Source organism: Kribbella sp. NPDC056951 (genome assembly GCF_042674205.1).
GTDB lineage: Bacteria > Actinomycetota > Actinomycetes > Propionibacteriales > Kribbellaceae > Kribbella > Kribbella yunnanensis.
The window spans coordinates 457266-514155 of the sequence record NZ_JBHUQZ010000004.1; the positions used below are offsets into that span (position 1 = coordinate 457266).

General features: G+C 66.7%; 53 protein-coding genes (2 of these 53 only partly in view). 25 read left to right on the forward strand and 28 right to left on the reverse strand.

All coding sequences use genetic code 11. The features are described 5' to 3' along the window. The 3 genes from ACFTSF_RS20215 to ACFTSF_RS20225 all read left to right on the forward strand — a co-directional run. Positions 1-567: the 3' portion of an NADP-dependent oxidoreductase gene (locus tag ACFTSF_RS20215; RefSeq protein ID WP_380155178.1), read on the forward strand. 351 nt of this gene lie to the left of the window's left edge; only the last 567 of its 918 coding nucleotides appear in the window; its start codon lies beyond the left edge, outside the window; the stop codon is at positions 565-567. Between the two features lie 277 nt (positions 568-844). Next, the gene (locus ACFTSF_RS20220; protein ID WP_380155179.1) at positions 845-1393 is read left to right on the forward strand and encodes a hypothetical protein; all 549 of its coding nucleotides are present in this window, start codon (positions 845-847) and stop codon (positions 1391-1393) included. 207 nt (positions 1394-1600) lie between these two features. Beyond that, positions 1601-3808 (forward strand): M4 family metallopeptidase, encoded by a 2208-nt coding sequence (locus ACFTSF_RS20225; RefSeq protein WP_380155180.1) that lies wholly within the window; start codon positions 1601-1603, stop codon positions 3806-3808. Between the two features lie 49 nt (positions 3809-3857). Here the strand turns inward: ACFTSF_RS20225 and ACFTSF_RS20230 are convergent, their stop codons facing one another. The 3 genes from ACFTSF_RS20230 to ACFTSF_RS20240 form a co-directional block, all read right to left on the reverse strand. Beyond that, entirely contained in the window at positions 3858-4778 is a 921-nt protein-coding gene (locus tag ACFTSF_RS20230; protein ID WP_380155181.1) for a LuxR C-terminal-related transcriptional regulator, read from the reverse strand. A gap of 185 nt (positions 4779-4963) precedes the next feature. Then, on the reverse strand, positions 4964-5695 hold the full coding sequence (locus ACFTSF_RS20235) for an SRPBCC family protein (protein ID WP_380155182.1): 732 nt from the start codon (positions 5693-5695) through the stop codon (positions 4964-4966). 2 nt (positions 5696-5697) lie between these two features. Beyond that, a complete protein-coding gene (locus tag ACFTSF_RS20240) occupies positions 5698-6009 on the reverse strand; it encodes a metalloregulator ArsR/SmtB family transcription factor (protein WP_344157864.1) in 312 nt (103 codons plus the stop codon). A gap of 128 nt (positions 6010-6137) precedes the next feature. Between ACFTSF_RS20240 and ACFTSF_RS20245 the strand changes: the two genes are divergently transcribed. Further along, complete coding sequence (locus ACFTSF_RS20245; protein ID WP_380155183.1) at positions 6138-6365, forward strand: hypothetical protein; 228 nt, start codon at positions 6138-6140, stop codon at positions 6363-6365. A gap of 21 nt (positions 6366-6386) precedes the next feature. On the opposite strand, the gene ACFTSF_RS20250 is transcribed toward ACFTSF_RS20245, so the two are convergent. From ACFTSF_RS20250 to ACFTSF_RS20260, 3 genes are read right to left on the reverse strand one after another with little or no spacing between them, the layout of a single operon-like run. Beyond that, positions 6387-7247, reverse strand: a complete 861-nt coding sequence (locus ACFTSF_RS20250; protein ID WP_380155184.1) for an alpha/beta fold hydrolase — start codon at positions 7245-7247, stop codon at positions 6387-6389. A 10-nt stretch (positions 7248-7257) separates the two neighbouring features. Next, entirely contained in the window at positions 7258-8028 is a 771-nt protein-coding gene (locus ACFTSF_RS20255; protein ID WP_380155185.1) for an endonuclease/exonuclease/phosphatase family protein, read from the reverse strand. 20 nt (positions 8029-8048) lie between these two features. After that, complete coding sequence (locus tag ACFTSF_RS20260; protein WP_380155186.1) at positions 8049-8864, reverse strand: SigB/SigF/SigG family RNA polymerase sigma factor; 816 nt, start codon at positions 8862-8864, stop codon at positions 8049-8051. Positions 8865-9033: 169 nt separating this feature from the next. On the opposite strand from ACFTSF_RS20260, the gene ACFTSF_RS20265 reads away from it, so the two are divergent. Further along, a complete protein-coding gene (locus ACFTSF_RS20265; protein ID WP_380155187.1) occupies positions 9034-9591 on the forward strand; it encodes a hemerythrin domain-containing protein in 558 nt (185 codons plus the stop codon). A gap of 61 nt (positions 9592-9652) precedes the next feature. On the opposite strand, the gene ACFTSF_RS20270 is transcribed toward ACFTSF_RS20265, so the two are convergent. Beyond that, positions 9653-10105, reverse strand: a complete 453-nt coding sequence (locus ACFTSF_RS20270) for an SRPBCC family protein (protein ID WP_380155188.1) — start codon at positions 10103-10105, stop codon at positions 9653-9655. Positions 10106-10196: 91 nt separating this feature from the next. Between ACFTSF_RS20270 and ACFTSF_RS20275 the strand changes: the two genes are divergently transcribed. From ACFTSF_RS20275 to ACFTSF_RS20285, 3 genes are all read left to right on the forward strand, one after another. After that, positions 10197-11678 (forward strand): FAD-dependent oxidoreductase, encoded by a 1482-nt coding sequence (locus tag ACFTSF_RS20275; protein ID WP_380155189.1) that lies wholly within the window; start codon positions 10197-10199, stop codon positions 11676-11678. Then, entirely contained in the window at positions 11675-13228 is a 1554-nt protein-coding gene (locus tag ACFTSF_RS20280; protein ID WP_380155190.1) for a phytoene desaturase family protein, read from the forward strand. The genes ACFTSF_RS20275 and ACFTSF_RS20280 overlap by 4 nt, the downstream gene beginning before the upstream one ends. Positions 13229-13306: 78 nt before the next feature. Further along, positions 13307-14002, forward strand: coding sequence for an ANTAR domain-containing protein (locus tag ACFTSF_RS20285; RefSeq protein WP_380155191.1), 696 nt, complete (start codon positions 13307-13309; stop codon positions 14000-14002). Positions 14003-14180: 178 nt separating this feature from the next. Here ACFTSF_RS20285 and ACFTSF_RS20290 read toward each other — a convergent pair whose 3' ends face one another. From ACFTSF_RS20290 to ACFTSF_RS20320, 7 genes are all read right to left on the reverse strand, one after another. After that, complete coding sequence (locus ACFTSF_RS20290; RefSeq protein WP_380155192.1) at positions 14181-14354, reverse strand: hypothetical protein; 174 nt, start codon at positions 14352-14354, stop codon at positions 14181-14183. Next, the gene (locus ACFTSF_RS20295) at positions 14354-15526 is read right to left on the reverse strand and encodes a zinc-dependent alcohol dehydrogenase (RefSeq protein ID WP_380155193.1); all 1173 of its coding nucleotides are present in this window, start codon (positions 15524-15526) and stop codon (positions 14354-14356) included. Before ACFTSF_RS20295 ends, ACFTSF_RS20290 begins: the two co-directional genes overlap by 1 nt. Then, a complete protein-coding gene (locus tag ACFTSF_RS20300) occupies positions 15523-16365 on the reverse strand; it encodes an endonuclease/exonuclease/phosphatase family protein (protein ID WP_380155194.1) in 843 nt (280 codons plus the stop codon). Before ACFTSF_RS20300 ends, ACFTSF_RS20295 begins: the two co-directional genes overlap by 4 nt. Positions 16366-16482: 117 nt before the next feature. Further along, a complete protein-coding gene (locus ACFTSF_RS20305; protein WP_380155195.1) occupies positions 16483-17196 on the reverse strand; it encodes a VOC family protein in 714 nt (237 codons plus the stop codon). 58 nt (positions 17197-17254) lie between these two features. Then, positions 17255-17737: a hypothetical protein gene (locus ACFTSF_RS20310; RefSeq protein WP_380155196.1), complete on the reverse strand. Its 483-nt coding sequence runs from the start codon at positions 17735-17737 to the stop codon at positions 17255-17257. Between the two features lie 95 nt (positions 17738-17832). Beyond that, positions 17833-18348 (reverse strand): RNA polymerase sigma factor, encoded by a 516-nt coding sequence (locus ACFTSF_RS20315; RefSeq protein ID WP_380155197.1) that lies wholly within the window; start codon positions 18346-18348, stop codon positions 17833-17835. A gap of 155 nt (positions 18349-18503) precedes the next feature. Beyond that, positions 18504-18998 (reverse strand): MarR family winged helix-turn-helix transcriptional regulator, encoded by a 495-nt coding sequence (locus ACFTSF_RS20320; RefSeq protein ID WP_380155198.1) that lies wholly within the window; start codon positions 18996-18998, stop codon positions 18504-18506. Positions 18999-19068: 70 nt separating this feature from the next. Here ACFTSF_RS20320 and ACFTSF_RS20325 point away from each other — a divergent pair, with 70 nt between their 5' ends. Then, positions 19069-19374: a DUF6506 family protein gene (locus tag ACFTSF_RS20325; RefSeq protein WP_380155199.1), complete on the forward strand. Its 306-nt coding sequence runs from the start codon at positions 19069-19071 to the stop codon at positions 19372-19374. 4 nt (positions 19375-19378) lie between these two features. On the opposite strand, the gene ACFTSF_RS20330 is transcribed toward ACFTSF_RS20325, so the two are convergent. After that, on the reverse strand, positions 19379-19696 hold the full coding sequence (locus tag ACFTSF_RS20330; protein ID WP_380155200.1) for a hypothetical protein: 318 nt from the start codon (positions 19694-19696) through the stop codon (positions 19379-19381). 137 nt (positions 19697-19833) lie between these two features. On the opposite strand from ACFTSF_RS20330, the gene ACFTSF_RS20335 reads away from it, so the two are divergent. The 3 genes from ACFTSF_RS20335 to ACFTSF_RS20345 are packed head-to-tail and all read left to right on the forward strand — an operon-like array spanning position 19834 to position 23693. After that, positions 19834-21714, forward strand: a complete 1881-nt coding sequence (locus ACFTSF_RS20335; protein ID WP_380155201.1) for a histidine kinase — start codon at positions 19834-19836, stop codon at positions 21712-21714. After that, positions 21702-22340 carry a response regulator transcription factor gene (locus ACFTSF_RS20340; RefSeq protein ID WP_380155202.1) on the forward strand — a complete coding sequence of 213 codons (639 nt, stop codon included), beginning with the start codon at positions 21702-21704 and terminating at the stop codon, positions 22338-22340. The genes ACFTSF_RS20335 and ACFTSF_RS20340 overlap by 13 nt, the downstream gene beginning before the upstream one ends. A 30-nt stretch (positions 22341-22370) precedes the next feature. Continuing rightward, positions 22371-23693 carry a PQQ-binding-like beta-propeller repeat protein gene (locus ACFTSF_RS20345; RefSeq protein ID WP_380155203.1) on the forward strand — a complete coding sequence of 441 codons (1323 nt, stop codon included), beginning with the start codon at positions 22371-22373 and terminating at the stop codon, positions 23691-23693. A 1-nt stretch (position 23694) separates the two neighbouring features. Here ACFTSF_RS20345 and ACFTSF_RS20350 read toward each other — a convergent pair whose 3' ends face one another. Further along, the gene (locus tag ACFTSF_RS20350) at positions 23695-26172 is read right to left on the reverse strand and encodes a X2-like carbohydrate binding domain-containing protein (RefSeq protein ID WP_380155204.1); all 2478 of its coding nucleotides are present in this window, start codon (positions 26170-26172) and stop codon (positions 23695-23697) included. A 104-nt stretch (positions 26173-26276) separates the two neighbouring features. Beyond that, entirely contained in the window at positions 26277-26873 is a 597-nt protein-coding gene (locus tag ACFTSF_RS20355) for a DJ-1/PfpI family protein (protein ID WP_380155205.1), read from the reverse strand. Positions 26874-26935: 62 nt separating this feature from the next. On the opposite strand from ACFTSF_RS20355, the gene ACFTSF_RS20360 reads away from it, so the two are divergent. From ACFTSF_RS20360 to ACFTSF_RS20375, 4 genes are all read left to right on the forward strand, one after another. Beyond that, on the forward strand, positions 26936-28270 hold the full coding sequence (locus ACFTSF_RS20360) for a PLP-dependent aminotransferase family protein (RefSeq protein ID WP_380155206.1): 1335 nt from the start codon (positions 26936-26938) through the stop codon (positions 28268-28270). An 80-nt stretch (positions 28271-28350) separates the two neighbouring features. After that, positions 28351-29013, forward strand: a complete 663-nt coding sequence (locus ACFTSF_RS20365; RefSeq protein WP_344157789.1) for a fasciclin domain-containing protein — start codon at positions 28351-28353, stop codon at positions 29011-29013. A 36-nt stretch (positions 29014-29049) separates the two neighbouring features. Further along, positions 29050-29655: a sigma-70 family RNA polymerase sigma factor gene (locus tag ACFTSF_RS20370; protein ID WP_380155207.1), complete on the forward strand. Its 606-nt coding sequence runs from the start codon at positions 29050-29052 to the stop codon at positions 29653-29655. Next, on the forward strand, positions 29652-30371 hold the full coding sequence (locus tag ACFTSF_RS20375) for an anti-sigma factor domain-containing protein (protein ID WP_380155208.1): 720 nt from the start codon (positions 29652-29654) through the stop codon (positions 30369-30371). Before ACFTSF_RS20370 ends, ACFTSF_RS20375 begins: the two co-directional genes overlap by 4 nt. A gap of 28 nt (positions 30372-30399) precedes the next feature. On the opposite strand, the gene ACFTSF_RS20380 is transcribed toward ACFTSF_RS20375, so the two are convergent. The 6 genes from ACFTSF_RS20380 to ACFTSF_RS20405 all read right to left on the reverse strand — a co-directional run bounded on the left by ACFTSF_RS20380 (position 30400) and on the right by ACFTSF_RS20405 (position 35780). Continuing rightward, entirely contained in the window at positions 30400-31692 is a 1293-nt protein-coding gene (locus ACFTSF_RS20380) for a sensor histidine kinase (protein ID WP_380155209.1), read from the reverse strand. Continuing rightward, positions 31692-32375 carry a response regulator transcription factor gene (locus ACFTSF_RS20385; RefSeq protein WP_380155210.1) on the reverse strand — a complete coding sequence of 228 codons (684 nt, stop codon included), beginning with the start codon at positions 32373-32375 and terminating at the stop codon, positions 31692-31694. Before ACFTSF_RS20385 ends, ACFTSF_RS20380 begins: the two co-directional genes overlap by 1 nt. Positions 32376-32995: 620 nt before the next feature. Next, on the reverse strand, positions 32996-33604 hold the full coding sequence (locus ACFTSF_RS20390) for a hypothetical protein (protein WP_380155211.1): 609 nt from the start codon (positions 33602-33604) through the stop codon (positions 32996-32998). Between the two features lie 15 nt (positions 33605-33619). After that, positions 33620-34453, reverse strand: a complete 834-nt coding sequence (locus ACFTSF_RS20395; protein ID WP_380155212.1) for a hypothetical protein — start codon at positions 34451-34453, stop codon at positions 33620-33622. 100 nt (positions 34454-34553) lie between these two features. Continuing rightward, the gene (locus ACFTSF_RS20400) at positions 34554-34820 is read right to left on the reverse strand and encodes a hypothetical protein (RefSeq protein ID WP_380155213.1); all 267 of its coding nucleotides are present in this window, start codon (positions 34818-34820) and stop codon (positions 34554-34556) included. A 141-nt stretch (positions 34821-34961) separates the two neighbouring features. Continuing rightward, complete coding sequence (locus ACFTSF_RS20405; protein WP_344157770.1) at positions 34962-35780, reverse strand: tryptophan 2,3-dioxygenase family protein; 819 nt, start codon at positions 35778-35780, stop codon at positions 34962-34964. An 82-nt stretch (positions 35781-35862) separates the two neighbouring features. On the opposite strand from ACFTSF_RS20405, the gene ACFTSF_RS20410 reads away from it, so the two are divergent. The 7 genes from ACFTSF_RS20410 (at position 35863) to ACFTSF_RS20440 (ending at position 43862) form a co-directional block, all read left to right on the forward strand. Next, positions 35863-36327, forward strand: a complete 465-nt coding sequence (locus tag ACFTSF_RS20410; RefSeq protein WP_380155214.1) for a hypothetical protein — start codon at positions 35863-35865, stop codon at positions 36325-36327. 65 nt (positions 36328-36392) lie between these two features. Beyond that, positions 36393-37850 (forward strand): glycoside hydrolase family 76 protein, encoded by a 1458-nt coding sequence (locus ACFTSF_RS20415; protein WP_380155215.1) that lies wholly within the window; start codon positions 36393-36395, stop codon positions 37848-37850. A gap of 13 nt (positions 37851-37863) precedes the next feature. Further along, positions 37864-38277, forward strand: a complete 414-nt coding sequence (locus tag ACFTSF_RS20420; RefSeq protein ID WP_380155216.1) for a hypothetical protein — start codon at positions 37864-37866, stop codon at positions 38275-38277. Positions 38278-38308: 31 nt separating this feature from the next. Further along, a complete protein-coding gene (locus ACFTSF_RS20425) occupies positions 38309-39469 on the forward strand; it encodes an ROK family protein (RefSeq protein ID WP_380155217.1) in 1161 nt (386 codons plus the stop codon). A gap of 71 nt (positions 39470-39540) precedes the next feature. Next, positions 39541-43059 (forward strand): glycoside hydrolase domain-containing protein, encoded by a 3519-nt coding sequence (locus ACFTSF_RS20430; RefSeq protein WP_380155218.1) that lies wholly within the window; start codon positions 39541-39543, stop codon positions 43057-43059. Positions 43060-43107: 48 nt separating this feature from the next. Further along, complete coding sequence (locus tag ACFTSF_RS20435) at positions 43108-43596, forward strand: DUF2505 domain-containing protein (protein ID WP_344157751.1); 489 nt, start codon at positions 43108-43110, stop codon at positions 43594-43596. Positions 43597-43676: 80 nt separating this feature from the next. Beyond that, complete coding sequence (locus ACFTSF_RS20440) at positions 43677-43862, forward strand: hypothetical protein (protein WP_380155219.1); 186 nt, start codon at positions 43677-43679, stop codon at positions 43860-43862. A gap of 3 nt (positions 43863-43865) precedes the next feature. Here the strand turns inward: ACFTSF_RS20440 and ACFTSF_RS20445 are convergent, their stop codons facing one another. After that, the gene (locus ACFTSF_RS20445; protein WP_380155220.1) at positions 43866-44708 is read right to left on the reverse strand and encodes an esterase/lipase family protein; all 843 of its coding nucleotides are present in this window, start codon (positions 44706-44708) and stop codon (positions 43866-43868) included. A gap of 139 nt (positions 44709-44847) precedes the next feature. Between ACFTSF_RS20445 and ACFTSF_RS20450 the strand changes: the two genes are divergently transcribed. After that, positions 44848-45480 carry a TetR/AcrR family transcriptional regulator gene (locus ACFTSF_RS20450; RefSeq protein ID WP_344157742.1) on the forward strand — a complete coding sequence of 211 codons (633 nt, stop codon included), beginning with the start codon at positions 44848-44850 and terminating at the stop codon, positions 45478-45480. Here the strand turns inward: ACFTSF_RS20450 and ACFTSF_RS20455 are convergent, their stop codons facing one another. Together ACFTSF_RS20455 and pruA are read right to left on the reverse strand one after the other, a co-directional pair. Further along, positions 45481-46539: a hypothetical protein gene (locus ACFTSF_RS20455; protein ID WP_380155221.1), complete on the reverse strand. Its 1059-nt coding sequence runs from the start codon at positions 46537-46539 to the stop codon at positions 45481-45483. Between the two features lie 93 nt (positions 46540-46632). Further along, the gene (gene pruA, locus ACFTSF_RS20460) at positions 46633-48261 is read right to left on the reverse strand and encodes an L-glutamate gamma-semialdehyde dehydrogenase (protein ID WP_380155222.1); all 1629 of its coding nucleotides are present in this window, start codon (positions 48259-48261) and stop codon (positions 46633-46635) included. A 102-nt stretch (positions 48262-48363) separates the two neighbouring features. On the opposite strand from pruA, the gene ACFTSF_RS20465 reads away from it, so the two are divergent. Further along, a complete protein-coding gene (locus ACFTSF_RS20465) occupies positions 48364-49233 on the forward strand; it encodes an alpha/beta fold hydrolase (RefSeq protein ID WP_380155223.1) in 870 nt (289 codons plus the stop codon). Positions 49234-49330: 97 nt separating this feature from the next. On the opposite strand, the gene ACFTSF_RS20470 is transcribed toward ACFTSF_RS20465, so the two are convergent. Continuing rightward, positions 49331-49720 (reverse strand): hypothetical protein, encoded by a 390-nt coding sequence (locus ACFTSF_RS20470; protein WP_380155224.1) that lies wholly within the window; start codon positions 49718-49720, stop codon positions 49331-49333. A gap of 11 nt (positions 49721-49731) precedes the next feature. Then, positions 49732-56890, reverse strand: the 3' portion of a protein-coding gene (locus ACFTSF_RS20475; protein WP_380155225.1) for a LamG-like jellyroll fold domain-containing protein. It continues 2069 nt past the right edge of the window; the window shows 7159 of its 9228 coding nt (coding positions 2070-9228); its start codon lies off the right edge, out of view; its stop codon occupies positions 49732-49734.

Sequence of the window (56890 nt, forward strand, 5' to 3'; positions counted from 1 at the left end):
ATCGACTTCACGGTGGGTGCGAGTCTGCCGATCTCGGGATTGACCGCGTGGCAGGGCTTGTTCGTGCACGGTCGCCTTCAGGTGGGGCAGAGCGTGCTCGTGCACGGTGCCGCGGGCGGCGTGGGCTCGATGGTGACACAACTGGCCCGCGAAGTTGGTGCGTATGTGATCGGCACGGGGCGGGCCGGTGATCGGCAAACCGCGCTGGACCTCGGCGCCCACGAGTTCGTCGATCCCGAGCAGGACTCGCTGGCGGACGTCGGCGGAGTCGACCTGGTGTTCGACATCTTCGGTGGCGAGATCCTGAAGCAGTCCGCAGGCCTCGTCCGCGCGGGCGGAACATTGATCACCATCGCAGGTCCGCCGGAGGCGCGGCCGGCTGATGGTCTGGCGATCGATTTCGTCGTCGAGGCCGATCGCGCCCAACTCGGTGAGCTCGCCCAGCGAGTGCGCGAAGGACGACTGCGCACCGTCATCGGCAACATCGCCTCCCTCGACGACGCCGTCGCCGCCTTCAACCCCACCGAACGAGTCAAAGGCAAGACCATCATCAGCGTCCAGGGATAACCATTCCCCTGTCCGATGTGTGGGTGAGCAGGTGTACTGCGGTCACCTGGCGGGGAGTTCGGACATCTGGTCAGGTGTCCGAGCTCCCCACTAGGTGTCGCCGCCGGTCCGGTTGTGGCGCCCGGATCCGACCGGCGATCTGAGCCCACCTGCCCGCCGGCAACAGGAACCATTCCTCTGGCCGCACGGCCCGATGCCCTAAGGGGAGGACAATGCTGACCGTGGATCGAGTCGATCGCCTCTGACCGTGCAATGAGGATGCGGCGAACATCGCGCTATGCCAAGATTCGTGCGCGGAGCGCTCAGCTTCCTTGTCCTTCTCGCCACCACGCTGGTCGCCGTCCCGCAGGCCTCCGGTTATCCGGGGGAATACTGGGGCCACATGCGATTTCGGAACGCCGTGACGCAGACCTGTCTCACTCTCGGGTCCGACGAACAAGCGCTCTACCTCAAGCCATGTCAGAGCATCCACCCCCAAGAGTGGTGGTTGACGAACCAGTCCAGTGGCGCGGACGCTTACTACGAAGTGTTTCTGCCGTACTCCAGTCCCTACAAATGCCTCGATGCCATCTGGGGCCACTCGACCAACGCGGTCAACGCCCGTCCTTGTGACAGCAGCCATCACCACCCGGACCAGGAGTGGTTGATCCGGGTGATCGGGGGCGCCACCCTGATCCAATCCCGCAGTACCGGTAAGTACCTGGGCGTCGATGCAGAGGGGTGGCCGCGGCAGTTCGTGAGTCCGGCGGACGCCAGGCAAGGGTGGCCTGGAGCCACCTGGTGCGTCCGGCACACCACCGATCAGACGCTCTGCTCGCCCCAGTGATGTCGCTGCGCGTCGGGGCCTTTGGCAACGATGTCCGGAGCCCGAGGTGATGTCGTAAATCGGCGGTGCCGATCTCCGACAACGTGACGTCTTCCACTGCTCAGGCGGGGTGCCCAAACTCGGAGCACCCCAAGCGCCTGCCGTTGCCCCTACGCGGCCGGCGCGTGTCAGGCCGACCGATCGTCGGCCTCCGCCTAAGGAGCAGTTGTGAATCGAACCAAGACCAGGGTGGCCGCTGTCAGCGGCCTCCTCGCTGCTGGGCTGGTGATGGTGCCGGTGTTCTCGGCCAACGCCGACCAGACTCCCCCTGGCGCTGTCGCCCAGGAGCCGAAGTCCCTGACTGCCGACGAGCAGGCGCGTGCTTCGGCGAGTGCGTCCGCCCTGGGCTTGGCGTCAGGTGAGAAGCTGACCGTCAAGGCTGTCCTCGAGGATGCCGACGGCGGCAAGCATGTGCGGTACGAGCGCACCCTCGATGGGCTCCGTGTCATCGGTGGTGACCTGGTCGCCCACAAGGACGCGAAGGGCTCGGTCGAACAGGTCACGTACAACCTCGGCCGCAAGAGCATCGCGCCCGCGTCGCGGACCCCGAAGGTCTCCAAGAAGACGGCACAGGCGAAGGGTCTTGCCGCCTCGCAGGCCACCAAGGACGAGAAGGCCGCCGCGAACGAGCTGGTCGTCCTGGTGACCGACCAGGGCCCGAAGCTGGCGTACGACGTACTGACGACCGGTATTCGCGCCAACCAGGTTCCGACCCGGCTGCACACGTACGTGGACGCCAACAGCGGCGCCGTGCTGTTGAGCGACGACGAGATCAAGACCGGTACCGGCAACGGCATCTTCGTCGGCAACGTCACCATCAACACCACCGCCAAGTCCGGCGGCGGCTTCGAGATGCGCGACTCGTTGGGCAACACCGCCACCGACGTACACAACCAGGGCGACCCGAACACGGGTGAGGGCCCGGACGGTGACCTCTTCACCGACGCCGACGACAAGTGGGGCACGGGTGCGCAGTCCGACCGTGCGTCAGCTGCCGTCGACGCGCTCTACGGCGCGCAGAAGACCTTTGAGTACTACAAGACACAGCTCGGCCGGAACGGCATCTGGAACGACGGCCGCGGCGCCCGCTCGCGCGTTCACTTCGCCAACGCGATGGTCAACGCGTTCTGGGACGGCACGCAGATGTCGTACGGCGACGGTGCGGGTAACGCCGCCCCGCTCACCGAGCTGGATGTCGCGGCGCACGAGATGAGCCACGGTGTCACCGAGAACACCGCCGGACTCGTGTACAGCGGTGAGGCCGGGGGCCTGAACGAGGCGAACTCCGACATCTTCGGTACCGCGGTCGAGTTCTACGTGAACAACCCCAACGACGTACCGGACTACTTCATCGGCGAAGAGATCGACATCAACGGCAACGGCACGCCGCTGCGCTACATGGACAAGCCCAGCAAGGACGGCCGGTCGAAGGACTGCTGGTCGTCGACGCTCGGCAGCCTCGACCCGCACTTCTCCTCGGGCCCGCTCAACCACTGGTACTACATGCTGTCCGAGGGCTCGGGCGCCAAGACGATCAACGGGAAGAACTACGACTCCCCCACCTGCTCCGGCGCCGCGGCCGTGACCGGCATCGGTCACGCGAAGGCCGAGAAGATCTGGTACCGCACGCTGGCGACGTACCTGACGTCGTCGAGCAAGTACTCCGACGCCCGCACCGGCTCGATCAAGTCCGCCAAGGACCTGTACGGCCAGGGTTCGGCCGAGTGCCTGGCGGTCGAGAAGGCGTACACGGCCATCGCCGTCGCGGCGACGACCGAGACCTGTGGCACCGGCAACCCCGAGCCCGGCGCTCCTGCGGTCACCAACCCCGGCTCGCAGACCAGCACGGTCGGGACCGCTGACACGCTGCAGCTCGCCGCGACCGGCGGTACGACGCCGTACTCGTGGTCGGCGACGGGTCTCCCGGCCGGCCTCACGGTCAACGCGTCGACCGGCCTCATCTCCGGTACGCCGACCACCGCGGCCACCTCGTCGGTGACGGCGAAGGTCACGGACGCCGCCGGCAAGACGGCCAGCGTGTCGTTCTCCTGGGTCGTCTCCACCAGCGGCGGTGGCGGGACGTGCACCGGCCAGCTCAAGTACACCGGCACCCTCGCCTCGGGCGGCAGCAAGACGTTCCCCGCCTTCACCGACAGTGACGCGGGTCAGCTCAAGGTCTGCCTCGACGGGCCGACCGGCGCCGACTTCGACGTCTACCTGCAGAAGCAGCGCTTCGGCTCCTGGACGACAGTTGCCCAGGGCATCACCCCGAACCCGGACGAGTCGTTCACCTACAACAACACGGCGGGTACCTACCGCATCGTGGTGAAGGCCGACTCCGGATCCGGCGCGTTCACCGCAACCGTGTCGGAGTAACCCTTGAACGGACGGCTCCGGCGTAGGTGCGCCGGAGCCGTTCCGTAGGTCAGATCCAATCCCGGCGACTCGCCTGGACGGCCAACTGGAATCGGCTGTGGGCGCCGAGCACCTCTTCAAGCCGAGCGATCCGCCGGCCGACCGTTCGAGCGCTCACCCCGAGGTCGCGGGCGATCGCCTCGTCGGTGAGCCCCGCAGCGAGATAGGACAGCAGCTGCTGTTCTTCCGGACCGGGACCACCCAGCGCGTCGACCACCTGAGACTCTGCCGACAGCGGCACGCCCATCTGCCAGAAGATGTCGAAGAGGCCGACCAAGCAGTCGAGCAGGCCGGACTCGTGGACGACGATGGCCGAACGCCGTGCGCCTTCCTGGCCGGGCACCGTGATCAACGCACGCTTGTCGTCGAACACCATCAGGTTGAGTGGCACCTGCGCGAAGACGCGCGCCTGTTCGCCGGCCGCGATGCACTGGTGGACGGCGGCAAGTCCCTCGAAGTCCTCGAGAACCGACACGCCATAGAGGCCGCGCCCCCGGACGCCGCGCGCCAAGGCGTCGAGAAACCCGACCGCCACCTCGGGCCGCGGGATCTTCATCCCGGGCTGCACTTTCCGCGGTGACACGGGGCCGATGCACAAACCGTCGACGGTAGCGGCCGTGTCATCCATCAGCTTCGCTTCAACCGCGTTGATCCGGGTCTCGTCGGCGATGACCTCCACGAAGTTCGGCCGACCGCCGGCTTCGCTCCAGATGTCCGCGAAGACCGAGGCCAGCCGCCGAGCAGCGTCAGCCGCCTTCGCATGCTCGACCGCAACCTGCTCCAGCGGCATCCGCGGAGCAATCGCCTCGATCACCCCGTCACCAACCTCAAGCAGACCGATGGCAGCCAACACCTGCACCTCGTGCTCAGCGGCGGCACGGTCGACACCGGCGCGCTCGGCCAGGTCCTCCAAACACGTCCTCCCGCTCACGACGGCAGCACGGTAGAGCGGCTCCGCGGAGGCCGAGAGGAATGGTGCTGATGACAACTGCATGCGGCCGTCCTACCACCTTCTCCGGCCGCTGCGCGAGGGCCGGAGCGGCAAGAACTTAAACGATAAGCTCCCGCGTCACCAAGACCGCCTGGACCGTCACTGTCTGTCGCGTCGTCGATTCCCTACTCGGCCGGCGGGGTCTTCAGTAGGTCGGTGGCGAGGTTGTCCAGGCGTTCGCGCCAGGTGGCCAGGGCTTTGTCTGGGGTGGGTAGGCCGGTCTGGGTGAGGATCAGGCGGGCGCCGTGGCCGGTGCCCTGGGTGAGTTCGTAGTGGACGTTGGGATCCTGGTACGACGCCAGCAGGGGTCGGACTGTGTCGGCGGGGCGGGTGAGTTGGCGTTCGAAGCGGATGGTCCAGCCGTCTGGGGTTTGTTCGGCCGTGCCTTGGTTGAGGTTGAGCAGTTCCAGGAAGCGGTCGTGGAGTTCGCCGGTGTCTGGGGCGATGTCGGTTGATTTGCCGAGGAGGCGTTGGTCCAGGGCATCCAGGCAGAGGGTCCAGCCGGAGGCGAAGCTTGCAGCGCCGAAGTGGTCGTCGAAGGTGTGGGTGAGGACCAGCAGGCAGCCGTCGTCGGTGGGTAGCAACTCCCAGCGGAGAACCTCGCCGCTCCAGGTGATGGCGAACACTCGGGGCGGATCGAACTCGAGCACTTGCCCGTCGCCGCCCGACTCGCCGTCCATCTGGTACTCGACGCGGCTACCGATCCGCGGCTCGAGCTGCACAGACGCGGGGAACCAGTGGATCAGCTCAGCCGGATCGGTCAGTGCGCGCCAGACCTTCTCGGGTCGATGCCGCAGTTGCCGCTCCATGCGCAGTACCGAGCGGCCCTCGATCTTCCGCAGGTTTTCGTTCGCCATCGTCATCCTTCCGGCATGGTGTCGAGGTGCTCTTCGAGGTCGTCCAGAGCGCGGTTCCACAGCACCCGGTAGGGATGCAGCCAGGTGTCCAGTTCGCGCAGCGGCTCCAGCCGCAGTTCGTACCACCGGCGCTGCGCGTCGTGCCGCACACCAACCAGCCCTGCCTCACGCAGGACACGCAGGTGTTTGGAGACACCGGGCTGGCTGAGACCGAGCTCGTCGGTCAGCTCACCGACCAGGCGCGGCCGCTGCCGCAGCAACTCGAGGATCTGCTGCCGTCTCGGCTCGGCCAGGACCGCGAAGGGAACGCTCACGCACACCAACATACCCAGCTAGCTATATAACCACAAGAGCATGTACCAGTTCAGCCGCATGCTTCGCGGCTATCACCGTGGGTACCGGTTGAGATACAAGGCGTGACCAACGGCTGGAGGGCGGAGTGATGAGTACGGGTAGACGGATGATCGCGGTGGCGACGATGGTTGTGGCGGTGGCTTGCGGTGGGGCCACCGGGGCGCAGGCGGGAGTGCAGGCCGAGGGCGAGGTTTCCTGCGGCTACGACTATGACGCGTGCTGGGCGCAGTGGTACGACTACGGGTTCGTGAAGAACTACATCGTCGGCGAGATCTACTACAAGGGCGGCGGCTATCACTTCTACTGGTGGAACTGATCCGCACGGGCGCCCGTCGGGCTAGGTTTGCAAGAAGGTTTGCAGGCTGCGAACCAGTTCGGCGGGCGCGTTCTCCGCGACGTGGTGGGTCGAGTCGATGCCGTGACCAACGATCTGTGGACACCAGGAACGCCATACCTGCAAGGGATCTCCGTAGATGTCTTCGATGTCGTCCCGCGTCGACCACAACATCATGGTGGGACAGGTGAGCTGGCGGCCGGCTGCGCGATCGTCTTCGTCGGCTTGGCGGTCGACGCCCAGGCCGGCGCGGTAGTCCTCGAGCATCGCGTGCACGGTGGCCGGGTTGCGGATCGCCGCGAGGAAGTCGGCGTGGTTCTCCGGTCCCAGTTGGTCGGGGCCGTTCGAGGTCCAGGCGTTGTACCAGGTTTCGGGATCGGCGCAGATCACCCGTTCGGCCGGCTTCGCTAGTTGACCGAAGAACCACCAGTGCCACCAGTCCGCGGCGAACTTGGCGTCACACCGTTCCAACGCCTCGACCACCGGCACCCCGTCGATGACCACGAGCTTGGTGATCCGTTCCGGCCAATCCAGTGCGGTCCGATAGGCGACGTACGAGCCTCGGTCATGGCCGACGATGGCAAAGCGTTCATGACCGAGTTCAGACATCAGCGACGTGATGTCGCGAGCCATCGATCGCTTCGAGTACGGCGTGTGGGTCGCATCCGAAAGCGGTTTGTGCGACTCGCCGTACCCGCGGAGATCCGGGCAGACCACGGTGAACTCCCGAGCGAGTTCGGGCGCGACCTGCCACCACGTCGTGTGTGTCCTGGGATGTCCGTGCAGCAGCACCACGGGCGGCCCGGAACCGCCGTGCCGCACTCGCAGTCCGCCGATCCGATCCAGCTGAAAGCCCTCGAACACGAGCCGTCTCCTATCGATCGCGCCAGCGGAAGTCGCAGATGACCGGCCGGTGATCGGACGGATAGACACCGTCGTACGCATCTCCGCAGATCGTCGCCGACTCGACGTTGACCAGCTGATCCTCGTGGCCTGGTCGGTAGAAGATGTGATCGATGCGCTGATCAACCAGTTCTGGCCCAGCTTCGAGCGGAGCCGACGGATGGCTGGACGGCAGGGTGACCGCATCCGAATCCCCCGTCCAGGCATCAATCAGTACGTCGCGCATCGGCCGCAGTACGGCGCTGTCGGGCGCGGCGTTGAGGTCGCCGATCGCCAGCGACGGGCACGGTCCGTCGGTCGACGGGTCGGTCGCAAGATCGGCCAGCAGCGCGGCTTGAGCCAAGCGATCGTCGCTGTAGGTGGTCGCGTGCTCCAGACAGGCCACCAGAATCGGCAACGGCCCGGCTGGATGCTCCACTACAGCCTTCAGTACGACGGGATCCCACGCCCGATGACGAGACGGCATCACGACCCCGTCGTACTGAGTGATCGGCCAGCGACTGAGCAGCGCGACTCCCAGTTCGACCTCGGAGTCGTCCGGCGGCGCGGGATACGAGGGCGCGGCGAATGCGGCATACATGCCCAAGGCATCGGCCAGCTCATCAGCCTGCGTTCCAGCCTCCGAACCCCACACCTCCTGCAGCCCGACGATGTCGGGTGTGAAGCGGCGAATCGTCGCGAGAATGCCTGGTTGGCGCTCCTGCCAGCGAGGACCGAAGCGCCACCAGATATTCCACGTCATCACCCGGACTTGATTCACAGTCAAGCCGCTGCCTGCAAGGGAGTCAGGCGTTCGCGCAAGGTGGTGAGGGTTCGGCGCAGCAGGCGGGATACCTGCATCTGGCTGACGCCGATCTCGGCGCCGATGTCGGACTGGGTCCAGCCTTCGATGAACCGCAGTTCGAGGATTCGGCGTTCCCGCGGACCGAGGTCCTCCAGGATCGGCTGCAGCATGTCCACTGCCTCCAACTGGCTGACCGCGGTGTCCTCCTGATCCGGGACCAGGTCGGCCAGACTCAACCCGTTGTCCTCGGCCGGCCGATCCAGCGACAGCGTGTTGAAACAGCCCTTGGCTGCCAGCGCCTGCTCGATCTCGTCGACGTCGACCTCGAGATACGCGGCCAGTTCCTCGGTTGTCGGCTCGCGGCCCAGCTCCTGCTCCAGGTCGGGCAGTTTCGCCGACACCAGCCCTTGCAACTCCTGCAACCGCCGCGGGATCCGGACGGTCCACGCCGAGTCGCGGAAGTACCGCCGTACCTCGCCTCTGATCGTCGGTACGGCGTATCCGATGAACGGCGTGTCGGCGTCCAGCCGGTAGTTCGTCGCCGCCTTCATCAGCCCGACGAAGGCCACCTGCTCGAGATCCTCCTGCTCGACACCGCGCCCCCGGAACCGCTGCGCGATCCCCCGGGCGATCTCCAGATTCAGCTCCACGATCCGCTCGAGCAACAGCTGCTGCTCGCCTGGATCCGTCGTCCGGCCCCGCTGCTCGAACAACTCGACCGTCGCCGCCTCCCGGGCGGCCCGATCCGCTGCCGACGAACACTCCATCGGCGCCAATTGCTGAGAACTACTCACAGAAACAGTCATTTTGACCTCGCGACACTCACGTCACGGCGCGGCACGCATCTGGACCGCGGTCAAAGAATGGCTCTCAATTACCCACCTGCTCCGATCTCATGCGCGAACCGGCTGGTTTCGGCTGGGTACCGGGGCGCCGTCATCTCATCGAGCGAAGGAGGCAACGATGTCCGCTGACGTCGTGGACCTGATCCTGCAGGACCACCGTGAGGTCGAGCGGCTGTTCGAAGAACTCAAGAACAGCCCGGAGAAGCGCCCGAACCTACTGCCGGTATTGACGACGTTGCTCACCGCACACAGCCGCGCCGAGGAGGCCGAGGTCTACCCGGTGGCCGCCGCGGAGGCCGGCGAGAAGGAAGAGGTGTCGCACAGCCAGCAGGAGCACATCGAGGCCGACCAACTGCTGGCCAAGCTCGCCGCGACCGACCCGGCATCGGCCGACTTCGACACCGTCCTGCAGAACCTGGTCGACGCGGTCACCCACCACGTCGAAGAGGAAGAGACCAAGGTTCTGCCCGGAATGCGGTCGAACCTGTCCGATCAGCGCCGGGCCGAACTCGGTGACGCGTTCGCCGCCAGCCGCAAGGAACACCTCGGCGAGCAACCGGGCGACATGACGCGCGACCAGCTGGCCCAGCAGGCCGCCAACGCCGACATCTCCGGCACCTCGGGTCTGTCCAAGGACGAGCTGAAGAAGAAGGTCGAGAGCGCAGGCGAAAGCTGAGCCACCCCGCAACCAACGGATCCCCCACCTCAGCAGGTGGGGGATCCGTTGATTGGAGCAACTATCGCGGTACGTCGCCGCGCCAGCCACCGGTCTCGCCGCCGCGCTCCTCGATGAATTCCTTGAACCGCTGGAGATCGCCCTTCACGCGCCCCTCGACCACACCGAGCTTGTCGCCCACCTTCTCCAGGAAGCCCTCCGGGTCGATATCCATCTGCGCGGTCACCCGGCTGGTGGTGTCGGAGAGCTTGTGGAAGGTGACGACCCCGGCGTGCTGCGGACCCGAGTCCGACCTCCACGCCACCCGCTCATCGGCATGCTGCTCGGTCACGGTCGCGTCGAACTCGCGCGTCGCCCCACCGACCTTCACCACCCAGTGGTTGTGCGTCGCATCCAGCTGACGGATCTCCTCCACGCCTTCCATGAACTGCGGGAACGACTCGAACTGCGTCCATTGGTTGTACGCCGTCGTCACCGGCACCTCGACATCGATGGACTGCGTGATCGTGCTCATCGCCATTCCTCCAAGCTGTGATGGACTCTGTGATCGCCGACCCCGGTGCCCGTCATCAGCTGGTTGATTCCCGCATGGGTACCGAACGGGTATGACGACCTCCGCATCCGTTTGGCTCGCCACTGCGAACATGTCCCGGTACGACGGGATCGGCGCCGACCGCCGTACCGACGTACTCGTGGTGGGTGGTGGCGTGGTCGGCCTGACCACGGCGTTGGAACTCCAACTGGAGGGCGCCGACGTCGTGCTTGTCGAAGCCGACCGGATCGGCGCGCGGACCAGCGGGAACACGACCGGGAAGGTCACCTCGCAGCACGGCGCGATCTACGCCCAGCTGGTTGACCGGCACGGTGTCGAGGTGGCTCGGCAGTATGCGATGGCGAATCAGGCTGGAGTGGAACGGGTCGCGGCGTTGGTCGACAGGTTTGGTATCGACTGCGAGTTCATCCGCACTCCTGCCTTCGTCTACGCCACGGAGGACCTGGATCTCCGGCGAGAGGCGGAGGTTGCAGCCGAGCTCGGGTTGCCGGCGAGCTTCGCAGCCGGCCTGGACCTACCGGTGAAGGCGACCGGGGTCGTCCGCTTCGACAACCAGGTGCAGCTCCATCCCGCGCGGTATCTCGCTGGACTGGCGGAAGCGTTCATCGCGGCCGGCGGGCGGATCTTCGAACACACCCGGGTGACGGAACTCGATGATGGGATCGAGGCCAAGACCGAGCCCGGCGCGGTCATCCGCGCGGACCACGCGATCGTGGCGACGCTGCTCCCGTTCGGCACTCTCGGCGGCTACTTCGCCCGGACTCGCCCGCAGCAGTCCCACGGCATCGCCGTCCGGCTTCCGGTTCCGGCACCGACCGGGATGGCGATCTCGGCCGACGGGCCAACCCGATCGACCAGACCTTGGCCGAGCGGTGGTCCGAACGGGCTGATCGTCGTCGGCAGCGGTCACGAGGTCGGCGACCAGTCCGACACCGACGCCGCCTACCGCAGCCTCGCCGACTGGGCCGGCTCACTGTGGAATACGCGACTCGAACCGGAGTACCGATGGTCGGCCCACGACTACAGCACGCCGGACCACCTTCCGTACGTCGGCAAGGCACCCGGCTCGCCAGTCCTCGTTGCCACCGGCATGCACAAATGGGGACTGAGCAACGGAACCATTGCTGCAGGCATCCTTCGGGACCTGATCCTCAAGCGAGACAACGAATTCGGTGCCCTGTACGACGCAGGCCGGATCGGCGACGCCCACTCCGTTGCCACGCTGGTGAAGGACAACCTCAAGGTCGGCAAGGAGCTCGTCGCCGGTCACGTACGCCGGCTGGTCGGCGGCGGCCTGGACCACGTTGAGGTTGGCGAGGGCGGCCTGTACGACCTCGACGGGAAGACCGTCGGAGCCTACTGCGACCACGACGGCCGGCTGCACACCGTCGTACCGGTCTGCACGCACCTCGGGTGCCCACTGCGCTGGAACCAAGGCGACACCACCTGGGACTGCAACTGCCACGGCTCCCGCTTCACCCCCGACGGCAAGGTCCTCGACGGCCCCGCCACCAACCCCCTGGCCACACCATGAGTGATGCTGTTGTCGTCGGGGCTGGGCCGAATGGGCTGGTGGCGGCGAACTTGCTGGTCGATGCTGGGTGGGACGTCGTACTGCTGGAGGCGAATGACGCGGTCGGTGGCGCGGTGCGGAGTTCGCGGGATGTTGATCCGGCCTTCGTACATGACACGTTCAGCTCGTTCTATCCCTTGGCTGCGGTGTCGCCGACGATCAGAGGTCTGAAGCTCGATGAGTACGGACTGGAGTGGTCGAACGCTCCGTCTCCGGTCGGCAACCCGTTGTCGACCGGCGGTTGGGCTCTCGTGCACCCCGAGCCGGCTGATACGGCGGCGGCGCTCGATGCGTTGCACCCCGGTGACGGTCAGGCGTGGCTCGATCTGTACGGCGACTGGGAGCGCGTCGGCCCCGCGGTGATCGACGCGCTGCTGAGCCCGTTTCCGCCGGTGCGCGCAGGACTCGGCGTACTGCGGGAACTCTTAGGGGCAAGGGGATTCAAGCGCCTGCAGGTGCTGCTTGGGCCGGTCCAATGGGTCGGCAACCGGCGGTTCGCGGGTGAGGCCGCAAAGATGCTGATGGCAACGAACTCGCAGCATGCGGACATCGCGCCGACCGCGCCGGGGTCGGGGCTGATGGGGTGGTTGCTGGTGATGATCGCGCAGCAGCACGGTTATCCCGTACCGCGTGGTGGTGCTGGCGAGTTGTCGCGCGCGTTGGCCGATCGGTTCGCGGCTCGTGGCGGCAAGACCGTCTGCCAGGCACGGGTCGACCGGATCATCATCCGCGGGGGCCGCGCGGTCGCCGTACGGACTGATGACGGGACCCAGTACGGCGCGCGCCGGGCCATCCTCGCGGATGTCTCGGCACCGGCGTTGTACCGGGAGCTCATCGCCGAGGAGGACCTGCCGCGGCATGTGCATCAGCGACTCAAGGCGTTCCGCTGGGATCCGGGCACGATCAAGGTCGACTGGGCACTGAACGCACCGATCCCGTGGCGCGACAGGCCCGAGTTGACGCCCGGGACGGCCCATCTCGCGGACTCGGTACCGGATCTGCGGAGGTGGTCCAAGCAGTTGGCGGACGGGTGGATCCCGGATCGGCCGTTCCTGCTGATGGGACAGATGACGGCCGCCGATCCCTCGCGGTCCCCCGCCGGTACGGAGTCCGCGTGGGCCTACACCCACGTCCCGCAGCAGGTGCGCGGCGACGCCGGCGGAGACCTGACCGGGCGCTGGGACGACGCCGAAGCGGAGGCAATGGCCGATCGAATCGAGGCCCGGGTCGAGCAGTTCGCCCCTGGGTTCGCCGAGCACATCACCGCGCGCCGCATCCTCAGCCCGGTCGAGCTCCAGCGCCGCGACGCCAACCTCGTCGGCGGCGCCGTCAACGGCGGTACGTCGGGCCTGCGCCAGGAACTGTTCCTTCGCCCGATGCCGGGCCTCGGCCGCGCCGAGACCGCCATCAAGTGCCTCTACCTGGCCTCCGCCTCGGCCCACCCCGGCGGCGGAGTCCACGGCGCCTGCGGCTCCAACGCCGCCCGAGCCGCCCTCTTCCACGCCGGCTGATCAGCTTCGCCGGACTCGCCAGGTCGCCTACCTGCCGGTACCCGATTACATTCCTCGCGGTGAGGGAGGATTGGGGACATGGATCAAGACTTCGACCTCGCCGACAACGCGGCTGAGCGGTTCGCCCAGCTCGCGCTCGAGCTCCACGCCAGTGCAGACGTCGAGGAGACCGTCCAGGCGGTCGTCGAGTTCGCGCTGCAGGCGCTGGACTGTTCACACGCGGGAGTCGCGCTGTCACTGGCTGGGGGCAGGCTGGAGATCCCCGCCGTCACCGACCCGGTCGTCGCCGAGATCTACCAACTGCAGATGGACGGTGGCAAGGGCCCGCTGGCGGAGTCGATGCGGGACCACTCGACCGTTCTCGTCGTGGATACCGCGACCGACGACCGCTGGCCGGAGTGGGCGGGCAAAGTCCTCGAACTGGGCGTGCGCAGCGTCCTCGACGTACCGCTGACCACCGCGTCCGGCACGCTCGGAGTGCTCGGCCTGTACAGCACGCACGCGGACGCCTTCGGCCAGGACGACCTCGCGGTAGCGCACATCCTGGCCCGCCACGCGTCGGTCGCGGTCGCCACCACTCGGCACGAGCAGCAACTGGCCCACGCGGTCGACGCCCGCAAGTTGGTCGGTCAGGCGATGGGCATCCTGATGGAGCGCTACGACCTCGACGCCGACCGCGCCTTCGAGGTACTGCGACGCTATTCCCAGGACACCAACCGCAAACTCCGCGACGTCGCCCAAGAACTCATCAACACCCGCAACCTCCCCCACTAACTCAGCGGTTCGCCAACCGATCCTGTTCGAGATCGCCCCACACCTGCACGATCCGGCCGCCGCTCAGCCGGTACAACGCAAACTCCTGCAGTACGGCGGCCCTACCGTCCACCGTGGTGAACGTGTCGAACAAGTGGGCACTGAGCCAATCGCCGTCGACCAGCAATCGGTGCAGTTCCTAACGGAAGTTCGGATAGCTGTCCACGACCGAACGCAGCCCATCGCCGTACGGCGTGATGCCGGACGGCAGGCCGTTGACCTCGACGTCCTCGGCGACGAATTCGCCGAGCTCGTCGAAGCGGTATTCGTTGCAGCGCTGGAGATAGCCCCGGTAGAAGGCTTGGTTGTCCATCACGGCGTGAGCAGGATCTTGACGGCGCCGTCGCGCTTCTGCTGGAACATCTCGTAGGCGTCGGGGCCGTCGGAGAGCGGGAGCCGGTGCGTGGCGAAGGTGTCGACGCGCAGCGGATCGTCGTCGCCGAGCAGGGGCAGGATGTCGTCGCTCCAGCGCCGGACGTTGGCCTGACCCATCCGAAGCTGGATCTGCTTGTCGAACATCGTCAGCATCGGCAGCGGATCGGCCATCCCGCCGTACACGCCGATCAACGAGATGATCCCGCCTCGCCGGACGACCTCGACCGCGAGCAGCAACGCCGCGAGACGATCCACGCCGGCCTTCTGCATGAGCGGTCCCTGGATCGCATCGGGCAGCAACCCGGCCGCCTGCTGTGCGAACTTGGCTCCCGGCGAACCATGCGCTTCCATGCCGACGGCATCGATCACCGAATCCGGTCCACGGCCATCGGTCAGGTCCAGGATCGCGTCCGCGACATCGTCGCCGTACTCGAGGATCTCGACGCCGTATCGCCGCGCCCGCTCCAACCGCTCGGCGACCAAATCGACCCCGATCACGCGATACCCGTGGTGCAATGCGACCCGGCAGGACATGTCACCGATCGGACCAAGGCCCAGTACGACGACCGTGCCGCCGTCCGGGATTCCGGCGTACTGGACCGCCTGCCAGGCCGTCGGCAGCACGTCGGACAGGTAGACGAAACGGTCATCCGGCGGACCGTGCGGCACCTTGATCGGCCCGTACTGCGCCTGGGGAACGCGAAGGTACTCAGCCTGGCCGCCGGGGATCTGCCCATACAGCTTGGTGTAGCCGAACAGCGCCGCACCCATCCCCTGCTCGCGAACCTGCGTGGTCTCGCACTGGGTCTGCAGATTCCGGTTGCACATGAAGCACGACCCGCACGCGATCTGGAACGGTACGACGACGCGATCGCCGACGCTGAGGTTGGTGACCGCGGTACCGACCTCCTCGACGATCCCGATCGACTCGTGACCGAGGACATCACCGGCATCCAGGAACGGGCTCATCACCTCGTACAGATGGAGATCCGATCCGCAGATCCCGGTCGACGTCACCTTGATCACCGCATCGGTCGGATCCTCGATCCGCGGATCCGGCACCTCGCCGTACTCGATCTTCCGTTTGCCTTGCCAGGTCAGTGCCTTCATGCGTCTACTCCTTTGCTCCGCGCGGGGATTGCCAGGACAGCTCCGACCCCGAAGTGGTCACTCGGCCAAACGCCTTCCGTGGGGTGGTCGAACAGTCGCCGGCATTCGGTGATGTGGAGAGACGGCCCGTGGCCGGTCGATCGGACGAGGATGTAGTCGATCCGCCGACCGAGCTCGGTGGCCCACTCGCCGTACTCGGCGGTTGTGGTGAGCGTGTTCTCCGGGGTGAACGTGTGGCCGGGATCGCTGCCGTGGACCGCTGCCCAGGCGTCGCGATAGCAGACACTCACGTTGTCCAGCGACTGCTTCCCGGTCCAGAACCGAACGCTGGCGGCATCGGGAGCCGCATTGAAATCGCCGGCCACGATCACGTGTCGGCGGGCTGTGCCCACCAGATCCTCGATGAACTTGGCGACCGCAACGGCCTGGCGTTCGCGTTCCGCCTCATGGGTGAGCTGCCAGTCCGGCATGTGATTGACGAACAACATCCGCCCGATCGGACCAGGCGCGTCGATCTCAGCCACCATCGCAGAACACGCAAACCCAGCCGCACGAGGCCCTAGATGCAGGTCAACTTCATGAACAGCCGTGATCGGCCAACGCGACGCGAGCGAGATCCCCTCCCCGTTACTCTCCCGCTCGCTGTGGTGCGCGAACTCGTACCCATCGCCGAGCACCTGCCGAGCCTGATCGTTCGCAACCACCTCCTGCAGCGCCACCAGATCCGGCCTGAACCGCGCAAACCCCGCACTCATCAACGCACGGCGCCCAGGCCAGTTCGCCCGCAGCCCAAAGACATTCAAAGTGGCGACCCGCACGCTCCGCCCGGTACCCGCCACAAAACAGGTCGCACGGATGCCCCCGGGTACCGGAGGCAGTCAGCCGTGGCGCCGCCACCATCGTCAAGTCAACCGGCGAATCCAGCACCGGCCCGCAGACCCCGACAAGAACTGAGATCAACCAGCTTGGAGCTCATTCAGGCCGGACAGGACTTCCGCGAGGGCGGTGCGTTGCTCGTCTGTCAACGGGATGTCGTGGATCTGCGCGACGTAGTCCCGGGCCGCCGCTGTGTCGTCGACTCGGATTGCCAGTTCGGCTCGGTAGGCGAGGACGTTGATCAGGTCCTCGACTGTTGCTGTGGCTCGGTAGCGCTTGAGGGCTGAGTCGAGGATGCGGATCGCCTGCTCTTCGACGCCCTTGGAATCGCCCATCACCACCGCGCTCTTCAGGGAAGCGCCCAGTCTGCTCAGCGCCGCATCGTCCGGTTCGTCGGCCGCCGGCTTGGTCGCGAAGAACCTGATCCAGTTCCCGCCGGGATCGATGACCGAGAAGCCTGAGATGTTGTCGACGTTCTTGCGTTTGCGCGGTCGGGTCATCCGCGGGATGCCGGCGACCAGGATCTTCCCGTACGCCGCCCGCATCCCCTCCGCGAATGCCCGGAAGATCTCCCCGGTGTCCGGCACCATCACGACGCACGTCCCGTACGAGTTCGCAGGATCGAAGCCCGGCATCCCGAAGAAGTCCAGCCGCAGGTCCTCACGCTGCACGATGACGTACGGATTCGGCCGCAGCTGCTGGTAGGTCCGCCGGAATCCCAGCACCTCGTAGAACGCCACCACCTCGTCGATCGACGCACACGGCAACAACGGCACCGCCACCTCACCAGCCATCCCAACGCCTCCTTCACCCATGAACCGTCCACTGTACCGTACAGTGTACGACAGCGGGTCAGCCGGCGTAGGCCTGTTCGTAGAGTTGGCGGAGTTCGGGGGTGCTGAGACCGCTGGCGCCGCAGATGCTGACTTGGCCGTTCGCGGCGGAGACCAGGTAACTTTCGCCGACCTTGAAGTCGACCCCCAACAGGGTGAGAACGTCTTCCGGCATCGCTTGGACCTCGACGTTGTCGCCGGGGCCGCCGCGGTACCAGTGCGCGACCTTGAGGGAGATCAGGTCGCCGGTGACGGCAGTGACTTTGCCTTCGAAGGCGACCGGCAGTCGCTGGAGATCGGCCACCTCGAGTGCGCGGCACTTGCCGGCGGCCTCGCTGCCGACGGTCAGTTTGACGGTCGGGACCGGCGGAGTGGCGATGGGTGGCTCGTCGTTGCCGGCGGTGACGCCCCAGATGAGCCCACCGGCGGCGATCAGGAGGCCGGCGGCTACGGCGGGAATCAGGCGGCGATGGGCAGGGCGGGTCTGAGTGTCTGTGCTCATAGGGATCTCCAGGAGGCGGTCTAGGTCCGGTTGGGGAGCGCCCCGTCGTGACGCCGGGTCGGCGGCCTTCAACTGGGCCAGCAGTTCGTCGTCGTTCACAGTTCACTCCCTCTCATGACCCGTTCCTGTCCGGCCGTCGCGCCGTTCTTTCTCTCCAGCTGTACGGCGAGCTTTTTCTTTGCCCTGTGCAACCGAATACTCACCGCGTTCGGCGTCAGCCCGGTGGCCTCCGCGATCGCCTGGGGCGCAAGGCCCTCCCACGCCCAGAGCATGACCACCTCGCGATCGAGCTCCCCGAGCGTCCGCAACGCGTCGTACAACTCGACGTGCTCTGCAGGCTCCGACACCGCAGGCGTCCGCGCCAACCGATCGACCAGCCGCAGCCTGCGTCGTTCGGCACGACGAGCGTTGGCGAGACACCCCCGAGCTACGCCGTAGCACCACGGCAGCACGTCATCCAGGTGCGGTACGTCGTCGATCCGCCGCCAGAGCACGAGCATCGTCTCGGCCAGTACGTCGTCGACCGCGGCCGGGTCGGTTCGGCGTACCAGGTAGCGATGCAGCGGCTCGCCAACCGCCCGCACCAGGGCCTCGAAGCGTTGCTCACGCATGGAAGTCACACTCCCACCTGTCCGGCACGACCCCGATCCTTTCAGGAGCGGACCGCCCCCACTCACCAACCTCTGCAGCACGCAGGAGCCCACGCTCAGCCGCCGTCCGAAACCCGCCGTCGAGGGCACTTAGTGAGTGGCACAGGTCCGCCCGGCTAACCAGCCTCGACCGATAGCAGGAGCTGACGGAGGGTTCCTGCGACTTCGCCACGCTGAGGGGAGGTGAGCGGGGCGAGGAAGGTTTCGTCGGCGGCGAGGACCTTGGTGAGGGCTCGTTTGGCGAGGGCGCGGCCTCGGGGAGTCAGGTTGACGCGGACCGCGCGGCCGTCGGCGGGGTCGGGGACGCGACGGATGAGACCGGCCTGCTCGAGACGGTGGAGGCGCGAGGTCATGGCGCCAGTGGTGATCAGCGCCGACTCGGCGAGATCCGTCGGATTGGTTCCGGTGGGGTCGGCGCGGCGGCGGAGCGTGTTCAGGACGTCGAAGTCGGGGAAGGTCAGGCCGAGTGGCTGGAGTGCCTCGGTCAGGGCCTGCTGGAGGTGGTGGGCACACAGCAGGAGGCGGCCGGCCACCTCGAGTGGGCTGACATCGAGGTCGGGTTGCGTGCCGGCCCACGCGTCGATCATCCGGTCCACGGAATCTTTCTGCACCCTGCGCAGTTTAGCTTGGCATCAAGTCAACTAGCTTGGCATCAAGCTACCTACCCCGAGGAGAGTTCACATGGCGTTCAGCAGCTGGGCCTTCATCTACCTGGGTCTCGGCACGGAGGACCCGATCCGCGACCGCGCGGTGATCAGCGTCGGCGGCCTAACCACCACGATCGTGCCGGTCCCGGACCGGGCCTTGGCCGCCGAAGTCGCCAAGCAATTGGTCGCCGACGGCGCTCAGCTCATCGAGGTCTGCGGCGGCCTCGGCCCGGCCGTGGTGACCGAGGTTCTCGCCGCGACCGAGGGCAAGGTTCCGGTCGGCGGGACCAACTACGGCGTCGAGTCGATCCACGGCCTCGCCGCCCTCTTCCCGCAGTGACAGCTCAGCCGAGGGCCACTTCGTGGTTCTTGGCGGTCCGGCGGCGGCTGCGGAGCCAGTGGCCGAGGGTGATCAGGCCGAAGCCGACGGCGTAGATCGCGCTGGTGAACTCGAGGTACCCGAGGGTGCCGCCGAGGAGTTCGGTCTTGCCGTCGCGCGGGAAGGCCTCGGTGGACCCGTTGACCCACTCCATCACGAGGTTGATCGACTGGAAGGTGTAGATCTGCGCGAACGCGATGGCGAAGATCAGGTACGCCGCGAGGCGGTTGCGGACCAGCAGCCCGAGTGGCAGCGCGACGAGGATGGTGAGGATCGCAATCATGGTGACCTCCGTGGAGTAGTGGTGATGACATCGACGATCCCGGCCGAAGCCGGCCGGGCGCATCGAGGTCACCGCTGGACTCCGAGCCAGTGCTGTCACTGATCCCACCGAGCGGTCCGGGGCTGCACAATGACGGCATGAGCCGAGCACGGTGGTCTGCAACCGCGGCCACCTGCGTCTGCCTGGCCGCGGTGGCGGCGCTGGCTCTGGGCCGCAGCGCCGAACTCACGCCGGTATTCGTGCTGGACGCCGTACCGCTCGGGCTCGGCTGGTTGCTGGTCGTCCGTGCCCCCGGCTACGTGGTCGGACCGGTGCTGACGTGGCTGGCCGCGTCGCTCGCTGTGGTCCCGGCGGTCGAGGCGTGGAGCGGGCCAGGGGTTTGGCCGTGGCAACTCGTCGGGTTCCTGGCGCTGCTGCTGGTGTTCCCCGACGGGTTGTTACCCGGCCGGCGCTGGCGGGCGGTGGCGTTCGCCGTACCGGGGGCTGCGTTGCTCGTGAACGTGGCCTTCGTGCTGACGATGAACTACCACGACGACCCGCCGATGCACTCGCCCATCTCGGTACCGCGGGCGATCTGGTACCCGATGATGTTCGGTGCGCTGTTCGTGCTGCTCGTCGTCTCCGTACTGTGCGTGGCAGCCGTTGTCGTTCGCTACCGAACCGGTGACGATCGGGTCCGCGAGCAGCTGAAGTGGCTCATCCTCGCGGCTGTCCTGGTACTGACGCTGATGGTCGCCAGTTGGGTGGTCGCGGCCTTCGGTTGGCTCGGGCCCGAGGTGTACGGCGGTTTCCTGCTCGGCATCGTCATCCTGGTCCCGGCCGCGGTGACGATCGCCGTACTGCGGTATGACCTGTTCGAGATCGGCCGGCTGCTCAGCGATTCACTCGCCTGGGTGCTGACGACCGCGGTCGCGGCGGTCGCATTGGCCGGGATCGCCGGCAGCCTCGACTACCTGATCGACGACGACCGCGTCGGCCTGACCGGGTCGGTGTTCCTGGTGGCGCTCGGCGTACTGCCGTTGCACGGAGTCATCCACCGGGCCGTGGCGCGCGTGATCGATCGTGATCGAGCGGTCGTCCTCGATCGGATCCAACGCTTCGTCGAGCAGGTCCGAGACGGTTCGGCCGAGCCCGAGAACGTCCAGGACGTGCTGCGAACGGCCGTCGGCGATCCACAGTTGGTGCTGCTGCTGACCGATCTCGACGGCAGCGGGTACGTCGATCTCACCGGCGCCCCCGCCGAGCCGCCGACAGGCGAGCTGGTGACGTTGCGCAGCAGCGACACGGATCTCGGCGTACTCGTGTTGACTCCCGGATCCGCCCGCCGCGTCCGGCAAGGCAAGCTGGCCGCCTCGGCCGCCCGGCTGCCGATCGAAGTGAGCCGGTTACGGCTCGGGTTGCGCCGGGCGGTGCACGAGATCGACGAGAGTCGGCTCCGGCTGGTCACCGCGGCCGCTCAGGAACGTCGCCGACTCGAGCGTGACCTGCACGACGGCGCGCAGCAGCAACTGGTTGCCCTCGGCATGCAACTCCGGCTGGCCCAACGCCGGTTGCCGGACGGACATCCGGTCGGCGCCGAACTGGATCAGGCGGTCGAGCGCATCGAGAACACGGTCGCCGAACTGCGCCGGCTCGCCCACGGCGTCCGCCCCGCGAGCCTCCACGACGGACTGGGCGCTGCCCTGACCAGACTCGGCGCCGACGCGCCGCTCCCGGTCCGGTTCGAGATCGCGCTGGACGGCGACGACCCAGACGAGCTGGTCGCCAGTACGGCGTACTTCGTCGTCGCCGAGGCGATGGCCAATGTCCTGAAGCACGCGGATGCCACCGCGATCGAGGTCTCCGCACGTCAGGCCGAGGGCAAGCTGGAGATCCGGGTCAGCGACGACGGCCGCGGCGGTGCTTCCGGGCTCACCACCTTGCGCGACCGGGTCGGATCCATCGGAGGTCAGTTCACCGTGACGAGCGAACGCGGGACCGGTACGACGATCGTGGCGGTGCTGCCGTGCGGATCCTGATCGCCGAGGACTCGGTCCTGTTCCGGGAAGGCCTGATCCGGTTGCTCACCGAATCAGGCCACGAAGTGGTGGCGAGTATCGGGGACGCGGTCGCGCTTCCGGCGGCGATCGACGAACACACGCCTGACCTGGCGATCATCGACGTCCGGATGCCGCCGACGATGACCGATGACGGCGCCCGCGCGGCCCAGGAGATCCGCGGCCGACGGCCGCGGCAGCCGATCCTCGTCCTGTCCCAGCACATCGAGACCACGCATTCGGTCAAGCTCGTCTCGACCGGCGCCTTCGGTTATCTGCTGAAGGACCGGGTCCTGCGCGTCGACGACTTCCTCGACGCTCTCGACCGGGTCGCCGCCGGCGGATCAGCCCTCGACCCCGAGATCGTCGCCGCCCTGCTCACCACCCGTCGCCCGCTGCTCGCCGACCTGTCCGCGCGCGAGCAGGAAGTCCTCGCGTTGGTTGCCGAGGGCCACTCCAACAAATCCATCGCGGCCAAGCTCGTGGTCACCGACCGCACAGTCGAAACCCACATGCGATCGATCTTCCAGCGGCTTCAGCTGGCCGACACCGCCGACGCTCACCGCCGGGTCCTGGCTGTCCTCGCCTATCTGCGGGCCCAGGTCTGACGACCCTCATTCCGGTCTAGCATCCTCCGGGTGAACAGGCTGACAGCGACGTTCGGATGTCTGGTGACGGCGCTGGCTTTGGCCGGATGCGCGGCTGAGAAGCCCGTCGCCACTCCACCGACCCCAACTCCGTCGACGCCCTCGCCAACGCCGAGTGTGCCGACTACGCCGTCCGAGCCGCAGCGGCCGGCCGCGTGGACCGCGGCGCTTCCCGGGGCCGGTGAGTTCGAGAATGCGACCGTCCTCGGCGAGACAGTGGTCGTCCACGGCAGAAAGCTGGTTGCGGGGCTGAACCGCGCCGATGGGAAGGTGCTGTGGAAGGTCCCGGTGAGCGGTGAGGTCCGGGTCTCGGTGACCAAAGCGGTCGTGCTGATCGAGCAGGTCAGTCTGTTCCAGGGTGTCGATATCCGGTCCGGCAAAGTCAAGTACCGCAAGAAGCACGCCGCCGGCCGCCAGAACGCCGGGATCACTGCGGACTGGGTCGTCGTACCGGATTGTGCGGGCAGGACCTGCCGGGTGCGGGGTCTGCAGTTGCCGAGTTTCAAGGAGCGCTGGCACGCCGACTTCCCGATCGGAACCACGCCGAACGTCGATGCCCCGGGCTCGGACGTCACCGCCCACTACTACAGCCTTGGCGAGCCGAACCTCGTCCGGCCCGCACCGTACGTCGTCTTCGGCCGGGACACGGGGAAAGAACGACTGATGACTGCACTGGCCACTGCCACCGGCAGGCCGGGTAAGACCTTCGAGGCCTGGGACCAGTACCTGACGCTCACCACCGGACGGCTCGGGCTGATGTGGGACGAGCGGTTCTCGGGCGGCGCGATCCGAATCAGCGGGCATGACGTGCTGACCGGCCGCTACCTCTGGCAACAGCGCGGCTGGCGCTGGGACAACGGTGGGCAGGCAGGCTATCCGGCGTTGACGAGCCGACTGCTCGCCGTACCGACCAAGGAGAAGACAGTGGCGCTGATCGACCTGACGACCGGCAAGGTCCGCTGGACGAGCAGGGTGAAAGGCATCCCCGTCGGACTGACTGACCGGACGCTCCTGATCCAGGTCGGCGAGTTCTCGAACGAGATCGACTTGGTCGGGCTGGACACGGCGAACGGCAACCAGCGCTGGCAAATCGAGCTCCCACGGACCATGCTGGCCGGCCGGGATCAGGCAGTCGCGGTGGTCGGCGATCGGGTCGCCCACGAGATCGCCGGGCCGGCCGTCCGGGTGAACGACGTACGCACCGGAAATGCCCTGTGGTCGGCCGAAGGATCGGCCGACCTGCTGGGCCTCGGCCCCGACTGGCTGATTACTCAGTCCGCCGGGGCCGACGACCGCATTCAGTTCTTCAAGTGAGTCACTTGATCGTGTAGCCGAAGGTGTCGTGGCGGAGGGCGTCGCCGGAGACCTTCACGATCTTCAGGGTGTGCTGGGTGTTTCGCAGGCCGGTGGCGGTGAAGACCTGGCGAGCCGTGACGCGGGCGTCGCCGTGCAGGTTCACCCGGCGAACGACCTTGCCGTCGAGGTAGACGTCGGCCTCACCTTGGTCAGGCGCCAATGCGGTTGACCACTCGACCGAAGAACCAGTGAAGGTGAAGGAGGCCGAGGCGCCGTTCGCCGTGGTGGCGTGGACGTCGTCGCGGTAGTCGCCGCGGAAGCGGAAGTCGAGGGCTACGGTTCCGACCGGCTGCTTGGCGAGGTACTCCTTCTTGATGGTGACTGTGCGGCCGGTGACGGTGTAGTCGGTGCCCTTGACCAGACCGGCGATGGCGGCGAGCTCGCCCGGGTCACGGCTGATCTCGATGCTGACGTCGGCCGGCTGCGCCTTGTTGAACGTCGCCTTGTCCGGGTTGAGCAGGCTCTCCTGGCGAACGTTCAGCTTGTCGACCAGCATGAACTGGCCGCTCTTCTTCACCCCGCGGATCGTGTGGGCGCCGTTCGGCAGGTCGGAGATGCTGTAGACGACCTGCTGAGCACCACGGCCGTCGGCCTGGTAGGTGTTGACGGTCTGCTTGAGCTGGCCGTCGATGTAGATGTCCACCTCGCCCTGGGAGTTGTGCGTCTCGGTGACGTAGTCGACGCCGTTCCCGACGAAGCTGTACGAGAACGAGTCGCCGTTCTGCTCGGAATACTGGACGTCGTCCTGGTAGTCACCGAGACCACGGCCGGTACTGCGGCTCCACGAACCGGTGTAGACGATCTGCGAGTTGTCGTTGTTGATCTCGAGAGTCCGGGTACCGGCGTTGGCCGCGCCCGGGGCGCTCGCGCCGGCCGAGTCGGAGATCGTGACGTTCAGCGGCTCGGAGGTCGCCGGGACCTCGTAATTGCCGTTCCGCTTCCAGTCACCGTCGTACGAGACCCGCAGGTCGTCGTCGTTGACCTTGATCGTGGAGTTCGACTGCGGCGTCACCTTGAACAGCCGAGCACCATGAATCGGTACGTCGTTCGCCGTGAAACTGCCGTTGAACGTGCCAAGGTCCTTCTTGGCCCACAGGTCCCGAACCTTCGCGGAACCGGTCAGTCCGAGGTCGGCGAAGGTCGCGGTCATGTTCGCGTCGGTCTGGCCGAGGTTGAACAGGGCAACGGTGTAGCTGCTGTCGGCGTTGAGCGAGTACCAGACCTGGCGGTTCGACGTGGTGGACACCGGGTGCGCGGGCCGGCCGGCCTGGTTGACCGCGATGACCTCGCGGTTCGTCAGCAGGTCGAGACCGTACTGGTCGAGCCGCGTCATGTCGTTACCCGTGTACATCGGGGCGGCCGACACGGCCCACAACGTTGCCGCCGTACGGCGCTCGTCCTTGGTCATGCCGTCCATCTGGCCGTTGCCGACGTTCAGCGAATCGAGGTCGTTCCAGCCGCCGGGGCCGGCGTGCCGCCACCAGTCGGCGAGCTTCGGGAAGAGCCGGCTGATGTTTGGCCAGGCGGTCAACGCGACACCCTCGCAGTAGCACTCGACGTCCCAGTCGATCCGCCAGCCGTTGGCGTACTGCTTCCAGTAGTCGGCGTAGTTGATGTCGAGCGCCCACGACAGCTCGAGCCAGATCTTGTGCTTGGCCAGCGCGGTCGACCAGGCCTTCACGTCGTCGCGCGCGTCGAGCGTGAGGTTGCTGACGCCCGAACCCGGCGTGACGCTGTCGAACTTGACCAGGTCGATCCCCCAGGAGGCGAACAGATCCGCGATCGAGTCGATGTACTTCTGCCCACAGGGCTTGGAGAAGTCGATCTTGTAGCCGATGCCCCAGTAGTCGGCCTTCACCAGCGGCCGCACCGGCAGATCACCGGTCTTGCACTCCGGAGCGCCGTACACGGGCAGGTCCGCGTCGATCACCTGCTGGCCGATACCCGGGATCGCGTAGATCCCGATCTTCTGGCCGTTGCCGTGGATGTGGTCGATCAGCGCCTGGAAGCCGCTGGGGTAGTTCTTCGCGCTCGGGGTCGGCCGACCGTAGCCGTCGATCCCGTCGTTCCACGCTGCGTCGATGTTGATCCGATTGTACCCGTACGGCTGCAGCTTGGCGTGCATCGCGTCGGACTGCGCCGTGATCTGCTTCTCGTTGATCCAGGTACCGCCGTTCCCGGCGTACACCTGCATGCTGTAGCTGCTCCAGCCCATGTACGGCTTGTCCGCCTGCGCACCCGCCGGTCCACCAGGAGCCACGGAGACGTTGGACGGGAGGGGAGCCTGCGGTACGGCGCCCTGTTGCGAAGCGGCCTCGGGAACGGCGCCGGGGCCCGGGCGCGGCGCCGCGGACGACACCGCCGCCGAGCCGACGGGAAGGAGTGCGGCGATCACGAGCGTCGCGAGGACGCCTCGGAGTGCCTTGGATCTGGTCATCAGCGGCGACCTTCTGCCTGGCGGATCGGATAGGATATGGGAATCTTGATCGGGTTAAGTAAGTCCGTCAAGATCCGATAGGAAATCCGATGGCCTGACTTTCCTCAGGTCAGGTACGGCGTGACGTTCCGCAGTGCTCTGGTCACGTACTCGTCCTTCTCGCCGACCGGGGCGACGTAATGCATCGCAGCCTCGGCACCCTCGAGACTGTGCAGTCGCGCGATCGTCCACGTGGCGAGGTAGGTGGAGGCCAGGCAACCGCCGGCCGTGGCCAGGTTGCCGCGAGCAAAGAACGGCTGGTTGAGGACCTCGACACCGGCGGCGATCACCCAGGGCTTGGAGGTCAGGTCGGTGCAAGCGGGAACGTCTTCGAGCAGGCCGAGCTTGGCCAGCACGAGAGCACCGGAGCACTGCGCAGCCAGGAGATGGCGTTCGGGATCGAGTCCCTTGAGGACGGCCATGATCTCCGGGTTCTCGACCACCTCGCGCGTCTTGCTGCCACTGCCGACGATGACGGCATCCGCCGTACAGGCTTCTTCGAGGTCGATTGCGGCGTCGATGGTGACGCCGTTCATCGAGGTCACCCGGGGAGTCGGACTGGCGATCGATACGCGCGCTCCGGGGACGCGATTCAGGATGCCGAGGGCGATCAGGGAGTCGAGTTCGTTGTAGCCGTCGAAGGTCAGGATCGCGGTGTGCATGCTCGGACGGTACGCCGACTGATCCATGACGATCCAAGAATTGTCATGCATACAATGCGGTGATGCGGACACCGAAGTACAAGGGAGTCGTCGACGTACTGGCGGACGAGATCCGCACCGGGCGCCGACCCGCGGGGATGCGGCTGCCCACGCATCGGGAGCTGGCTGCGGCCGAGGGGATCGCGCTGGTGACCGCGTCGCGCGTGTACGCCGAACTCGGTGCGATGGGGTTGGTGAGCAGCGAGCAGGGGCGCGGCACGTTCGTCCGCGATCTCGCGATGGATATCGATCACTTCGACCAGCGAACCGTGGCTGTCGATGCGATCGATCTGAGCTTCAACTCGCCGTCCGTGCCGGGGCAGGCCGACCTGCTGCGGCAGGCGTTGCGGGACCTGGCCGCGGCCGGAGATCTCGAGTCCCTGCTGCGCTATCAGCCGCATCGAGGTCGACCGCAGGACCGGGAGGCGGTGGCGCGATACCTGCGGCAGCGCGGGCTGCAGGTCGGCCGGGAGCGGGTGCTGATGGTGAACGGCGCTCAGCACGGGCTGGCCGTTGCGGCGATGGCGATGTTCCAGCCGGGCGACGTGATCGCGGTCGATGCGATCACCTATCCGGGGTTCATCGTGCTGGCCCGCACGCTCGGTCTGGAGCTGGCTCCGCTCCCGGCTAGCGCTGATGGTGTCGATCTCGATGCGCTTGAGCAGTTGTGTCGGCGTCGACGCGTGCGGGGTCTCTATGCGATACCCACGGTGCACAATCCGCTCGGCTGGGTGATCGATCGATCAGCGCGCGATCGGTTGATCGCGATCGCCCAGCGGTACGAATTGGCGGTCGTGGAGGACGCGTCGTACGCGTATCTGGCCGAGGATGCGCCACCGCCGCTGGCGATGCTCGCGCCCGAACTGACGGTCTATGTGTCGGGGTTGTCGAAGAGCGTCGCGACCGGTCTGCGGATCGGGTACGTCGTCGCCCCCGAGGCGCTGGTCCCGGCGATCGAGCGCGTCATCATGGCCACGACCTGGCAGACGCCGGGCGTGACGGCGGCCATCGCCTGCCGCTGGCTCGAGGACGGGACGGTCGATCGGCTCGAGGTGCAGAAGCGTGCGGATGCGCGCGAACGGCAGGACATCACGCTGGCCGCGTTGGGCGAACTGCGGTCGATCGGGCACCCCTCGTCGTACGTGCGCTGGTTGCCGTTGCCGCCGGATACGCGGCCGGATCGCATCGTGGCTGCGCTGGCCGCGCGCCGGGTTGCGGTTTCCACGGCGGCTCCGTTTGCCACGACTGCCGCCGTACCGCACGCACTGCGGTTGGCGATCGGTTCGGTATCGCTCGCGGAGCTGAAGCACGCCGTACAGGCTGTTCGGGAGGAGGTCGAGCAAGACGGTCTGAGATGACCACCCATCCGAGTTCGGGGTGGCGCCGAAGTGCTGGGTGTGAGCGAGACCGTTCACACCCCTCACCTCAGGAGATCGTCATGTCTCGTACGACCGTTCGCGCCGGCCTCGCCGCGACTGCTCTGGCCCTTGTCCTGGCGACCGCCGCGTGTGGCAGTGACGACAAGAAGGCGGACGCTCCGGCCGCCTCCCAGCCGACCTCGGCGCCGACCAGCGCGCCCTCCAGCGAGCCGTCGATGGACAACGCGGCTGGCCTCGTCGGCCCGGGCTGCGCGGCCTACGCCAAGGCGAACCCGACCGGCGCCGGTTCGGTCGACGGGATGGCCGCCGTACCGGTCGCCACCGCAGCCTCCGGCAACCCGCTGCTGACCACCCTCGTGGCCGCCGTCTCCGGCAAGCTGAACCCGAAGGTCAACCTGGTCTCGACGCTCAACGGCGGCGAGTTCACCGTGTTCGCCCCGGTCGACGACGCGTTCAAGAAGATCGACGCGAAGACCATCAACACCCTCAAGGCCGACGCGCCGCTGCTCACCAAGATCCTGACCTATCACGTGGTGGCTGGTCAGCTCGACCCGACGGCGGTCGTCGGCAAGCACGCGACGGCGGAGAAGCAGGAGGTCACCGTCACCGGTTCGGGGCAGAACCTGAAGGTCAACAACGCCAACGTCATCTGCGGCGGCGTGAAGACGGCGAACGCGACCGTCTACCTGATCGACACCGTCCTGATGCCGCCGGCCGCCTGAGTACGCCACTATGAGGGTTGAGCAGAGGAACCACGCGTGACCGAATCGACCGCACTCCCCTGGCCGGGCAACGGACCCCGGCCGGGGGTCACCGATGCCGACTTGCTGGCGCGGACCGCCGGTGGCGACACCGCGGCGTTCAGCACGCTCTACGACCGGATCAGCCCTTGGGTTTACGGCCTTGTACGGCGGGTTCTGCGCAACCCGGCGCAGTCGGAGGAGGTGACCCAGGAGGTGATGATCGACATCTGGCGAACCGCCAGCCGCTTCGACGCCGACCGCGGCTCGGCGCACTCGTGGATCCTCACCATCGCCCATCGGCGGGCGGTCGACCGGGTTCGCTCCGAACAGGCGGCGAGCGATCGGACCGAGATGGTCGGTGCCCGGAACGCCGAGGTCGACTTCGACCAGGTCTCCGACACTGTGACCACCAGGCTCGAGGCTGAGCAGGTACGGCGCTGCCTCGGCACGCTGACCGAGCTGCAGCGAGAATCGATCACACTGGCCTATTACAACGGCTACACGTACCTGGAAGTGGCCCACCAACTCGACGCCAAACTGCCTACTGTGAAAGCACGGATGCGCGACGGCCTGATCAGGCTCCGCGACTGCCTCGGAACCAGCAAAGGGGGTACGCCATGACCGAACCAGACGATCACACGCTCACCGGGCCTTATGTCCTGGACGCGCTGCCTGCCGACGAGCGCACCCGCTTCGAGGCTCATCTGGCCGAGTGTCAGTTCTGCACCGCGGAAGTGGCCGAGCTCCGCGAGGCCGCGATCAAACTCGCCACCCAGGTGGAGGCGACACCGCCCTTGCACCTGAAGACGAATGTGCTGAGGGCGATCGAGAACGTCCGCCAATTGCCGCCGGTCGTTGCCGGTACGCCGGATGCCGTGGCAGCGCGTCGTTTCAGCCGCCGGTCGGTGTTCGCCTTGGCGGCGGCCGCCCTTGTGATCGCCGGGGTCGGTGGGGTTGCCGTGGATCAGTATCGCGACAAGAGGGCGGCGGTTGAGGCCAATGAGCAGATGGCGGCGGTTCTTGCGCAGCCGGATGCGAAGACCTCGCACGGCGCGATCATCGGCGGCGGGCAGGCGACGGTGGTGATGTCCGCGCGGGCCGATGCGGTGGTCGTCGTACTGCATGATCTGCGGAAGCCGCCCAGTGGCAAGGTCTGGCAACTGTGGCTGATGGACGCGTCCCAGAAGGCTCGTTCGATCGGTCTCACCTCGGGTGACCTGGCGACCGTTGTCCAAGGCAACGTCGTCGGCCAGACGACGTTCGGTCTAACCGAGGAGCCAACCGGCGGCTCCCCTGAGCCCACAACGACCCCGGTCGCCGCCGTCGAGATGACCTAGGCGCCTCGAGGTGCCAGGTTGAGATGACCTAGGGCGTTGCGAGGGTGAGGATTACCTCGTTGCGGCGGATGGTGAGGTGGCCGCCGGTGGTTTCGGCGTAGCGGCGGGCTATGTCTAGGCCCAGGCCGGAGGAACCGCGGTCGCTGCGGCCGCGCTCCCCCGCGCCCAGGGGGATGCCGGGTCCCTCGTCTGCGATGGTGATTTGTACGGCGTTGGTTGTCCGCAGCAACGTGATTCGGGCGGGCGTGCCGTCGGGGGTGTGGGCGACGACGTTCTCGACAAGGGCGTCCAGGGCGGCGGCCAGGTCTTCGGCGGCGGAGCGAACCATCGCGGGCGGGTCGGGCAGGTCGAGGGTGAGCTCACGACCTTGGTCCTCGAAGAGCGGTTCCCAGAAGGCTGCTCGGTCGCGCGTCACCTGGACGGCGTCGCAGTGCGGGACCCGACCCTCGCGTTGCGGTCGGCGAGCCGCGCTGATGATTGCGGTTAGGGTGCGTTCCAGGCTGGTGACCTGGGTGTTGAGCTCCTCAGCACGCTCGCGATCCGGGAGCGCCTCGACCTGGAGCCGTAGCGCGGTCAACGGCGTGCGCAGCCGATGGGACAGGTCGGCCACCGACTCGCGTTCGACCGCGATGACCTCGTCGATGCGGTCGGCAAGGCGGTTCAGGGCCGCACCGACCTTCGCCACCTCGACCGGTCCGGTGACCGGGGCGCGGGCTTCGAGATCGCCGCCGGCCAGGCGCTCCGCCGTACCGGCTGTCTCTTCCAGCGGGCGGGCCAGGCGGCGGGAGACGAGCTCGGCGCCGGCGATGCTGAGGAGCAGGACGAGTAGGCCGGCTCCGGCCACGACGAGGATGCGGGGCGTCAGGCCGTCGTACAGCTCGTCGCCGGTGAGGTACAGGCAAACCGAGGCTGGGCCCTGAGGTGTGCCGACGTCGATCTCGACGGCGAGGCCGCCGTTCACATCGCGGTAGTCGGGGTCGCCGATCTCCGGCGGGCCTTTGTGGTCGTCGTTGTAGTCGGTCGGCGTGGGTTTCGGCGCGGAGACACCGCCGGGCGGGGCCTGGCCGAGCGTCGTACCGTCGGCGAGGCGCACCGAGAGCGTGCCGGGCCCGTCCTTCATGCCTTGGAGGTACGCCGCTATGTCGTCCTTGGTGTGGTCTTTGTCGCCGACGTAGTACGCCACCGACTCGGCGCGGTACCGGGCATTCTCCTTGGACTCGTCGGCCGTCGCGCTGCGAAGGAGAATGATCAGCGGTACGGCGAACCCGATCACGACCAGCATCGTCAGGCCGACCGAGAGCAGGAGGATCCGGCGCCTCATCAGCTCTCCAGAACCGCGAGCTTGATGCCAACCCCACGGACGCTGTGCAGCAGACGCGGCGCGGCGGCTGTCTCACCCAGCTTGCGCCTGAGCCACGACAGGTGCACGTCGACCGTCCGGTCGCCGCCACCCCACGGCAAACCCCAGACCTCCGCGAGCAACTCCCGCTTGCTGACCACGGCTCCCGGCCTGCGGGACAGGGCGAGCAGGAGGTCGAACTCCTTGCGGGTCAGGTCGACCGGATTGCCGTCGAGCGTCACCTCGCGACTCCGCGGATCGATCTTCAGCGGCCCGACATCCACCGTCACGTCCTGCTGGTCGGTGCCGAGACGACGCAGTACGGCGCGAATCCGGGCATCGATCTGAGCGGAGCTGTACGGCTTGATCACATAGTCGTCAGCCCCGGCGTCCAGCAGCTTCACCACACTCGCGTCATCATCCCGCGCAGTCGCCACAATCACCGGCACATCACTCACCGCACGAACCATCGCCAGCACGTCCCGCCCATCCAGATCCGGCAACCCCAGATCCAGCAGAACCACCTCCGGCCGATCCCGCGCCACCCCCGCAATCCCCTCCGCGCCCCCACCAACAGCCGTCACCACATGCCCAACCGCCGTCAGAGCCTTCGAGAGCGACGTACGAATCGCGTCGTCATCCTCTACCAACAACACCCGAGCCATACCGCTGAGCGTATCCACCCCACCCCCGCCGATCCCGCCACCGCCCCCACCCCACGACATTTGAACGGATATCCGCCGAACTAGCCCCTTCTCCCCTCAAGTTTTGAGGGGAGAACCGTCAAGTCGAACGGACATCCCCTCAAATGCCCACCAGCCCGAGAGCGCAGAAGCGGACCGCCAGAGCCGGGGCGGCGCCGGACGCGGAACGACGGGGCGGAACGTCGGTGGCGGGGGCGGAACGTCGGTGGCGGGGCGGGCGCTGACGCGGAACGGCGAGGGCGGGGCAGGCGGGCGTGAGCGTCGGTGGTAGTCGCGAGCACGACAGCGGCGGTGGGCGCGAGACCGTACGGCATGGGTACGGCGGGAGTCGGACCCGCACGCCTTGCATCGGGTTGGAGCGGACCTGTGCCACTCACTAACCCCGTTCGCGGGGTCGGCTCAGGCGTGGCGAGCGCCACTGAGGGCAGTTGGTGAGTGCCGGCGGTCCGCCCCACCACCTCACCCCGATCCACCACCCCCACCCCAATCTCGATGGGCAACCCCCCAGATGGAGGGATGACCGCTCGGATCGGGGGTTGCCCGCTGAGGTGGGGGACGAGAGGGATGGGGTGGGGTGGGGGTTAGGCGGGTGGGGGTTTTAGGCCGGTGGTGCGGAGTTCGAGGGTGGCTAGTTGGCGGATGACTGTGGTGTCGCCTTCTCGCCAGGCGGCTACGGGGTCCGCGGAGATGCGGGCGAGTTTGTGCATGGGCTGGTTGGCCATGGCGCGGAGGGCGAAGAGGTCCAGGTCGGCGGCGTTGTCGATGAAGCGTTGGGCGGCGGTGGCGCGGCGGATGAAGCGGAGGCGGCGTGGGAGCCAGATGAGGACGGCGAAGAGGATAGGGAGGGTGATGGTGACGGCGGCCAGGACGTAGGCGAGTTGTTCGACCGCATGCGCCTGGTCGCGGCCGGCTTGGGCGAGGCGGGCGGCGGCTGCGGCGGCGCCGTCGATGGGTGAGCGGAGTTCGTCGCCGACGGCGGGGACCTTGCCGATGGGTTCGGACAGGCGGCGGAGGTCGCCGGCCAGGCCGTCGCCGGCTTCGGCGGTTTTGCGGCCTGGGGCGCCGAGGGCGTTGGTGATGCGGAAGACCAGCAGGCCGACCTTCACGCACACGTAGATCCATCCGACCAGCAGCAGGTCGCCGAAGAGCTGCCAGAACCGCTGCCGACCGACCTGCGAGTAGAGCTTCACTGCATCCTCCTACCGCTAGTTGGTGGGGCGCGCAAATGTCGTTGGCGGCCTCTTCGGATCCCATCGACCGCTTGCCCATGCCGACAGGAACGGTTCGGCGAAGGAACGGATATCAGTCCAATACCCGTCTGATCGAGTCAGCATCGGCCGCTCCTCGATGTCCAGTCGGTCCAGGAGGTCATCGAGCAGTCGATACGTACGATGCGCCTCGACCGCCAGCACGCGCTGCGAGGCGGTCTCGGCCTTCGTCTCCAGCTGAACCAAGAGCGAGGTGACCTCGAGTAAGGCTGCCCAAGAAGGTCGGACCGCGGCAATCTCGCCCACGAACTCCGCGAGCGCATCCGGCCGCATCAGCGAGTAGAAGTACCGGTTTCCGATCCGCCCCCTCCGCAACACGCCGGCCTTCTCGAGCGACTCACACTCCGCCACCACGTTGCTCTTCGCATAGCCCAGCTCAGCGGTGATGAGCGCCGTACTCGCTCGCGACGATCCAGAGAGAAAGAAGCGCAAGACCTCCGTCCTGGCACCGACGCCGAACGTGGCGCGCAGCCGAAGCCATGCGCGAGACGGCTGCTTCATCGAGGCAAGCGTTGACCGGCCGGTGATCTGGTAGGCGAAAGGCTGACTTGAACCTGGCCAGTGAGCGCCGGAATGCTCGTTGACAGTGGCCGCGAATCGGCCCCAAGCGACGAGCGATCGATCGCTACGCTCCTTCAGCAGATTCTTCAGTCTGACCTTGGACACATACCGCCAGAAGTGAATGCACCAATCCAGTGCCTCGTCGCGCAGTCGTGGTTCGGCATCACCCAGCTCTGCAGTACGCAGGATCAAGGGCTCCGGATCGACCACCCAGTCCCGGTGTGTCTTGTCCCAACCCGAGACCCCCAGCTCGACCCACGCTCCCCACAGGAGGGCGATCTCGAGCTCTTCGAACGTGCTGTGCCGTTTCCTAGAGGTCGGCATCGTCGACGGTCACCCCCAACATCTCGAGGATCTTCGCCAACTCACCCCGGAAACCGTCGGAGCCATCCTGGGTTCGAGTCCAACGCGCCGCCCCGAGCAACTCTTCCGCGCTCGGCGTCAGCGCCTGCAGGTCGTCAAGATGCTTGCTGTTCCGATAGCCCGAGTGATCGACGGCGGCATACAACTTGAAGCAGATCATGTCGAAACGACCCGCTACGTGGACCTCCAAAGCGCCGTACCGTAGCACCTGCACACGAGCACCAAGCCAAGTGTTTCGAGAGCTTCTTCCAAGCCTTGCCGAGCGAACATCATCCGATGTTATCTGCTCGTATTGACCAAGTAAACTGGTCGATACGAGCAGATAAGTCGATTCACACAGCTTGTCCGGGTCGATCTAGAGGCTGGAGCGTAGATCCCACAGCAACGGGTAGTAGCGAAGGTCGAGCCGGCTGCGCAGGTAGTTGGCACCGGACGACCCGCCGGTACCTGGCTTGGTACCGATCATGCGCTCGACCATGACGACGTGGCGGGCGCGCCAGGCGGCGGCGAGCTCGTCGTGCTGGAGGAGTGCCTCGGCGAGCTCCCAGACAGCGCCGTAGTGGGCGCGGTCGCCGGCGACCTTGCGGAGCGCGTCGCTGATCGAATCGTCGGAGTCGGTCTCGAAACCAGCCTTCCCCAGTACGGCGAGGAAGGCGTTCCACAGGCTCGGTTCTTCGAGCCGGCGCTCGAGGCGGGCGGTTTCGGCCTCGGTCAGCCCGCGGAACCGCCGTACGAAGGAGGGGTCCTTCGCGGCGGACAGGAACTCGATCTCGCGGAACTGCACCGACTGGAACCCGCTGGCCGGTGACAACCGGTGCCGGAACTCGCCGAAGTCCTGCGGGGTCATCGTCTCGAGGATGTCGACCTGCTGGGTGAGGGTGCGCTCGATGGTGTGCACGCGGCGCAGCAGGTGCTGGGCCAGCCACAGCTCGTCGTTCAGCATCGCGTCCCGGGAGGCGGTCAGCTCGTGCAGCACCTGCTTGAACCACAGTTCGTAGACCTGGTGGATCGTGATGAACAGCAACTCGTCGTGCGCGGGCGGATTCGACTCCAGCCGCTGCTGGTCGAGCAGTTGCGGTAACCGCAGGTAGCTGCCGTACGTCAGCCGGCCACCTTCTTCACCGAAGTTGACCTCGACCCCGCCCCAACGCCCCGTAACCACCTCTTCTGCCATGTGGCTGAGGCTATCTCAGGCGGTTCGTGACCGGTCAGGCATTGGCTCGTTGGACCTGAGGTACGCCGAAACAAGGAGTTGCATGTCAGCCACGGTCAGAACCCCGCTGGTCCCAGGTCCGGTTCAGGGACCGACGCGGGAAGAGCCGTTGGTCGAGGCGTTGCTGCTGGACGACTACCGGTCGCTGGCCCGCCTGGCCTACCTGATCCTGCCGCCGTCGATCAGCCGCTCCCGGCGGATCGCGACCGCGCACCGGGTCGTCCAGTACGCCGTACCTCCGGGGCTGCCGGTGCCGGACCGGGAGCCCCGTGAGTTCCTGCGCCGCCGGGTCGTCCAGGAGGCGACCCGGCAGGCGGCTCGGCGGCCGGTGCTCGAGCGGCTGGGCAGTGTCTTCGCCCCTGCGGACCCGGCGAACTTCGACCCGTGCGCGATCGACCTCGACCGGACCGCGATCGTACGGCGGTGCCGGCGCGGCCGCCGGGTCGCGCTGGCCGGCACCGGGGTGCTCACCGCCTGCGTGCTGGCCGCGTTGCTGCTGATGTCTTGACGTCGCGTTAGCTGCCACCTACTTTCGGTTCACCGCCTCCCCCTACCGCCCCAGGGAGTTTCGTGATGTTCGGTGGAATCGTTTCCAGTCTCAGCTTGCTCATCACTCCACTCGGTGCCCCAGCGCCCGCGCCCGCGACCCCGGAGGTCCCCTTGGCGCCGCAAGCCACGATCTGCAACAAGTACTGCGACGCCCGCGACCCTGCGCTGTCCCCCGGCGACCGCTCGCCGGTTTCGACGACGCTGTTCGGCCGGACCTTCCGGTTGCACTTCGACGACACCGACGCGATGGGTTGGGGGACGATCGAAGGCGGCAGCCCCGGTGACGAGGTCTGGCTGGACCGCTCGATGGACGGCGGCCGCAGCTGGAGCGACGGCAGCAAGCTCGGCGCGACGGCGATCCCCAGCGGCCAGACCGGCTGGCGGACGCTGATGTACAACGTCGACGACTGGGCCAACCAGGGCGTCGGCGCACTGCGCGTCTGCGGCAAGGCCGGCGACCGCCCCGACATCACCTGCTCCCCCTGGGCTCGTACGACGTGGAACGCCTGGGACCGCCGTACGGCGGCTGCGACTGCGCTGATGCAGGACTACAACCGGTCGACCGGACTGTGGCGGACCACCGGCTGGTGGAACTCGGCCAACGCACTGAACGCGGTCATCGACAACATTCGCGTGAGTGGCATGAACAGCTACAAGTACGCGATCGGCCGCACCTACGACCTCAACCTGAACGCCGCGCAAGGGCAGTTCCGCAACGACTACATCGACGACACCGGCTGGTGGGGTCTGACCTGGATCGCGGCGTACGACCTGACGGGGGAAGCCCGCTATCTGCAGACGGCTCGGGCCGACGCCGACCACATGGCGGCGTACTGGGACAACGTCTGTGGTGGCGGGGTCTGGTGGAGTCAGGCGAAGACCTACAAGAACGCGATCACCAACGCGCTCTACATCCAGCTCAGCGCGGCTTTACACAACCGGATCGCCGGGGACACGACGTATCTGCAGCGGGCGCAGAGTGGATGGACGTGGTTCCAGCAGACCGGGATGATCAACAGTTCGAACCTGGTCAACGATGGAATCAACCTGTCTACATGCAAGAACAACGGGGACACCACCTGGACCTACAACCAGGGGGTTCCGATCGCGGCACTGGTCGAGTTGTCGAAGGCAACTAACAACTCTTCATACTTGACGACTGCGCGTCAGCTTGCCAATGCGTCGACGACCGCTTCCGGGTTGCACACGTCCGACGGCATTCTGCGGGAGCCGTGTGAGGGTGGCGATTGCGGTGGGGACGGGCCGTCGTTCAAGGGGATCTATGCGCGGTCTTTGACTATTTTGAATACCGCGTTGTCCGATCACCCCTACTCGACGTACTTGCGTCGGCAGGCGGATCGCGCGTTCGCCGCGGATCGGACACCGATGGATCAGTACGGACTGCGCTGGTACGGGCCGGTCGACAAGGTGGATGGGGCTCGGCAGCAGTCGGCGGTCGACCTGCTCAATGCGCCCGTCTGACAACATTCGCCCGGTGGAGATCGAAGAGTACGGCTCGCAGTGGCGCGCGACGCTGCTGCGAGTCCACCGGGAGTCCGACTGCATCTTCCGGCTGACCCTGCTGGTCGACCCGAGTCGCGGTGCTGAGGGGATCGTGTTCACCGAGTTCTACGACTATGGGCCGCTTGGTAGCGACCCTGGGCGGGAGTACGGCTACAGCGTGCAGGCGCCGTACGCCGTACTCGACGTACTGGCCGATGCGTACTCGCCAGGGATCGCGGGGCCGGCGCGGGAGCGGCTGGCCGGCGGGTTGGCCTCGTTGGTCGCTGAGGGCGTGTTGGGTGACGGGCTGGCCTTGAAGGACAACCAGGCCAAGGTGCTCGCCGGGTTCCAGGCGGCTGGGGTGCCAGCGAAGCTGAGTACGTGGTTCTGGATGAATTCGGATTGATTTGAGCTGGTCTCCGGCATAATTCGGCGGCATGAGTGGTGGGACGGATCTGGGTGGGCTGCGGCGGATCAACGAACTGGCGATCCTGACCGCGGTTCGCGCGGGTGCCGACACGCTGACCGAGGTGGTGCGCGAGACCGGTCTGGCGCGGGCGTCGGTCGGTGAGGTCACGCGCGACCTCGTCGCCAGCGGCTGGCTGAGCGAGGCTGCGCCTGTTGTGCGCGGTCGCGGGCGGCCGGCGGTTCGATACGAGTACCGGGCCGCGGCGGGTGTGCTCATCGGCGCGGACATCGGTGCCTTCAACCTCCGAGTCGCGATCTCCGACCTGACCGGTCGTCCACTAGCCCACTCCCGCCGCTTCACCATCCCCGAGGTGCCAGCGCGACAACGCCTCAAGCTCCTGGACGCAGCAATCAACGACTGCCTCCGCGACACCAACCGCACCCGCGACGATATCTGGGGCGTAGTAGCCGGCAGCACCGGCCGAGTAGGCAACGGACGAGTGCTGTTGTCGGCCGCAATCCCAGACTGGACAGGCGTAGACCTAGCCGCCCACCTCCGCCAATCCCTCCCGAACGCCCTGGTCGCCGTAGACAACGACAGCCGCCTAGCCGCCCTAGCCGAACAAAAGCTTGGCGCGGGGCGGCCGGAGAGTTTGGTGTTGTTGCAGGCGGGGCGGCGGACTGGGCTTGGGTTGGTGGTGAATGGGCGTCCGCACGCTGGGTTTGGTGGGGTTGCGGGTGATCTCAGTCGGTTTCCTGCGCTGAAGTGGGAAGGCGCGATGGAGTACCTCCAGCTGAGCGGGGTGGCACCTGCTTCGGGCGCGACGTCGGATCCGGTGGCCGACACGTTGAATGCCGCGATCGAGGGGTCCCCCGCGGCACTGGCCGCGGTCCGGCGGTATATCCGGATGCTCGCGAACACCGCGGGTGCGGTGGTGTCGATCCTCGATCCTGAGGTGCTCGTCCTCGGCGGCTCACTTGCGGCGTACGGCGATCTGCTGCTCCCCCTGCTCGCTTCGGAGCTCGAACTGCTTTGCCTGCGGATGCCGCGGCTCGAAGCCTCCACCCTCGGCGCCGACTGCGCCGTGCTCGGCGCTCTCTGCGCGGCGGCTGAGCTTGTCGATGACGCACTCGTCGGCTCAGGACCGGGCCCGCTCCCGGCACACACTCGACCGAGGGTTTCGACCTGAGTCGAAGGCTGGTTGCCAGGAGGGCGGACTGGCCTTATATCTAAGGAGTCCGTCATAAATAAGGAGCTCCGATGTCCGACACCGCCCCGCGTCGCTCCCCTGCTACCAACCAACTGGTTGGTCGGCGGCAATTGCTCGGCTGGATGGGAGCAGGCGCAGTCGTCGCCAGCCTCCCCCTCTCGCAGACCGCATCCGCGGCCGGCCTGGGCACCACCGCGGCACCACTCACGATCTGGCTGCCCTCCCCCGCCGACAAGATCAAGCGCGACCGACCCTTCGGACCATCGACAGACACCATCCGGCTTCAAGCTGCCCGGAACGAGTACGAATCGGGCCAGGTGATCATCCGGACCACCAGTGGCACCACCAACGTCAGCGTCAGCGCGAGCGAGCTCACCGGACCGGGCGGCGCAAAGCTGACCGGGATCGAGGTCTTCGAGCAGCGCTACATCACCGTCGACCGACTCACACCAGGCGCGGGCGGATGGGGCCCCGGCACCTACCCCGACGCGCTCGTCCCGCTACCGCGCACCCGCCTCATCACGGCGAGCACCAACGCCAACCTGGGCATCTGGTTCACGGTGAACATCCCGAAGGGCGCACCCGCCGGCCACTACACCGGCGAACTCACCATCACCGGCGGGACCGCACCCGTCGTCGTACCGATCGATCTCGAGGTCTGGAACTTCGAACTCCCCGAGAAGTGGAGCACGGCGACCGCAGTGTCGATCTGGTACCAGCAGGTCGCCCGCGCGCACGACGTCCCGTACGGCGACGCCCGGCACGAGCCGTTGATGCGCAAGTACTACGAGTTCCAACTGAAGAACCGGCTGCTGTCCAGCGACATCCCGCTGCCGATGAAGCCCAAGGTCGGGGGCCGACCTGACCTGCTGACGCCCGGCCCGGGGCAGGACCCGGAGCCCGCCGAGTTCCTGGCCGGCGCCGATAAGTACCTGAACGACCCGCGCGTCGTCCGGTACCGCATCCCGCTCTACACGACCGGCGACAACGACAACGGCTTCCACACCGACGCGGACAAACTCCGGCAGGTGGTCGACGGCCTGCGCGCCAAGGGCATCCTCGACCGTGCCTACGGCTACTACGCCGACGAGCCGCTGAACGAGACGGCGTACACGAATGTGCGCAAGCTGTTCGACACGGTCCGCGCGATCGCCCCCGACCTGACGCACATCCTCACGCTGGAACACCTGCCCGAGCAGAAGCTGCTCGACTTCGTCCGCGCCTGGTGTTTCGTGATCACCGTCCCCAAGCCGGAGCTGCCCGGAATCGTTGCCCAGCTCAAGGAACGCGGCGATCTGGTCTGGTGGTACAACGCGGTCGGTCACCACTACCCACTGCCGGGCACCTTCATCGCCGACAGCGGAGTCGGGCACCGGGTGCTGCCATGGATCCAGCACGATCTGGGCGTTGAGGGCTACCTGCACTGGTCGAGCACGGTGTTCGGCCACTGGATCCACCCCCTGGGTTACGAGCCCGCCGATCGCTGGACCAACGCGTACGGGTTGGAGACCGCCCCCGGCGACGGCTTCCTGATGTACCCGGGCAACGCGGTCGGCATCGACGGTCCGGTCGGGACCGTCCGGCTGGAGTGGCTGCGCGAGGGCTTCGAGGACCTCGAGTACCTCGCCCTGTACGACCGGAAGGCCGATGCGCTCGCGGCGAGCTGGGGTGTGCCGAAACCTCAGCGTGGACTGGGTTCCTACCACGACATCCTGCACGGCGGCCAGACGCCGTACCGGGACGATCCGGCGCTGTTCCACAGGATCCGCGCGCAGGTCGGCGCCGAGATTGCCCAGCTGTTCGGTACGACGCCCGCCCTGGTCCGCGTCGACAAGCCGACGGCCGGTCACGTGGTGGTCGAGCTGATCACGCTCAAGGACGCCGCGGTCCGGATCGGCGGCGTCAGCAGCACGCCGGTCGCCGTCCAGGGACCGTCGGCGACCCATCGCGTCGTCCTCGACCTGCCGGCCGGTGAAGCCACGATCGAGCTTTCGGTTGCCGGAAGCAACTTCTCTCGCACGTTCCAGGTCGCACCGGTGGCGACTCCGCACGAGATCGTGATCAACTCGTTCGAGAGCCCGGCCGACGTGGCCCGCCTGGTCACTCAGGAGGCGAGCGCGACCTTCAGCGACCAGCACCCGACCACCGGCGGCAATTCGGCCAAGCTGGTCTTCAACGCGCGGACCGCCGATCCGCAGTGGTCCGGCGTCTACCTGTACACGCAGCGCGAAGGGCACCCTGAGCAGTCGATCGGCCGCAACGACTGGTCGCAGCTCGATGCGGTTGCCTTCGACATCTACAACGACTCCGACAACCTCGTCGTCATGTACTGCGACTTCCACGACCCCGTGAATCTGGACAGCGGCAACCCGTTCTATCTGGCACCACGCAAGCAGGAGCGGGTCGTCGTACCGCTGACCGGACTGATCAGCGACCTCCCGCGCATCACCTCCATCCACCTCCGCGTGGACCGTCGCGGGGACGAGCCGTTGACGGTGTACCTGGACAGCGTGCGGTTCCTGCGCAGCAAGACCGGCCTGCCGACACCGGGTACGTGGTCGCGGCAGGACTCCGACCGCCGAGTGACAGTCCAGACTGTCCGCCCGGACGGAGCGATCGCTTACGCGCAGGAGAACGGCACCAGCTGGGATGTCACGAGTGTCGCGGCCGGAGTCACCGGTGTAGTCGCCGGTGCGGTCGACACGGCCGCCCGGATGAACCTGCTCGGCGTGACGCCGACTGGTCAACTGCGGTGGAGTCGACTGGACGGCTCCTGGACACACACCTTGGTGGACTCCGGAACAACGCTGACCGGTACGCCGGCCGTCGTACTGGATGCTGCCGGCAAGCTGACGTACTTCGCGCGCACCACCGCCGGGAACCTGATCCGCGGCCGTCAGACTGCACCCGGGGCAACTACGTGGGTTTCGGCCTATGTCCTGGACCTAAGCGGCAACAGGGCCGCAGTCAGCGGGGACCCTGCCAGCGTGCAGGACCCGTCCGGCAAGCTGACGTACTTCGTGCGCGGCCACAACGGTGAGCTCCTGCACGGCTGGGAGCAAGCCCCTGGCAACGACCAGTGGGGCGTGGACGTCATCCGGCAAGGTGGGAACGGCGCTGTCGCACTCATCGAGGGACGCCCCGCAGTGTCACAAGAGATCTCCGGACGCCTCACCTTCCACGCCCGGACGGCATCAGGCGGCATCCTGCACGGCTGGCAGTCCACACCAGGCAACGGCCCGTGGCGGTACGACGGTCTGCCGGTGGACAGCACTGTCACCATCGCCGGGGATCCGGTCAGTGCGCTCGATGCCTCCGGCAAGCTGGTGTACTTCGCCCGCACCGCCGACAACCGCACCTTCCACGGCTGGCAGCGACACCCGGCCAGCGGTCCATGGGACAGCACGGTGATCGATACCGCTGGCATCGCAGCAGACGGCACCACGACGCAGTCCGCCGACGGCCGCCTGCACTACTTCGCCCGCCTCACCTCCGGCCGCCTCGGCCACTGGTGGCAGGACGCTCCCGGTATCGGTCCCTGGCACGGCGCTGACATCCAGGGGGCGTGACATGCCTGCGGCTAGTTGGTGACCGATGCGTGATGCCATGATGGCCCGATGGAACTGAAGCTGTCCGCGTCGTACGACGCCACGCCCGAGGAAGTGTTCGCAGTCGTCACGGACAAGACGTTCCGTGAGCAGGCCTGCGAGAAGACCAACGCGTTGTCGTACGACGTGCAGGTGACCGAGTCCGGCGGTGACACGATCGTCAAGGTGACCCGGGAGATGCCGTCGGACGACGTACCGGACATCGCCCGCAAGTTCGTCGGCCAGACGCTGACCGTCGTACAGACCGAGACCTGGCACGCCGCGGCCGCGGACGGGTCCCGGAAGGCCGACGTGGCCGGGGAGATCACCAACACCCCGGTCAGCCTCAAGGGCACCGCGGACATCACCTCGGGCGGCGCTCAGACCACCCAGGGCATCGTGCTGGACGTCAAGGTCGCCGTACCGCTGATCGGCAAGAAGATCGAGCCGTTCGTGGTCGACGCCATCCGCAAGGGTCTGGTCAAGGAGCACGAGCTCGGCCAGGACTGGACCAAGTAGAACCTTCGTGTGTCGCTGCCGGGTCAATCGATCCGGCAGTGGCACGCTGTGGAGTGAGTGCTCCCTGGAGGTGAGCCTGGATGCGGAAACTGCAGCTGTACGCCGACATCGCCCAGTACTGCGTGATCTGCGCGGGCACGATGCCGTTCGAGCGCGTCGACGCCGTTGATCACGACCACGACGAAACGACCGAGCTGATCTGCGTGGCCTGCGGGTACGCGCTGCTCGTGGACCCGCCACTGCAGGAGCTCGGCCGCTCCGCTTGAGTCCTAGACCGGCGGTCCGAAGAAGCAGACGACGCGCTTTGCGTGTGCTGGGTCGAGTGCGTTGGCCACCAGTTGGGCGACGGTCGGATCGAACGCCAACCCGACGTGACCGACTGGGTCGAGCGGGCAGGTGTCCTGCACGAACTTGTTGGCGACACCAGGCTCGCGGATGAACGACGTCTCGTGCGGGGTGACCAACGGGTCGAACCGGCTGGCGATCACCGTGTACTTGACGCCGGGCTGGGCAATCGGTCCTGCGGTTAGCTGGTCAACTGCTGAACCACCGACGATCAGCTGATCACACGCCGGGCAGCCGAAATCACGCAGTACCTGGTCCACCAGCGGCCGCAGGCCGAGGTAGTCGCCGACACTCACCAACCCGCCGAAAGTGGTCCCGTGCGTAGGCGGTGCGAGCGCGACCACCTTGCCCACGTGAGCGGCGTACCCACGGATCTTTGGGCCGTAGATGCTCTGGAAAGCGCCCTCGGAGTGGCCGACGATGTCGACCTTGGCGGCACCGGTCGACTGCCGGACCTGCTGGATGAAGGCGTCGATCTGCGCGGCCGACTCGGCGATCGGGATCGTGCCGCCGACCGGAATCGCCGGCGTCGCCTGGCCGTAGGTGAGCGTGAAGGTGCAGTAGCCCTTCGCGGCGAGGTAGGGCGCCAGGTAGGAGAAGTTGCCGGGGCCGTTGCCGCCCAGGCCGTGCAGGAGAACGACCGGGTTCGGGTGCGCGGAGGACGGCGTACAGGCGGCCGCGGAGGCGGGCGTCGTGGTAACCAGGGCGGTTGTCACCACGGCGCCGGACACCAGCGCGGCAAGGGTTCGTAGGAGGCGATTGGACATGGCGTGCTCCCCGTGACGTATCGTTCGGTGACCGGCGGGTAACCGAGAGTTGAGCACGTCTTCGGGTTCTTGACAAGAGCTCGTGTTCAAAACCAGGTCCGCTGGTTACAGAACCGGAAGCGGGGGTAACGTCCAGCGCATGAGTAGGACCATTCGGGGCTTGGACGCGGAGCAGCGGCGGGCCGAGCGGCGCGAGCAACTGCTCGACGCAGCGCTCAAACTGTTCGCGGCCAACGGCTACCTCGGTACGTCGATCGAGCAGATCTGCACGACGGCGTACATCGGGACCAAGAGCTTCTACGAGCTGTTCACGAGTCGCGAGGAGTGTTACGTCGCGGTGCTCCGCCGGACCTCGGACCGGCTCGAGGAGCGGATGGTGGAGGCCGCGCGGCAAGCCACCGGGAACGAGCGGCAGGAGGCGCCGCGGCTGCTCGCGACCTTCGTGCACGCGCTCGTCGACGACCCACAGATCACCCGGGTCACGTTCGGGATGGCGTCCGGGATCTCGGAGAGTGTCGAGCGCGAACGCCGTACCAACCGCCGTTGGGCGGCCGGCTTCCTCGAACAGCTCTGGGACGCGTACGACGGCCCGCCGGCCGAGGATCTGCGCGCGGTTCGGCACGGAGTGGCGATCGGCCTGGTCGGCGGCATGTTCGACCTGATCTCCGACTGGCTGCTGGACGCCGACCTCACCAACCAGCAACAAATCGAAGCCCTCATCGACGACCTCACCACCTTCTACATCACCGTCCGCCGCGGCCTCACCAAGTAGTTACTCGAAGACCAGCGTGCGGAGGGCGACGTGGCCTTCCTCGTCGATGACGTAGTGGGCGTGGCCCGCGTGGTCGACGGCAACGCCTTCGACGCGGCGGATGTCGCCGAACCGGTGCACGACCTTCGTGTTGGCCGGGCCGTCCTCGTCGAGGGTGAAGCGGATGTGCTCGGACTCCGCCACGGCACCTTCCGGATGATCGGCGAGCACGGTCGCGTTCTTGCCGATCGCGTCCAGGTCGCCGACGATCGCGTCGTACTCGCGTCCGTCGCGGGTGTCGAGCGCGCGGAAGCCCACCGGGGCCTCGGGTGAGCCAGCGTCGGGGATGACCCAGGCGCGGCCACAGCGCGGTACGGCGTCCGGGTCGGCGAAGAGCTCGTCGACGTTCTCGAGCTCGACGAGGATCGGATGGCCGTCGGCGGTGACCGGATAGCGCAGGCCGAGCAGCAACCTGCCGTCGGCGGTGAACTCGGCCGCCTCGATGTTGACCGGGTGGTCGGTCGCGTGCAGCGTGCCGTGCCAGCGCTTGCCCTTGAGCTCACCCGCGGCGATGGTCGCGTCGACGTACGCCGCTTGTCCGAGCGGGCCGAGCGGAATCAGGTCCAGGCCGGCCAGCGCGTCATTGATTGCCCGATGCAGACCGAAACGCATTCGGACCACCTCGAGCTCGGCCGGCGTAACGTCGTCCAATGCTCGGGCGATCTCGGCCTCGCTGACACGGGCGATCCAGGAACGCTTGGCGTTGAGCGGGCCGCGCTTCTTCCCGAACTGGGAACCGACCAGGTACACATAGCCGTCGCGGGAAGCGCAGGCCTCGGCATCCTCGGTCTTGCCGTTGTGGATACCGGCGTCGGCCGGGATGCGGACTGCCGTCCAGCCCTCATCGAGCGGCGCGCCGGCGGTGTGGGCGAGCAGGGCGATCGAGTTCTCCGCCGTTGCCTCGTCGAGCACCGTCACGAACGCCCGCTCCCACCCGCGCCGGGCCAGCTCGTCGGGGCCGAACACGCGGCACAGGTCGGACGCTTCGTTGGGGTCGAGGTGCAGATCGGTCTCATGCATATCTGGAAGACGCTCCGTCAGCCTCGGTCGATTCCGCTTTGCAGAGATCCCCGGGACATCCCTGAGGAACTCCAGGGTGTCCCGGGGCCTGCCTCAGCCCTGGTGCGGGTAGCGGTAGTCGGTCGGCGGGGCGAAGGTCTCCTTCATCGACCGCGGCGAGGCCCAGCGGATCAGGTTCCACATCGAGCCGGCCTTGTCGTTCGTACCGGAGGCGCGGGCGCCACCGAACGGCTGCTGGCCGACGACCGCACCGGTCGGCTTGTCGTTGACGTAGAAGTTGCCGGCCGCGAAGCGCAGGTAGTCCGCCGCCTCGGCCACCGCGTACCGGTCCTGGGCGATGACCGCGCCGGTCAGACCGTACGGCGCCGAATTCTCCATGCCCTTGAGCACCGACGAGTAGTCGGCGTCGTCGTACACGTGCACGCCGAGGATCGGACCGAAGTACTCGGTGGTGAAGATCTCGTCGGTCGGGTCGGCGGAGACCAGCAGCGTCGGCCGGACGAAGTACCCCTCCGAGTCGTCATAGGTGCCACCGGCAACGACCTGGATCGCGTCGGTCGCCGCGGCCCGGTCCAGCGCCGCCTTGTGCTTGGCGAAGGCCCGGTCGTCGATGACGGCACCGATGAAGTTCGACAGGTCGCTGACGTCACCCTGGGTCAGCGAGTCGGTCTCGGCGATGATGTCGTCCTTGATCTGGTTCCAGACCGAGCGCGGCACGTAGGAGCGGCTCGCGGCCGAGCATTTCTGCCCCTGGTACTCGAACGCACCGCGAACCATCGCGGTCTTCAGCACCGCCGGGTCGGCCGACGGGTGCGCGAGGATGAAGTCCTTGCCACCGGTCTCGCCGACCAGCCGCGGGTAGGTCTTGTACGACGCGATGTTCGTCCCGACCGTCGCCCACAGCGACTGGAACGTCTTCGTCGAACCGGTGAAGTGGATCCCGGCCAGGTCCGGGTGGGTCAGCGCAGCCTTGCTGACGTCGATGCCGTCACCGGTGACCAGGTTGATCACACCGGCCGGCAGCCCCGCGGCCTCGAACAGCCGCATCGTCCAATGCGCCGCGAACTGCTGCGTCGGCGACGCCTTCCACACCACGGTGTTACCCATCAACGCCGGCGCGGTCGGCAGGTTGCCGGCGATCGCGGTGAAGTTGAACGGCGTGATCGCGTAGACGAACCCCTCGAGCGGCCGGTAGTCGACCCGGTTCCAGATCCCCGGGCTCGAGATCGGCTGGTCGTTGATGATGTTGCGCGCGAACGCGACATTGAACCGCAGGAAGTCGATCAGCTCACAAGCCGCGTCGATCTCGGCCTGCTGCACCGTCTTCGACTGCCCCAGCATGGTCGCCGCATTCAGCGTGTCCCGCCACGGCCCGGCCAGCAGATCGGCCGCCTTCAGGAAGATCGCCGCCCGGTCGTCGAAGCTCAGCGCCCGCCAGCTCGGCGCGGCGGCCAGCGCCGCGTCCACCGCCGCCTTCCCGTCCGCCTCCGTAGCGTTGCCCAAAGTTCCAAGAACGTGGGCATGCTTGTGCGGCTGCACAACGTGGATGGGGGCCCCGCCGCCGAGCCTCTGCTCGCCACCGATCGTGCAAGTCAGGTCAATCGCACCCGCGGCGTTGAACTCCTTCAGCTTCGCCTCCAGACTCGCCCGCTCGCCTGATCCGGGCGCATAGCCCTTCACCGGCTCGTTCACAGGGGTCGGGACTGCAGTGACGGCATCCATGGGGTGCGGCGCTCCTCGGTCGGCTCTACTGGATCTCAGCTGGCGCTCTCATGGTGCCACGACCAACCCCGGACCACGAACCTGACAGGTACGTTCGACCACATGAGCGGAATAGGCCACTTCACAAACGCACAAGCCCAGGCGTCCTACCTGTCCTTGTACGACGCGACGATCGCAGCCATCCCCGGCTCCCCGACCGTCCACGACATACCAACCACCTTCGGCCAGGTCCGCGTCTACCGCTTCGGCTCCGCCACCGGAACGCCGTACGTGTTGTTGCACGGCCGCGGCGCCACCACCGCCATGTGGGAACCGAACCTGGCGGGGTTGGCCGCCTCCCGCACTGTCTACGCCCTCGACTCCCTAGGCGAACCCGGCCGAAGCATCCAAACCCTCCCCATCCGCACCTCCGCCGACCAAGCCGCCTGGCTAACCGAAGTCCTGGACGCGCTAGGCATCGACCGCGCCCACTTCGCCGGCGTCTCCGGAGGCGGCTGGCTCGTCTTCAACCAAGCCCTCCACACCCCCAACCGAGTAGCCACCGCCGCCCTAATCGAGCCCGCCCACGTCCTAGCCCGCTTCTCCCCAAAGTTCTTGCTGGGCGGCCTCTCCCTACTCCCGTTCCTCCCGGATTCCTTGGGCGACCGCTTCCTGGCCTGGGTCTCCGGCAACCCCGACATGACCCTCCCCATCTCCCAACTCCTAACCACCGGCATGCACACCTACCGCATGGCCCTCCCCATGCCCGAGTACGGCAACGACACCCTCCTCCGCAGCCTCCGCATGCCCGTCCTAGCCCTCCTAGGCGGCCGCACAGTCCCCCACAACCCCCACGAAGCAGCCCGCCGAGCCCAAATGCTCATCCCGAACAACGAAACCGAAATCTGGCCCGAAGCAACGCACGCGTTGTCGGGCGAATTCCCAGACCAACTAAACGCCCGCCTACTGAAGTTCGCCGAGCAGGCGGCGTAGACCCTCGCCCCTCGGCACCTCCACCGGGGTTCCGCAACACCGCCGGCGGGGTTGCGTCTGACCCGCAGCGTTGTGCAGTTGACCACCTCAAGAAAGCTCAGGCTAGGTCAAGCATTTCGGCTCGGAACCATGCCTGCTCGCGCAGCCAGTCCGCATAGCGGGCAAATATCTTTAGGTGACCGTCATCTTGCTGCCTTATCTCCAAGAACTCGTCAATCAGAGCAAGAAGCGCGTCAGTGTCACTCAGTTCGCGATAGCCACTCGACTCACCAGCGCTCGCCCGCACACGCTGAACCAAGCCCGGCCAACTCAGGTTATTGCCTCCATCGGTCTTGACGATAAGCCACTCGCGAAAACCCAGCAAGAATTCGCCGCGACTACCGACATCACATCCAAGGAAGAACGACTGAAGAGAACCGTAGGACTCATCCAATCCATACAGGATCGGCCTGGCACGGACATTTCTAATCAATTCTTTGTAATCCATTACATCAACCCTCAGAACGGGAACTCGCCAGACTCCAGATCTTTCCAGAGCTGCTTGTATTTATCAATCGGGACACCACGCCTGTCAGAGAACCCATCGTACACACGACCATTACGAACCACGACATCATGATGCCGCCATTGGGTCCATTCGTCGCGGTATCTACCTAGGGTCCCCTTCGGCCCGATTGGTGATTCGATTCGATGGATATCGCCACCGATGCGCCGCTGGATATCCCGTGCAACTTCTTCACACCCTGACGATCCGCAGATTTTTTCATCTGATTGCGGCTTCCATTTGGGCCCAAGATCACCATCGCCGTCGTCACCGGGTGGCTGGGCGGCTGCTCCGGAGTTACTTCCCGATCCGGCACCGCTCGAGCCACCGCCTCCCTTTGCGATGAGGTAGAGGATGCTGGTTCCGCCTAGGAGCCCGCCCCAGAATTCGGCTGGTGTTCCCCAGTTTGGGGCAGGCAGAGAGCCGCCACCACCACCGCGGAACCCGCCTCCACCGGATGCCACTGTGCCGCCACCGCCGTGCTCGACACCAATGGGGTCGCTGCCTGGGAGCATGCCCATGCTGAACCAGTTGTAGGAACCGGTAGTGCCTACGGTGCCGACTACGGAGCCGGTTTGGTTGAGGGTTTGCTGGTAGAGCGTGTCGGAGTAGTCGCCAGTTTCATCGGTCAGATCGTTCTGCGGTCCGACGACCGTGGTGGGCTGACCGACAGTTTGTGGGCACAGGTAGGCATTGCCGTTGGTGCAGAGAGGATTGCCGGGAGGAGCCTGGGGATTGGTCTTGGCGTCATGCTCGATCCTTTCGCGCTGCCTCTGCGCCAAGCATGCCGGTGTATTGCAGGGCTTTTTCGGCTTATGACCACCGCCGCCGCCCCCCTTGCCGCCGCCATCCCCATTGCCGCCACCTCCACCTCCACCGTCACCGTCGCCGCCGCCGCAGCTGGTTTCACCCTTGCCCTTGCCGTCGCATGTGCCGTCACACGTGCCGGTCTTCTTGCAGTCGTTGCCGGGCCCGGGGCCCTTATCTTCGTAGTGGCAGGTGTAGATCCACTGGTAGCCGTCTACGATCCACTTCTTCTCCCAGTTGCATACCTTCTTGAGTTCTCCGCCTTCTGGGTCGACTGCTCGGTGGCCGTCGGGGTCATTCATGGTGACGGGGTTGGCGGAGGCGTAGGCGTACAGGTTGGGGAGCGCTGATGAGACGCCAGCCGCATACGAAACCGTGTCTCGGGAGTTGAAGGTTCCCGTGCCGGGGTCGTACCAGCGGGCGCCTTGGTTTACGTCGCCGGAGCGGGGGTCGGTCCAGTCGCCTTGGTAGCCGATTCGGTACTTCAAGCCGGTGGCGTTGGTGGAGTTGCCGAAGGGGTCGAAGGTTCGGGTGTCGGGGAGGCCTGTGGAGAGGGTTGTGTCGGTGGGGTCGAAGCCGGCTATGGCGTCGCCGTGGCGGTCAGAGAGGACCAGGCGTTTGGTTGTTTCGTAGCCGATGGAGAGGAGTCCGTCGGAGGCGGAGCGGCCGAAGGACTGGGTGCCGTCGGTTACTACCTCGTCGGAGAAGCCGGCGTAGCGCATGCGGGCGGTGCCGGCTTGGACGGGGCGGTCCAGGGCGTCGTAGGTGAAGTCGCGGTCGGCCGTGCGGATCATGCGGTCGAAGGCGTCGAAGGTGAAGGCTTCGGTGGTGGTGGTTCCACCCTCGGTCGTCACCTTGGACAACAGCGCGCCTCGTGGCGAATAGGTGTACGTCGAGGTGCCGTCGTTCAGGAGGCGGTTGCGTTCGTCGTAGGTGGCGAGTTTGGTGCCTACCTTGGTGCGGTTGCTGGCGTTGTCCCAGCCGTATTGCGTGCTGGTGGTGCCCTTGGTCCAGGTGGTTAGGCGGCCTAGCTGGTCGTAGGTGTAGGTGTTGTCGCCTGCGCCGGCTACGCCGGTGGTCTTCTTCGAGGTGACGTTGTTGTCGGGGTCGTAGCCGTAGGTGATGGATGCGACCGATGTCGTACCGGCCTTCAGTACGTCGGAGTTCATCCGGCCGAAGGGGTCGTAGCCGATGGTGCGGATCCGCGCGGAGCCGTAGTCGATCGTGGACAGTTGACCGGCGGCGTTGTAGCCGAGGGTCTGCAGTGTCCGGGTGACTGGGTCGGTGGCGGTGGCTGGGCGACCATTCGTGTAGGTGAAGTCGGCGGTACCGGCGGCGTCGATGCGCTGGGTGAGCTGACCGTCGGGGTTGTAGCCGTGCGTTGAGGTGCCTGACGGGCCGTCGGCTCGGAGGAGCATGCCGCGGTCGTTGTAGTTGTAGGTATTGACGCCGTCGAGCGAACTCGTGGTCGCCACGCGGCCCACGAGGTCGTAGGTCAGGTCGCGGGTCGCAGTTGAAGCCTCGGCCCCGGTGCCTTCCTCCTTGGACAAGCGACCGGCTGCATCGAAGGTCCGGTTGCGTACGACACCTCCGGGCGACAGCAGCGAGACCGCGTTACCGGCGACGTCGTACGACGCAGTCCAGGTGCGGTCCGCGGCTGCCGGGTGGGTTGTCGTCGAGGGCTCGATGACCTTCTCGGGCAGGCCGAGTGTGTTGAGGGTGTAGACGGTCGAGTTGCCCCGGCCATCGGTGTAGCGGGTCCGGTTGCCGGCCGCGTCGTACCCATAGGAGATGTTGATCGAGTCGGTCGCGTTGACCGGGTCGACCTGAGCGGTGAGGCGCCTAAGAGCGTCATAGGTGTACGTCGTCGCGCGGTTCCCCGAGGCCGGTGTCGACGACTTCAGGTTCCCGTCGGCGTCGTAGGCGAGGATCGTCGTACCGAGCGCTGCATTCGAAGCGTTGAGCGTCTTCGAAGTGATCAGCTGACCGGCCTTGTCGTACGCAGCCACACTGCTGCGACCCAAGGCATCCGAGGTCCGGACTTGGCGGCCGGCGTAGTCGTAGCCGAACCGCGTGACCACGTTGTTCGGATCCGTCGACTGGATCAGCTGACCCAGCGTGTCGTAGGCACTGGTGGCTGAAGCACCGGAAGGCGCCTGCGCCTTCACCACGTTGTCCATGTCGTCGTAGGTCAGACGCGTCACGAAGTTCGCCGTGGACGGCTTCCGCTCGACGGCGGTCGAGGTGACGACACGGTCGAGGTCGTCGTACGTCAATCGAGTCACCGCGCCGAGCGCATCGGTCGTCGACTCGACATCACCGTTGGGCGTGTACGTCGACTTGCTGATCACGCGCTCGTCGTTCGTCGTGCCGGGGGCGTCGATCTGGACCCGCTGGTTCAGATGGTCGTAGGTGAATCGGGTCGCATTGCCACGCTCGTCGATCTGCTCCAGAAGGTTGCCCACCGCGTCATAGCGGAACGCAGTCTTCGGAGTCAGCGCCGATCCACCCGGAGGCGTGTAGGACGGTGCTGCGACCTCGATCTGACGGCCGAGCTTGTCGAACGAAGACTTCACGACGTTGCCGAGGGCATCCTTCGACGAGGTCGCCTGCCCGAAGGCGCCGTACCCGACTGTGGCGGTCGGCTGGACGTCAGCCGGCGATCCCCCGTTGGACTCGGCCTTCACCTTCGGTGCGACCGTCTTCACCAGCCGCCCGAGCTCGTCAAAGCTCGAGGTGGTCGTGAAGTCAGCCTTGACCGCACCAGAGACGTTGCCGCGAGGAGAGGTGCTGGAGGTCGCGAGCCCGCGCTGGTCATAGGTCCATGACGTCAGCAGGTTCCCGCTGGCGTTCTCGACGGTCTGCGACACCCGCCGGCCGGCCGCATCGAAGACGAACGAGGTCGCCTCGGTCACCGCAGTGGGCCCGGCAATGTCTGCGTTCGACCACTCGCCGGTCGTCTCCTGGCGGGTCACGTTGCCCGCGAGGTCGCGCGTGGATGTCGTCTTCCGCTTGAGACCGGCCGGGTCTGTGATCTCGATCGAGACCCGACCCACCTTGTCGATCGTGTAGGTCGTGGTCGACTTGCCGTTGTCGGTGATGGACTTGATCCGGTTTCCGGCGGCGTCGTAGGTGTTGTCCTCGAGTACGACGTCCCGCGTCGACCCGTCCGGGTCGTGGAACCCGAGCAGCTTCCGCTTCTGCAGCGAGTCGTCCGCGTTGTAGGAGTACGCAACCACGCGCCCCATTGCGTCGACCTCGGCGACCTTCCGGCCGGCGGTGTCGTACTGCGTCTTGGAACGGACCTTGTAGTCGACGCCCTCCCGCGGCTCGTCGGTCGGCGGGTTGTTCGGGTCGACCGGCTGGTTCATGTCCCAGACCTCGGTCGGCATGTTCAGATCAGTGAACTTGTACTCGAACCGGTTGCCGTTGGCATCTTCCGACCACGTCCGGTTGCCCGCTGCGTCGTACCCCTGCTGAGACTCGTTGCCATTGGCGTCAATCGCCCGCGAGATCCGGTTCCGGTCGTCGTACTCCATGGTGGAAACCCGCGGCTCGTCCGTCGTCTTCAGGTCCCGGGCGGTCGTCTTCAGCACGTTGCCGTCGTCGTCGTACTCCAGCTCGGCCTTCTGCTGGTGCTGCTCCCCTGTCACCGCGTCCGTGGTCACCGGACCGGTCACCGAGGTGATCCGCGACATCTTGTCGTACGTGTACGTCGAGGTGACCCCGGCCGGATACGTGTCCGACACCTGCGTCTCGGTCTTCTTCCGCCCGATCTCGTCGTAGGAGTAGTTCGTGACGAGACCCGACGGGGCCGTCAGCTTGGCCAATTGACCGTTGCCGTCGTATGCGTACTGGGTGTCGGAGTTCACGGTGCTGTTCACCTTGACCCGCACCAACTTCAGCAGTCCCGGCGGCATCGTCTTACCGTCAGGTCCGACCTCCGTCCCGCTGGTATAGGTGTACTCGGTCTGACCGCCGTCCGGCCGCTTCTCCAGCGCCACGTCGCCATTGACCGTGAGGATCTGTTCCCGCACGTAGGTGGTGTCGGTCGCGCTCGCCGAGCGCCCGTCGCGGAACTGGTACAGCTTGTCCCAGCGCGGATCGAGTGGCGGCCATGACGCGAGCGAGTGATAGGCGCTGTACTCCGTTCGGCAGTCCGTCCCACCGAGGCCGCGGCAGGTCTTCGTCGACGCGACGTTGCCGCGCGCGTCGTACGTCATCGAGACCTCGCCACCGGACTCGCTGGTGACCTTCGTCAACTGACCCGTCTTGTCATGGGTGTAGCTGCGAATTCCGTAGCCCTTGCCGTCTCCCCAGCTGGGTGTGCTCTCGGCATCCCACGGTTGACGCGTGGTCTCGCCCAGCGGCCGTCCGGTCCGCAGCAACCAGCCACCCAGGGCGTCGTACTCGTACATGTACGACGTCCGGCCGGGCCCGGTGACCTCGACAAGCCGGCGCATGTCCTTGTCGTTGGCGATGACCTCGGGGTCATCGATCGTCCAGTCGCCACCGTTCTGGTCGATGTACTTCTTCACCCGATCCTTCGCCGGGTTGTACTCGACCTCCGCGGTGGTGCGCCCACCGGCCGACGTGATCGACGTCAGCTGGTCCGCGGCGTTGCGACCCTGCTGGTAGTGAGTCTGGATCTCCTTGAACGTCAACGGGTGCGAGTAGATCGCGACCTCGTCGATCTGACCGTTGAACTTCGTCGCCGCCTGAGTGCCGTAGCCCGGCCAGGAACCCGGCGCCGCAGCCACCGCCGCACCGACCTGGTTCACCGGCATCCGGGAGTGGTCGACGATGCTCTGCGTCAGCGTCTGCTGAGCCACGCCATCCAGGTACAGGTTCTGCTTGCTCCCCATCGCACTCAGTACGACGTGGTGCCACTGGTTGTCGTTGACCGTGACGGTCGAGGTCATCGGTACGGCCGATCCGTGCCAGAACTGACCACGCAGCTTGCCGTCGCTCCCGACGTACAGGACCGGCATACCACCGGTCGTCGACGTACCGAGCTTGCCGACCTGGTATCCGAGGAGCGGTTGTCCCGTCGTACCGCCCGGGGTCTTGAACCACATCTCGATGGTCTCGTCACGGCTGCGAGTGGCAAGCCCGTTCGGCAGCCCAACGCTCGCCGTACCGTTGAACTTCACGGACTTGTCCGCGTCACCAACCCCTGCCAGCGGACTGTCCTGGCTGAACTCCACGCCCGCGTAGGTCCCGAAGTCGCCGGTGCCGGTGACATCGATCTCGTTCGTCGCGTCGTTGTCGCCGGCACCATCATCGGCAAGCCGGAAGTAGCCATCCGGCTTGGTGTCCAGGACAGCGCTCCGGTAGTGCGAGCCCGCCTGCGATCCGTACGTCGTGCACTTCTGCTCCGCGTTGCACGACTTCGTCAGCACGTCACCGGTGTACTCGTAGGTCCAGGTCAGCGGCGTACCGCCCACCGGCTGTGTGCTCACCGATGCGACGTGCTTGTTGTCGCTGGTCCAGGTGAAGGTCAGCTTCCGGCCGGCACCGTCCTGACTGGCCGCCGTTTCGAGCGTGCCGTTGGCGCGATAGCTCAGCGTCAGCGGCTTGCCCAGCGTCTTGTAGATCTTGCTCAGCCGGCCGGTCCCGGCAGCGAACTCGTACTTCATCCCAGCCGCGATCTGCAACGTCCAGGGACCGGTCGCCGACGTCGCAGTCAGGACGGTCTTCGTGCCACGTGGTGCAGCGAAGGTGCCGTCGGCGTTCTTGCCGAATCGGACCTGCCGACCGTCGGGATAGGTGACGAGCACGTTGTCGTTGTCTTCGGTCACCAGCCGCATGTCGTAGCGGCTCGACCAACCTGCACCGAATGCTCCATCACGCCGCGGGTCCAGGCTGTTGTAGGTCCGGGCCACGTTCAGCTCAGGACCGGCCACCGGTACGACGATGTCCAGCGCGGACGCGGTGTAGTTGCCGACCGCCGGGTCGTACGGCTTGTCCTGAGACTTCCCGTCGTTGTTGGCGATGTGCGACGTGATCGACGGCTGCGGGACATCGGTGAACAACGTGACTGCCGGGCCGGTCGTGACGGCACCGTCGTTGTCCTGCACCGAAACCTTCCACTGGTACTCACGGTTCCAGCCGAGCTTGCCCGCCGGGACGGCCCAGCCCTTCATCGTGCTGTACGCGCCACTGTCGAAGCAGCCGACCTGGGTGTTGGTGCCGACGACCTCACACACCGAGAACTTGTACTTCAGCGTCGACTCCGGCTGATCCGGATCGATACCGCCCGCCCACAGCGGCGGCGTCAGCGTGTACGCCTGCGCACCGTTCAGC

Coding starts and splice junctions, on each gene's coding strand:
- ACFTSF_RS20220 (WP_380155179.1), top strand. CDS start 845: ATGCCAAGATTCGTGCGCGGAGCGCTCAGCTTCCTTGTCCTTCTCGCC.
- ACFTSF_RS20305 (WP_380155195.1), bottom strand. CDS start 17,196: ATGGCTGGTGAGGTGGCGGTGCCGTTGTTGCCGTGTGCGTCGATCGAC.
- ACFTSF_RS20295 (WP_380155193.1), bottom strand. CDS start 15,526: ATGAAGGCACTGACCTGGCAAGGCAAACGGAAGATCGAGTACGGCGAG.
- ACFTSF_RS20285 (WP_380155191.1), top strand. CDS start 13,307: ATGGATCAAGACTTCGACCTCGCCGACAACGCGGCTGAGCGGTTCGCC.
- ACFTSF_RS20255 (WP_380155185.1), bottom strand. CDS start 8,028: ATGACGTGGAATATCTGGTGGCGCTTCGGTCCTCGCTGGCAGGAGCGC.
- pruA (WP_380155222.1), bottom strand. CDS start 48,261: ATGGATGCCGTCACTGCAGTCCCGACCCCTGTGAACGAGCCGGTGAAG.
- ACFTSF_RS20375 (WP_380155208.1), top strand. CDS start 29,652: ATGACCGAACCAGACGATCACACGCTCACCGGGCCTTATGTCCTGGAC.
- ACFTSF_RS20350 (WP_380155204.1), bottom strand. CDS start 26,172: ATGACCAGATCCAAGGCACTCCGAGGCGTCCTCGCGACGCTCGTGATC.
- ACFTSF_RS20235 (WP_380155182.1), bottom strand. CDS start 5,695: ATGGCGAACGAAAACCTGCGGAAGATCGAGGGCCGCTCGGTACTGCGC.
- ACFTSF_RS20335 (WP_380155201.1), top strand. CDS start 19,834: ATGAGCCGAGCACGGTGGTCTGCAACCGCGGCCACCTGCGTCTGCCTG.
- ACFTSF_RS20440 (WP_380155219.1), top strand. CDS start 43,677: ATGCGGAAACTGCAGCTGTACGCCGACATCGCCCAGTACTGCGTGATC.
- ACFTSF_RS20290 (WP_380155192.1), bottom strand. CDS start 14,354: ATGGACAACCAAGCCTTCTACCGGGGCTATCTCCAGCGCTGCAACGAA.
- ACFTSF_RS20315 (WP_380155197.1), bottom strand. CDS start 18,348: ATGCGTGAGCAACGCTTCGAGGCCCTGGTGCGGGCGGTTGGCGAGCCG.
- ACFTSF_RS20380 (WP_380155209.1), bottom strand. CDS start 31,692: ATGAGGCGCCGGATCCTCCTGCTCTCGGTCGGCCTGACGATGCTGGTC.
- ACFTSF_RS20445 (WP_380155220.1), bottom strand. CDS start 44,708: ATGTCCAATCGCCTCCTACGAACCCTTGCCGCGCTGGTGTCCGGCGCC.
- ACFTSF_RS20465 (WP_380155223.1), top strand. CDS start 48,364: ATGAGCGGAATAGGCCACTTCACAAACGCACAAGCCCAGGCGTCCTAC.
- ACFTSF_RS20385 (WP_380155210.1), bottom strand. CDS start 32,375: ATGGCTCGGGTGTTGTTGGTAGAGGATGACGACGCGATTCGTACGTCG.
- ACFTSF_RS20310 (WP_380155196.1), bottom strand. CDS start 17,737: ATGAGCACAGACACTCAGACCCGCCCTGCCCATCGCCGCCTGATTCCC.
- ACFTSF_RS20425 (WP_380155217.1), top strand. CDS start 38,309: ATGAGTGGTGGGACGGATCTGGGTGGGCTGCGGCGGATCAACGAACTG.
- ACFTSF_RS20435 (WP_344157751.1), top strand. CDS start 43,108: ATGGAACTGAAGCTGTCCGCGTCGTACGACGCCACGCCCGAGGAAGTG.
- ACFTSF_RS20455 (WP_380155221.1), bottom strand. CDS start 46,539: ATGCATGAGACCGATCTGCACCTCGACCCCAACGAAGCGTCCGACCTG.
- ACFTSF_RS20450 (WP_344157742.1), top strand. CDS start 44,848: ATGAGTAGGACCATTCGGGGCTTGGACGCGGAGCAGCGGCGGGCCGAG.
- ACFTSF_RS20325 (WP_380155199.1), top strand. CDS start 19,069: ATGGCGTTCAGCAGCTGGGCCTTCATCTACCTGGGTCTCGGCACGGAG.
- ACFTSF_RS20270 (WP_380155188.1), bottom strand. CDS start 10,105: ATGAGCACGATCACGCAGTCCATCGATGTCGAGGTGCCGGTGACGACG.
- ACFTSF_RS20330 (WP_380155200.1), bottom strand. CDS start 19,696: ATGATTGCGATCCTCACCATCCTCGTCGCGCTGCCACTCGGGCTGCTG.
- ACFTSF_RS20365 (WP_344157789.1), top strand. CDS start 28,351: ATGTCTCGTACGACCGTTCGCGCCGGCCTCGCCGCGACTGCTCTGGCC.
- ACFTSF_RS20360 (WP_380155206.1), top strand. CDS start 26,936: ATGCGGACACCGAAGTACAAGGGAGTCGTCGACGTACTGGCGGACGAG.
- ACFTSF_RS20245 (WP_380155183.1), top strand. CDS start 6,138: ATGAGTACGGGTAGACGGATGATCGCGGTGGCGACGATGGTTGTGGCG.
- ACFTSF_RS20410 (WP_380155214.1), top strand. CDS start 35,863: ATGTCAGCCACGGTCAGAACCCCGCTGGTCCCAGGTCCGGTTCAGGGA.
- ACFTSF_RS20355 (WP_380155205.1), bottom strand. CDS start 26,873: ATGCACACCGCGATCCTGACCTTCGACGGCTACAACGAACTCGACTCC.
- ACFTSF_RS20275 (WP_380155189.1), top strand. CDS start 10,197: ATGACGACCTCCGCATCCGTTTGGCTCGCCACTGCGAACATGTCCCGG.
- ACFTSF_RS20470 (WP_380155224.1), bottom strand. CDS start 49,720: ATGGATTACAAAGAATTGATTAGAAATGTCCGTGCCAGGCCGATCCTG.
- ACFTSF_RS20280 (WP_380155190.1), top strand. CDS start 11,675: ATGAGTGATGCTGTTGTCGTCGGGGCTGGGCCGAATGGGCTGGTGGCG.
- ACFTSF_RS20430 (WP_380155218.1), top strand. CDS start 39,541: ATGTCCGACACCGCCCCGCGTCGCTCCCCTGCTACCAACCAACTGGTT.
- ACFTSF_RS20265 (WP_380155187.1), top strand. CDS start 9,034: ATGTCCGCTGACGTCGTGGACCTGATCCTGCAGGACCACCGTGAGGTC.
- ACFTSF_RS20415 (WP_380155215.1), top strand. CDS start 36,393: ATGTTCGGTGGAATCGTTTCCAGTCTCAGCTTGCTCATCACTCCACTC.
- ACFTSF_RS20405 (WP_344157770.1), bottom strand. CDS start 35,780: ATGGCAGAAGAGGTGGTTACGGGGCGTTGGGGCGGGGTCGAGGTCAAC.